Source organism: Acetobacterium sp. (genome assembly GCF_039830195.1).
In the GTDB taxonomy this organism is placed as follows: Bacteria; Bacillota; Clostridia; order Eubacteriales; family Eubacteriaceae; genus Acetobacterium.
Genome location: NZ_JBDODG010000037.1, coordinates 57672 through 112316 on the forward strand (window position 1 = coordinate 57672; position 54645 = coordinate 112316).

The 54645-nt window shown below is 44.3% G+C and carries 50 protein-coding genes (1 of these 50 cut by a window edge); 15 read left to right on the plus strand and 35 right to left on the minus strand.

Translation table 11 applies throughout. The features are described 5' to 3' along the window. The 4 genes from ABGU93_RS11905 to ABGU93_RS11920 form a co-directional block, all read right to left on the minus strand. Positions 1-837 carry the 5' portion of a DUF362 domain-containing protein gene (locus ABGU93_RS11905; protein WP_347413665.1) on the minus strand. 300 nt of this gene lie to the left of the window's left edge, so the window shows 837 of its 1137 coding nt (coding positions 1-837); it begins with the start codon at positions 835-837; the stop codon falls past the left edge of the window. Next, positions 830-1357, minus strand: a complete 528-nt coding sequence (locus ABGU93_RS11910; RefSeq protein WP_347413666.1) for a nucleoside deaminase — start codon at positions 1355-1357, stop codon at positions 830-832. The genes ABGU93_RS11905 and ABGU93_RS11910 overlap by 8 nt, the downstream gene beginning before the upstream one ends. Positions 1358-1404: 47 nt before the next feature. Continuing rightward, entirely contained in the window at positions 1405-3156 is a 1752-nt protein-coding gene (locus ABGU93_RS11915; protein WP_347413667.1) for a bifunctional UDP-sugar hydrolase/5'-nucleotidase, read from the minus strand. A 192-nt stretch (positions 3157-3348) separates the two neighbouring features. After that, positions 3349-3978 (minus strand): ECF transporter S component, encoded by a 630-nt coding sequence (locus ABGU93_RS11920; protein WP_347413668.1) that lies wholly within the window; start codon positions 3976-3978, stop codon positions 3349-3351. 145 nt (positions 3979-4123) lie between these two features. On the opposite strand from ABGU93_RS11920, the gene coaBC reads away from it, so the two are divergent. From coaBC to wecB, 5 genes are all read left to right on the plus strand, one after another. Then, entirely contained in the window at positions 4124-5350 is a 1227-nt protein-coding gene (gene coaBC, locus ABGU93_RS11925; RefSeq protein WP_347413669.1) for a bifunctional phosphopantothenoylcysteine decarboxylase/phosphopantothenate--cysteine ligase CoaBC, read from the plus strand. Further along, positions 5350-6114 carry a threonine/serine exporter family protein gene (locus ABGU93_RS11930; protein ID WP_347413670.1) on the plus strand — a complete coding sequence of 255 codons (765 nt, stop codon included), beginning with the start codon at positions 5350-5352 and terminating at the stop codon, positions 6112-6114. The genes coaBC and ABGU93_RS11930 overlap by 1 nt, the downstream gene beginning before the upstream one ends. Positions 6115-6118: 4 nt before the next feature. Beyond that, on the plus strand, positions 6119-6598 hold the full coding sequence (locus tag ABGU93_RS11935; protein WP_347413671.1) for a threonine/serine exporter family protein: 480 nt from the start codon (positions 6119-6121) through the stop codon (positions 6596-6598). Continuing rightward, the gene (locus ABGU93_RS11940; RefSeq protein ID WP_347413672.1) at positions 6582-7739 is read left to right on the plus strand and encodes a hypothetical protein; all 1158 of its coding nucleotides are present in this window, start codon (positions 6582-6584) and stop codon (positions 7737-7739) included. Before ABGU93_RS11935 ends, ABGU93_RS11940 begins: the two co-directional genes overlap by 17 nt. Positions 7740-7950: 211 nt before the next feature. Next, a complete protein-coding gene (wecB, locus tag ABGU93_RS11945) occupies positions 7951-9072 on the plus strand; it encodes a UDP-N-acetylglucosamine 2-epimerase (non-hydrolyzing) (protein WP_347413673.1) in 1122 nt (373 codons plus the stop codon). 77 nt (positions 9073-9149) lie between these two features. Here wecB and ABGU93_RS11950 read toward each other — a convergent pair whose 3' ends face one another. The 7 genes from ABGU93_RS11950 to ABGU93_RS11980 all read right to left on the minus strand — a co-directional run bounded on the left by ABGU93_RS11950 (position 9150) and on the right by ABGU93_RS11980 (position 18483). Beyond that, entirely contained in the window at positions 9150-10013 is an 864-nt protein-coding gene (locus ABGU93_RS11950; protein WP_347413674.1) for a GGDEF domain-containing protein, read from the minus strand. Then, a complete protein-coding gene (locus ABGU93_RS11955) occupies positions 10010-12121 on the minus strand; it encodes a cellulose biosynthesis cyclic di-GMP-binding regulatory protein BcsB (protein WP_347413675.1) in 2112 nt (703 codons plus the stop codon). The genes ABGU93_RS11950 and ABGU93_RS11955 overlap by 4 nt, the downstream gene beginning before the upstream one ends. Positions 12122-12144: 23 nt before the next feature. Beyond that, on the minus strand, positions 12145-13401 hold the full coding sequence (locus tag ABGU93_RS11960; protein ID WP_347413676.1) for a glycosyltransferase family 2 protein: 1257 nt from the start codon (positions 13399-13401) through the stop codon (positions 12145-12147). Then, positions 13398-15005 carry a DUF2334 domain-containing protein gene (locus ABGU93_RS11965; RefSeq protein WP_347413677.1) on the minus strand — a complete coding sequence of 536 codons (1608 nt, stop codon included), beginning with the start codon at positions 15003-15005 and terminating at the stop codon, positions 13398-13400. Before ABGU93_RS11965 ends, ABGU93_RS11960 begins: the two co-directional genes overlap by 4 nt. Further along, positions 15002-16600 carry a hypothetical protein gene (locus ABGU93_RS11970; RefSeq protein WP_347413678.1) on the minus strand — a complete coding sequence of 533 codons (1599 nt, stop codon included), beginning with the start codon at positions 16598-16600 and terminating at the stop codon, positions 15002-15004. The genes ABGU93_RS11965 and ABGU93_RS11970 overlap by 4 nt, the downstream gene beginning before the upstream one ends. 230 nt (positions 16601-16830) lie before the next feature. Further along, the gene (locus tag ABGU93_RS11975; protein WP_347413679.1) at positions 16831-17751 is read right to left on the minus strand and encodes a SufD family Fe-S cluster assembly protein; all 921 of its coding nucleotides are present in this window, start codon (positions 17749-17751) and stop codon (positions 16831-16833) included. Positions 17752-17754: 3 nt separating this feature from the next. Continuing rightward, the gene (locus ABGU93_RS11980) at positions 17755-18483 is read right to left on the minus strand and encodes an ATP-binding cassette domain-containing protein (RefSeq protein ID WP_347413680.1); all 729 of its coding nucleotides are present in this window, start codon (positions 18481-18483) and stop codon (positions 17755-17757) included. A gap of 338 nt (positions 18484-18821) precedes the next feature. Here ABGU93_RS11980 and ABGU93_RS11985 point away from each other — a divergent pair, with 338 nt between their 5' ends. From ABGU93_RS11985 to ABGU93_RS11995, 3 genes are read left to right on the plus strand one after another with little or no spacing between them, the layout of a single operon-like run. After that, the gene (locus tag ABGU93_RS11985; RefSeq protein ID WP_347413681.1) at positions 18822-20198 is read left to right on the plus strand and encodes an FAD-dependent oxidoreductase; all 1377 of its coding nucleotides are present in this window, start codon (positions 18822-18824) and stop codon (positions 20196-20198) included. Between the two features lie 35 nt (positions 20199-20233). Next, positions 20234-20461: a rhodanese-like domain-containing protein gene (locus ABGU93_RS11990; RefSeq protein WP_347413711.1), complete on the plus strand. Its 228-nt coding sequence runs from the start codon at positions 20234-20236 to the stop codon at positions 20459-20461. Positions 20462-20477: 16 nt separating this feature from the next. Further along, on the plus strand, positions 20478-20774 hold the full coding sequence (locus ABGU93_RS11995) for a metalloregulator ArsR/SmtB family transcription factor (RefSeq protein WP_026394395.1): 297 nt from the start codon (positions 20478-20480) through the stop codon (positions 20772-20774). Between the two features lie 61 nt (positions 20775-20835). On the opposite strand, the gene galE is transcribed toward ABGU93_RS11995, so the two are convergent. From galE to ABGU93_RS12090, 19 genes are all read right to left on the minus strand, one after another. Next, the gene (gene galE, locus ABGU93_RS12000) at positions 20836-21846 is read right to left on the minus strand and encodes a UDP-glucose 4-epimerase GalE (protein ID WP_347413682.1); all 1011 of its coding nucleotides are present in this window, start codon (positions 21844-21846) and stop codon (positions 20836-20838) included. Between the two features lie 101 nt (positions 21847-21947). Beyond that, complete coding sequence (ppdK, locus tag ABGU93_RS12005) at positions 21948-24593, minus strand: pyruvate, phosphate dikinase (RefSeq protein WP_347413683.1); 2646 nt, start codon at positions 24591-24593, stop codon at positions 21948-21950. A gap of 5 nt (positions 24594-24598) precedes the next feature. Beyond that, positions 24599-25402, minus strand: a complete 804-nt coding sequence (locus ABGU93_RS12010; RefSeq protein ID WP_347413684.1) for a pyruvate, water dikinase regulatory protein — start codon at positions 25400-25402, stop codon at positions 24599-24601. 12 nt (positions 25403-25414) lie between these two features. Further along, positions 25415-26053 carry a helix-turn-helix transcriptional regulator gene (locus tag ABGU93_RS12015; protein WP_347413685.1) on the minus strand — a complete coding sequence of 213 codons (639 nt, stop codon included), beginning with the start codon at positions 26051-26053 and terminating at the stop codon, positions 25415-25417. A gap of 123 nt (positions 26054-26176) precedes the next feature. Then, entirely contained in the window at positions 26177-26755 is a 579-nt protein-coding gene (locus ABGU93_RS12020; RefSeq protein WP_347413686.1) for a helix-hairpin-helix domain-containing protein, read from the minus strand. A 1-nt stretch (position 26756) separates the two neighbouring features. After that, positions 26757-27608 carry a histidinol-phosphatase HisJ gene (hisJ, locus tag ABGU93_RS12025; protein WP_347413687.1) on the minus strand — a complete coding sequence of 284 codons (852 nt, stop codon included), beginning with the start codon at positions 27606-27608 and terminating at the stop codon, positions 26757-26759. 98 nt (positions 27609-27706) lie between these two features. Beyond that, the gene (locus tag ABGU93_RS12030) at positions 27707-28465 is read right to left on the minus strand and encodes an amino acid ABC transporter ATP-binding protein (RefSeq protein WP_347413688.1); all 759 of its coding nucleotides are present in this window, start codon (positions 28463-28465) and stop codon (positions 27707-27709) included. A 10-nt stretch (positions 28466-28475) separates the two neighbouring features. After that, a complete protein-coding gene (locus ABGU93_RS12035) occupies positions 28476-29180 on the minus strand; it encodes an amino acid ABC transporter permease (protein ID WP_347413689.1) in 705 nt (234 codons plus the stop codon). Positions 29181-29454: 274 nt separating this feature from the next. Next, positions 29455-30285, minus strand: a complete 831-nt coding sequence (locus ABGU93_RS12040) for a transporter substrate-binding domain-containing protein (protein ID WP_347413690.1) — start codon at positions 30283-30285, stop codon at positions 29455-29457. A 118-nt stretch (positions 30286-30403) separates the two neighbouring features. After that, complete coding sequence (locus ABGU93_RS12045) at positions 30404-31570, minus strand: TraB/GumN family protein (protein ID WP_347413691.1); 1167 nt, start codon at positions 31568-31570, stop codon at positions 30404-30406. Between the two features lie 92 nt (positions 31571-31662). Next, positions 31663-32649, minus strand: a complete 987-nt coding sequence (locus tag ABGU93_RS12050; RefSeq protein WP_347413692.1) for a lipoate--protein ligase — start codon at positions 32647-32649, stop codon at positions 31663-31665. 11 nt (positions 32650-32660) lie between these two features. Further along, positions 32661-33674: a LacI family DNA-binding transcriptional regulator gene (locus ABGU93_RS12055; protein WP_347413693.1), complete on the minus strand. Its 1014-nt coding sequence runs from the start codon at positions 33672-33674 to the stop codon at positions 32661-32663. Between the two features lie 92 nt (positions 33675-33766). Next, positions 33767-35023 carry an aminotransferase class I/II-fold pyridoxal phosphate-dependent enzyme gene (locus ABGU93_RS12060; protein WP_347413694.1) on the minus strand — a complete coding sequence of 419 codons (1257 nt, stop codon included), beginning with the start codon at positions 35021-35023 and terminating at the stop codon, positions 33767-33769. A gap of 11 nt (positions 35024-35034) precedes the next feature. Then, positions 35035-35598, minus strand: coding sequence for a Fe-S-containing hydro-lyase (locus ABGU93_RS12065; protein WP_347413695.1), 564 nt, complete (start codon positions 35596-35598; stop codon positions 35035-35037). 1 nt (position 35599) lies between these two features. Further along, positions 35600-36442 (minus strand): fumarate hydratase, encoded by an 843-nt coding sequence (locus ABGU93_RS12070; protein ID WP_347413696.1) that lies wholly within the window; start codon positions 36440-36442, stop codon positions 35600-35602. A 27-nt stretch (positions 36443-36469) separates the two neighbouring features. Beyond that, a complete protein-coding gene (locus ABGU93_RS12075; RefSeq protein ID WP_347413697.1) occupies positions 36470-37570 on the minus strand; it encodes a lysylphosphatidylglycerol synthase transmembrane domain-containing protein in 1101 nt (366 codons plus the stop codon). A 101-nt stretch (positions 37571-37671) separates the two neighbouring features. After that, positions 37672-38136: a tRNA (uridine(34)/cytosine(34)/5-carboxymethylaminomethyluridine(34)-2'-O)-methyltransferase TrmL gene (gene trmL, locus ABGU93_RS12080; protein ID WP_347413698.1), complete on the minus strand. Its 465-nt coding sequence runs from the start codon at positions 38134-38136 to the stop codon at positions 37672-37674. Positions 38137-38292: 156 nt separating this feature from the next. Next, complete coding sequence (locus tag ABGU93_RS12085; protein WP_347413699.1) at positions 38293-39588, minus strand: ATP-binding protein; 1296 nt, start codon at positions 39586-39588, stop codon at positions 38293-38295. A gap of 18 nt (positions 39589-39606) precedes the next feature. Then, positions 39607-40275 carry a response regulator transcription factor gene (locus ABGU93_RS12090; protein WP_026394376.1) on the minus strand — a complete coding sequence of 223 codons (669 nt, stop codon included), beginning with the start codon at positions 40273-40275 and terminating at the stop codon, positions 39607-39609. Between the two features lie 122 nt (positions 40276-40397). Here ABGU93_RS12090 and ABGU93_RS12095 point away from each other — a divergent pair, with 122 nt between their 5' ends. Together ABGU93_RS12095 and ABGU93_RS12100 are read left to right on the plus strand one after the other, a co-directional pair. Beyond that, positions 40398-41075, plus strand: a complete 678-nt coding sequence (locus ABGU93_RS12095; RefSeq protein ID WP_347413700.1) for a response regulator transcription factor — start codon at positions 40398-40400, stop codon at positions 41073-41075. Continuing rightward, complete coding sequence (locus tag ABGU93_RS12100; protein ID WP_347413701.1) at positions 41062-42540, plus strand: ATP-binding protein; 1479 nt, start codon at positions 41062-41064, stop codon at positions 42538-42540. Before ABGU93_RS12095 ends, ABGU93_RS12100 begins: the two co-directional genes overlap by 14 nt. A gap of 290 nt (positions 42541-42830) precedes the next feature. On the opposite strand, the gene ABGU93_RS12105 is transcribed toward ABGU93_RS12100, so the two are convergent. Genes ABGU93_RS12105 through argC form a run of 4 tightly spaced genes read right to left on the minus strand, consistent with a single transcriptional unit; the run spans position 42831 to position 47208 of the window. Beyond that, a complete protein-coding gene (locus ABGU93_RS12105) occupies positions 42831-44003 on the minus strand; it encodes an acetylornithine transaminase (RefSeq protein WP_347413702.1) in 1173 nt (390 codons plus the stop codon). Positions 44004-44012: 9 nt separating this feature from the next. Next, positions 44013-44882 carry an acetylglutamate kinase gene (argB, locus tag ABGU93_RS12110; RefSeq protein WP_026394372.1) on the minus strand — a complete coding sequence of 290 codons (870 nt, stop codon included), beginning with the start codon at positions 44880-44882 and terminating at the stop codon, positions 44013-44015. 19 nt (positions 44883-44901) lie between these two features. Further along, a complete protein-coding gene (gene argJ / locus ABGU93_RS12115; protein WP_347413703.1) occupies positions 44902-46125 on the minus strand; it encodes a bifunctional glutamate N-acetyltransferase/amino-acid acetyltransferase ArgJ in 1224 nt (407 codons plus the stop codon). 42 nt (positions 46126-46167) lie between these two features. Beyond that, a complete protein-coding gene (gene argC, locus ABGU93_RS12120) occupies positions 46168-47208 on the minus strand; it encodes an N-acetyl-gamma-glutamyl-phosphate reductase (RefSeq protein ID WP_347413704.1) in 1041 nt (346 codons plus the stop codon). A 398-nt stretch (positions 47209-47606) separates the two neighbouring features. Between argC and ABGU93_RS12125 the strand changes: the two genes are divergently transcribed. From ABGU93_RS12125 to ABGU93_RS12140, 4 genes are all read left to right on the plus strand, one after another. Beyond that, entirely contained in the window at positions 47607-48824 is a 1218-nt protein-coding gene (locus ABGU93_RS12125) for an argininosuccinate synthase (RefSeq protein ID WP_347413705.1), read from the plus strand. Between the two features lie 6 nt (positions 48825-48830). Beyond that, positions 48831-50210 (plus strand): argininosuccinate lyase, encoded by a 1380-nt coding sequence (gene argH, locus ABGU93_RS12130; protein WP_347413706.1) that lies wholly within the window; start codon positions 48831-48833, stop codon positions 50208-50210. Between the two features lie 148 nt (positions 50211-50358). After that, positions 50359-51021: a TetR/AcrR family transcriptional regulator gene (locus tag ABGU93_RS12135; RefSeq protein ID WP_347413707.1), complete on the plus strand. Its 663-nt coding sequence runs from the start codon at positions 50359-50361 to the stop codon at positions 51019-51021. A gap of 667 nt (positions 51022-51688) precedes the next feature. Beyond that, positions 51689-52867 (plus strand): MFS transporter, encoded by a 1179-nt coding sequence (locus tag ABGU93_RS12140; RefSeq protein ID WP_347413708.1) that lies wholly within the window; start codon positions 51689-51691, stop codon positions 52865-52867. 86 nt (positions 52868-52953) lie between these two features. Here the strand turns inward: ABGU93_RS12140 and ABGU93_RS12145 are convergent, their stop codons facing one another. Beyond that, positions 52954-53802, minus strand: coding sequence for a DMT family transporter (locus ABGU93_RS12145; protein ID WP_347413709.1), 849 nt, complete (start codon positions 53800-53802; stop codon positions 52954-52956). 122 nt (positions 53803-53924) lie between these two features. Here ABGU93_RS12145 and ABGU93_RS12150 point away from each other — a divergent pair, with 122 nt between their 5' ends. Then, positions 53925-54611, plus strand: coding sequence for a magnesium chelatase domain-containing protein (locus ABGU93_RS12150; protein WP_347413710.1), 687 nt, complete (start codon positions 53925-53927; stop codon positions 54609-54611). Positions 54612-54645: the final 34 nt, after the last annotated feature.

Below are 54645 nucleotides of genomic sequence, written 5' to 3' on the forward strand. Positions count from 1 at the left end.
GATGACAAAACTGATGTGAAAATGGGGACGGCCATCAATGACAGCCTTGGTATATTCGGCAATTTTTTTGTTGAGCACATCATTGCTTTCATCGTATTTGGGCGAGATGGCATCAAAAGGACAGACCCCAATACAGCGGCCGCAACCGACACAGAGATCATCTTTTATCCGGGCCTTGCCATCCTCCACTCGATAAGAAATAGCCCCAAAGGCACAGATCTTGCCGCACATCTTACAGCTACGGCATTTCTTTTCTTTCACAAAGGGCTTGCTGTTAGAATGCATTTCCATTTTCCCCCGCCGGGAACCGCAACCCATACCGATATTTTTCAGGACGCCGCCAAATCCGGTATTTTCGTGACCTTTGAAATGAGTCATTGAGATAAAGACATCGGCATCCATAATCGCCCGGCCGATTTTAGCCGAAGTGATACATTCACCCCCATCCAGTGGTACCTCAATGTCATCGGTGCCCTTCAGGCCATCCCCAATAATCACATGGCAGCCGGTGACAAAAGGGTTGTAGCCATTTTCGTAGGCTGCATCCAGGTGCTCCAGGGCGTCTTTTCGTCGTCCCACGTAAAGGGTGTTACAATCGGTCAGAAATGGTTTCCCGCCCTTTTCTTTGATCATATCGACAATGACTCGGGAGTAATTCGGTCTGAGATAAGCCAGATTTCCCGGTTCACCGAGATGGATTTTGATGGCAGCAAATTTATTTTCGAAATCAATATCGCTCATGCCGGCAGCAGTGACCAGTTTTTCCAGCTTTTTCAGAATATTATTGGAACCAGTGGTCCGTAAGGTTGTAAAATATACCTGTGATTTATTACTCATCTTTATTTCTCCTTTTCTCAAAAAAATCCTTCAGCAACGCTTCGCATTCTTGTTCACCGATACCAGCATAGATTTCCATCTGTTTGGGCAGCATCGGGTGTTGCCCCAGCCGGGCTGTGGATTCCACGCCGCCAAATTTTTTTTCGGCAGCGCCATAGACCAGCAAGGGGATCCGGGCCTGGATAATGGCCCCCATACACATTACACAGGGTTCGGCGCTAACATACAACTGGCAGTCATCCAGCCGCCAGCGGCCCAGTTTTTCGGCCCCGGCGCGAATCACCAGCATTTCAGCATGGGCGGTGGGGTCTGCCAGGCTTTCTTTTTGATTATGGGCCCGGGCAATAATCTTGCCGTCGCAAACCAGTACCGCCCCGATCGGGACCTCACCCCTGGCAGCCCCTTCCTTTGCCATTTCAATGGCCAGGGCCATGATCTTCTGCAGGTTGTTTTTTTTATTTTTGATGGCTACCTCCCTCTCTTGAAAAAAAGTATTTAGGAAATGTATATAGAAAAACACGATTGCTTTGATGTAAACAAGCAGCGATGCTCCGCATACTTTAGCTATTACCGATAAAAAGCAAATCCCCAAGCCCATTGACCATAGCCGGTCCGGGGATTATTGGCTGATTGCTTTTGGGCCGGTTGGGGATTGGGTACCGGTTGGGGCGCTGTTCCGGCAGTCACGTTGGGGGTGTTGATGGCCACCATAAAACGCTCGTTGCCAGCGTTTTGCAGATAACTGATAAAAGCTTCGTCACAGGCGGAATATTCATTGATGATGTCCGCAGCCTGCAAACCCGGGTAGTCGCTGTTGGTGGCCAGATAATTATTGCAGGCAATCGTATAGCTCTGCGCAGGATCCAGCTCCGCCGCTCCGACCCTGACCGAAAAGACCCGCTCACCCGCTGGTTTGGATAAATCATACTGGGCAGTGATGCCACTCCATTGGAGATAACTGCCGCTGTTGCTGGGCCAGGAGTTGTTATTTTCATCATTGGCAATCTGATTGTTGACGCCAATTTCGATGCTGGTTTCCAGCATTTCTTTAATATCAGCTCCGGAAAGCGACTTGGTCACCAGATAATTCCCAAAGGGCAGCACGTCGATGACCTGCCCTTTGTTGATTTCTCCGGCAGGAATCTGAGCCCGGATTCCGCCGGCATTTTCAGCGGCAATATCAGCGCCGGTGGCAAACCGATAACTGTCGGACAGCGCTCTGCCCAGATTCAGTTCGCCCAACCGCACATCCTGCCAGATATTGTCGGTGCTCCCGCCCAGTTTTACCGGGGTGTTCCCCACCACTTCTTTTTTTATCGGATCTTCCCGGGCTTCAATACTGGCAATCAGGGCTGCCACCGTCGGATCCGCTGGAATAACCTCATCGGTTGCCTCAGCCGCAGTTGTCAGGCTGGCAGTTTTACCCTGAATGGTATAGCTGGCATCCTCGGGATCAGGCTGGTCAGTATCTTTGTTCAAGGTAATCTCAACCTCTCCGACCGCACTGGAATAACAACCGGTTTGGACAATCAGGGTGCCATTGACTTCCCGGTTTTCCACATCATGGGTGTGGCCGTCCACAATCACATCGATACCCGGTGCCCCCTGGGCAATGGCGTCGCTGCGCATCAGGGTACCGTTGTCGGAATCGCCAATATGGGTCAGGGCCACGATCACATCACAACCCTGGTCCTCTAGCACTGCTACTGCTTGCTGGGCCGTGGCAATGACGGACTCCCGGGTGCCAAAGGTCAGTCCGGCTACATTGGCCGGCGCCGTATCCCCATAAATATCTGGGCTGATCAGTCCAAACACGCCGATTTTTAAGACCGCGCCGTCCACCGCAATTTTTTTGATGAGATAGTCATCTGCAAAAAAAGCCGCGCTGGACTCGGAATCAACGACATTGTTTCCCAGGATTTTGGTGTTGGCCATGGTTCCCAGTTCCAGCAACCGGGCGCTACCATAATTAAAATCGTGATTACCGGGGGCGATGGCATCAAAGCCCACCGCCGCCATCAGTTCGGCAATCGAACCGCCGGTTTCGATGGTGGCAAAGGACTGTCCGTGAAAAACATCCCCGGCATCCACAGTCAAATCAGGGCTTACCTGATTGATGATGGTCTTGAGTTTGGCATAGCCGATGGTGTTGTTTTTGGCACTATAGGTGTAACGGGAATGGGTGTCGTTGGTGTGAATAATTTTAAGGGCAATGGACTGATCATCATTAACGGTTGCCGCCAAAGCCATCGAGCCAAAACATCCCATTACCATCAATACTATCAGCAGCAAACCCAGAATTTTGTCAATTTTTTTCATCACAACTCCTTTTTGCTAACCCGCGGTTAGTTTATCTTCATTATATATTCTTTTAGCAGGATATCAAAGTAATAAAATCAATTTAACGCAATAAAAAATAGCCAATAAAACTCAATTAACTTAATAAAAAACTGCTTCAAGATTTTTACCTGAAACAGTTTAAAGGGTATTTTATAATTTTATTTAAGCAGCTTATTGCAGTGCCGGTTTGCCGGTATATCGCAATAGCGCCTTACAAATCGCCGTGGTCAGAATTCCCGCCACAATCGCTTCGGGAATACCATTGATGGCAATTACTGACAAAATGACGCCATACAAAGTTGATAGTGCCACATTTTTAGCTTCAGCATAGCTTTGTCCGAAAAACAGATAAATAAAATTCATAACCAACAATGTATTAGTCAATGATCCCGCAACTCCAGCAATGGTTAATGCCAACACGTCATTGTTATTTACTTTCTTCATCCCCTTAAAAACATAATGAGGCACTACGCCGACCAGAATTCGGGGTACAAAACAGATCACCAGACTCCAGAAATTACCGGAATAGGTTCCCAGAGAATAGAAAGGTGTGAAAACAAAAGATGTCACCGTCGGATTAAAGGTATTGTTGATTAAGCTGGTCAGCCCAAAAACAAAGCCCAGAAAAGCACCATAGAATGGTCCCAGAATAATACTGCCAATAATGACGGGAATATGAATAATGGTGGCCCGGGTGAATCCCAAGGGGATATAGCCAAGAAACGGTGTCGCTGCCAACAAAATAATAATCGCCACAAAAAAGGATAGTTTGACCAAATCGTTGGTCTTGATGTTTTTCATTTTTACCTCCCGCTATCGTTCCAGTCATGCCGGATACAATGCACCTATATTCTAACGCCTTTTTTATTTAAATTCAATAAAAAAATACAATAAAACTTATATTTACTCCTGACCCCCGGGTTTGGTATAATGATTATGAAAATAAATGAAAACAGTTGGAAAAGGAAAACCGATGAAAAATCTATTAAAAAATAAAACCGTTGTTCTGGGTATTACCGGAAGCATCGCCGCTTATAAAATGGCCAATGTAGCCAGCAGCCTTGCCAAAATGGGTTGCGATGTACAAGTCATTATGACTAAAAACGCCCAGGAATTTATCACGCCCCTGGTCTTTGAGAGTTTAACCGGTAACAAGTGCATTGTTGATACCTTTGACCGCAATATCTCTTACGATGTGGCTCATATCAGTCTGGCCAAAAGAGCCGATCTTTTTATGGTGGCGCCGGCTTCGGCCAATGTCATTGGCAAAATCAATGCTGGAATTGCCGACGATATGCTCACCACTACCATCATGGCCTGCCACTGTCCCAAACTTATTGCCCCGGCCATGAATACCGCCATGTATGAAAACCCAATCGTCCAAAACAATCTGAAAAGTTTGAAAAAACTGGGTTATAAGATCATCGATCCGGCAGTCGGGATGCTGGCCTGCAAGGATGTCGGTGCCGGCAAACTTCCGGATGAGGAACTGCTGATTAATCATATCCTCCGGGAGATCGCTTTTTTTCATGACCTCAGCGGAAAAAGAGTCATGATTACCGCCGGTCCCACCTGCGAGGCCATCGACCCGGTGCGCTATATCACCAACCATTCCAGCGGAAAAATGGGTTATGCTCTGGCTCAAGCTGCTATGCTCCGGGGTGCCGATGTCACCCTGATCAGTGGCAAAACCGCACTGACATCACCAGCCTTTGTTAATTTTGTCCCGGTTGTCTCGGCCAGTGACATGTGCTCCCAGGTGATGGATCATTTTGAAGCAACCGATATTGTCATTAAGGCCGCCGCAGTTGCCGATTTTAAACCGACTGAAGTGGCTAATGAAAAAATTAAAAAAAGGGATGGACGGCCCGTCATCAACCTGACTCCGACTATTGATATTTTAAAAACCATCGGCGAAAAGAAACGTTCAGACCAATTTGTCTGTGGGTTTTCGATGGAAACTGAAAATATGATCGAAAATACCAGAGAAAAACTCTATTTAAAAAACGCGAATATGATGGTAGCCAATAATTTAAAGGAAAAAGGCGCCGGTTTTAACACCCCTACCAATCGGGTGACGATTATTACCCTGGAAAAAACCGAAGCCCTCCCCCTTTTGTCCAAGGATGCGGTGGCACACCGGGTTCTTGATGCCATCCTGGATGAACTGTAATGACCATTACTCAACTCAGTCATGTTGCCATGGAAATGGGGGTTATCCTCCTTTCCAACGGCGCTGAAACCTACCGGGTGGAAGAATCGATGCATCGGATCTGTATTGCCCTTGGTGCCAAAGAGGCTGAAATATTCGTTGTACCGACCACCATCATCGTCTCTGTTACTCTGGAAGGAGAAGTCCCGCTGACCCGAACCCGACGGATACATTCCCGTAAGATTGATTTGACCAAAGTATCCGAGATTAATCATTTATCCCGTCAGATCTGCTATGAACCTACCAACTACAAAGACCTGTTGGCAGACATCAAGCGCATCGATAATATTCCCTCTTATCCTTACTATCTTCATGTCATGGCATTCGCCTTTATTTCCCAGATGTTCACCCTGTTTTTTGGAGGTAGTCTGGTGGACAGTTGTGTGGGATTCTTGATTGGAATTGGCATAAAGCTACAAATGGATATCATGGGTCGCTTTGAGGCCAATGTTTTTTTCACCAATATTGTCGGCGGCCTGATTGCTTCCACCGTTGCGGTAGCTGCCTCGGGTCTGGGGCTAACCACCAATATGAATACCATTATTATTGGCTCGATTATGACCCTGGTACCCGGACTGGCCATCACCAATTCGATCCGGGACATCATCGCCGGAGATTATCTTTCCGGGCTGACCAAGGGCATTGAGGCCCTGCTGATTGGTGCTGCCATCGCCGCCGGGGTGGCTGTACCCCTGAGTTTATTACGTCCATTCTGGGGAGGTTGAAGTCATGAATTACATCGCACCCTGTTTATATGCTTTTGGCGCTTCCCTGGCCTTTGCCTTTGTGTTTAATATCCCCCGGAACAAGCTGCTCCTTTCAGCCCTGGGCGGGATGCTGGGACAGCTGGTTTACGTGGTTTTTCAACTGGTGATTTCCAATGATGTTATCCTTTATCTGCTGGCGACCATCGCGATCTCCCTTTATGCTGAGGTGTTGGCCCGGTTAACTAAATCCCCCACCACCATTTATCTGGCGGTGGCCCTGATTCCGCTGGTGCCAGGCGGTGGCATCTACTATACGATGCTCTATTTTATCAACGGGGAGATCGATCTTGGAATCTCTACCGGCATTCACACCCTGCTGATCTCCGGGGCGCTGGCGGTGGGTATAATTATGGTCTCATCCACCGTTAATCTGGTCCGCAAGGTGATGCTGAAAAGTAAAAAAAAAATAGGAAAGAAGTATAAATATGGCAAAAGCACATAAGTTATTTCTTGTTTTTGTTTTGCTGGTAGGTTTGACCGTGGTAATGTGGGGCTGTTTTTTTACCAAACCGGAGGATACCACCAAAATGGCTAATTACGTACAGCTTGATTCCGTCCCCCTGACGCCGGTCAATCCACTTTCCCGGGAAACCCTGAACTGCCAGAGCTTTATCGGCAATCAGCTAACCTCTCCAAATGGCGGCATTTATACCAATTATCAGAACACTGCCCAAACCGGAGACCTATCTACCGGTCATGAAGTTCTGTCCGAATCAATGGGATTATTATTGGAGTATGCCCGCTTAACCGGGGATCAACGGCTTTTTGATGAAACCTCTGACTATATCGAGGATCATCTGATGGTTGATGATATTTTGTTGTGGCGCATCGTTGAAAACAGTGATCCGATCACCGATGTTTCAGCCACCATTGATGATCTGCGGATTTACCAGACCCTGGCCCTGGCCAAAGCACAATGGCCGCTCAATGATTCAGCGACGAAAATTTTTGAGACGCTGGAAAATCAATTGCCGACCAGAGGATTTCAGTCCGGCTACCTGGTCAGTTACTACAGCGCCGCCAGTCCCACCCAGGATAAAACCGTGGAAGTGGCTTATCTTAACCTCTCGGCCATCCAGACGCTGGCAGCGGCAAAACCTGAAATCGCCACGGCCGTGACAACAAATCAGCAGATTTTGCTGGGCAGCTTTATTGGCGAAACTTTGCCCCTCTATCACAAAAGCTATGATCCCCAAAAGGGCACTTATACCGATGCCGACGGAAAGATAAACATTCTCGACAGCCTGATGGTGATCCAAAATCTGGCTCAAGCCGGAATCTATTCCCCACAATCCATTGATTGGCTGGAAGAAAAGACCGCCAGTGGCACCCTCTATTCTTATTATGATCCCCAAACCGGAGCGGCCCTGGATACTCAGGAATCTTCAGCGGCCTATGGTATAGCCGCTCAGATTGGTGCGGTGCTGGGAAATGAGTTTTTAACCGGCAACGCGCTGACTCAATTAAAAAAACATCAGAACGCGGATTCGCAGAGTCCTTTCTACGGCGGTTTCGGCTATAACAACAATGCCTATTCCTACGATAACCTGCAGGCTCTGCTGGGGCTGGTTTATAACAAATAATCGCTCGCACCAGGATTCCTTAATGGATCCGTACCGACCAATTGTTAATCTGTTGTTCGCCGCGGAATCGGACAGGCTTTGCCATGTCCGCTCCGATGCGTACAACATGATATAACAATTGTCGGTACTGCTTTAGCTTTTTTTATATCTTAGCGACTCCCACTCACTCGCTAAAAATCGATATGTTAGAACTGGAAGAAAGTGAGCAACCATGAAAAAATTCAAAATCATGATTCTTTTTGGAACCCGGCCGGAGGCCATCAAAATGGCGCCACTGGTGATTGCTTTAAAAAAAGATCCCCGTTTCCAGACGCTGGTAACGCTGACCGCCCAGCATCGGGAAATGCTGGATCAGGTGCTGGCACTTTTTGCCATCGCTGCCGATTATGATCTGAACCTGATGAAGCCCGGCCAAACCCTGTCCTATCTCACGGCCAGTATTCTCAACGAGCTGAAACCGATACTGGCAGCCGAGGCCCCGGATATGATTCTGGTTCATGGCGATACCACCACCGCTTTTGCCGCAGCCCTGTCGGCTTTTTATGAACAGATCCCGATTGGCCATGTCGAAGCTGGCTTACGGACTAAAAATAAGTACTCCCCCTACCCGGAAGAAATGAACCGGACCCTCATCAGCCAGCTGGGGGATCTGCATTTTTGCCCCACCGTCGGCAATCGGGATAATCTGATCCGGGAAGATATTCCCCAAAACCAGATTATTATTACTGGCAATACGGTCATCGATGCGTTACTCATGACCGTTAAGGCCGACTACCATTTTGAAAACCCACTTCTAAACACCATCGACTACCAAAACAGGCGGATGATTTTATTGACCTCGCACCGCCGGGAAAATATCGGTGCGCCGATGGAACATATCTTCTCTGCCATCCGTGAACTGGTGCTGGCCAATCCGGATGTGGAGGTGGTTTTTCCGATGCATCCCAATCCCCTGATTGCCGAAACAGCCCTGCCGTTGCTTAGTGATCTTGACCGGGTTCATATTCTGGCACCTCTGGATTACAGCCAAATGTCCAACCTGATGGGTCGTGCCTATCTGGTACTCACCGATTCCGGGGGCATTCAGGAGGAAGCCCCGGCGCTGGGCAAGCCAGTCGTGGTGCTGCGCCACGAAACCGAACGGCCCGAAGCCGTCACTGCCGGAACCGTCGTGATGAGCGGCGTTGATAAAAACGACATTATCCGAATCACCCAGCAGCTGCTGGACGACCCCGATGCCTACCAAACCATGGCCCATGCCGTTAACCCCTACGGCGATGGTAAAACTTCCCAGCGCATCTGTACAGCCATCGCCGAATATTTTAACTTATAAAAAAAGACCAGGATTTTTGTGCCAATAAAGCACAATAAATCCTGGTCTTTTTTACAACTCATGAAACTATTTCAGACCTAACCGACGTCGTATTCCATTTCTTTTCGGGCTTTTTCAATAAATTCCAGCGGCGAAACTGCTTCCCCCGATTTACACTCGTCACAATGAAAAACTCCGATTTTCAGATCAATTTCCACCTCATAAGGGGCCGTGATGGTATAAAATTCTTCGCTTTTCATGTGACTCCTGATCCGGTTTTCGACAATTTTTGTTCCGGTCGTATCGGTGATCAAAAACAAGCCGAAGGTGATATCGTCTTTTTCGATCAGATAGAGGGTATCCTCAGCCCTTAGACTGCGTTGCATCACCTCCGTCATCTGGCGGATAAACAGAGGCAGCCGCTCTTCTCCCAGAATTCGTTTGATCTCTTTATAATGTCGAAACTTGATCATCATCAAGGATAACTCAATCTGTCCCCGTTTTGACATACCGATGAAAATTTTGGCATCGCTGATCAGGGTTCGAAAATTTCGCAGTCCTGTATCTGGATCCACGGTGGATAAACTAACATTTTCATCTTCCAGCTCTTTAATCCGGTTCTGCAGCGCCCGATTTCTACCGGTCATCAAACTGACCACATAAGTGAACAGGGGCAACAACACAACCCAGAAATACGAGGATGCCGTCAGGGGTTCACCGTTGACCAGCACCAGAAAAATGGTGTAGGAGATATAGAAAAAAATCACGATCCCATTGGTAACCAGACCCAGGGTTATATTACTGAAATAGGTAATCAAAATGACCAGAAAGGTAACGTTCAGCATGATTAAATTCTGAATATAGTGAGCCGAATCCTGGGCGGTAAAGGTAATGGTGACGAAGGTTAAGACCAGAAAGAATACTATCCCCAGATCGGATAAAACCTGATCACGATTCTTCATTTTCGCCATCCCCCCTTCTTGAGTTCAATCCCATTCTTGCGCACCACCATGATCAACCCCACTGCCAGCAGAATCATCACCATGATACTGACGACCAAAAAGATCTGGGCGTCCTGACTCACTGCAATTTGCTGTACCACCGCAATGGTAGGATTTTTCGGTGCTTTAAAGCGATAGGTCAGCACCTCGCCATTGGCGTCTGCCAAAGTGGCATCGCCTGACAGTCTGCCCAGGTTTTTCATTTCGCCGAGGTTATTGCCAATCGCCACCAAACCCGTCTGATCCGGTGCCACAACCATCAGACTGGCCCGGCCTGGTTTACTGTACAGGGAATCCAACAGCTGGGCCGAACCCAGGGCCTTACCATAGACTGGGTCGATTACCAGCTTTTCATTGGACAGGAAGCTGGTACCGTCTTCGTTAAACTGAAAATACAGCTTATCGTTATTGCTTTTGATAAAGCTATTATTGTCATAGGTACCCACCGCAATAATGTTGGCGTAAAGTGCCGCCTCGTTCATTTCTTCGGGATAAAGCACGGTTATCTCCCCGGTATTCCCTTTGGTATAGCGTCCCATCACCCGAAACATTTTGGCCAGCAGGTTAGTGGTTTCACCATCCAACTGATCCGGCACCACCAGACTGACCGCGTTGTAACTATAATCAGTGACAAAGGGCGCGGGATAGTTTTTAAAATTCAGATCCTGATTGACTACGGAGTTGATTTTTAACATCGTATTGGGGGTGAGATATGCCCAGGGCATATCTCCCTGTCGTAAGCTGCACCAGAGATCTTTGATTTCCAGATCAAAGGTGACCTTCACCTGAAAGGCACCGCCGATATCAATATCGGTGGGAATCGGAATGGTGGCCTCATCGCCCCCAGCCGTATGCTGCGAGAGCTTTCTGCTACCGACAGGAATATCGTTAATATAAACCGTCATCAGCGACCGGTCAAAGTCCAGGTTTTCTGAATACCGGTAATTTAGGTAGATTTCGCTGGCATTGGTTAAGCTACGATTGGACGGATAGTTGATGGCAAATTCTTTAACCTGATGAAAGGGCCCTTTGTAATAGGTTCCTTCTGAACCGGCAAAACTGATATAGGTTTCCGCCTCATAAACTTGGGTTTTAACGTCTGCAGTTTTTCCCAATAGCTTGGTGGTCGACTGCAATTGATTCATCAAGGCCGGGTTTCCCAACATCCGACCGGCATTGATCAGGGCCACATCGTTTTTGGCAGTAATGATCAGGGTATTCGTTCCGCTTCCTTCGTTAATCAGAACCAATAGCGCATCCTCGTCATTGATTCCGTTCTGGTCAGCCTGACTGCGGTAATTATCCGGAAGCTGATCGTACCTGGCGATGACGATTCTGTTCAGAGGCAGATTTGCGGCTGGATCACTGAATGTCAGAATCGGAAAATATCCATCGGGATAAATGGTCTGATTGGATACACCAGAGATTCCCAACAGCGCGGCATTCAGTTCCGCCGGATTGTCAGCATCTGAAATAATAAACGCCGATTCCCCATATCTCAGGGCATCCACTTCAAAAAAACGATTATAGAAGGAATCAATACTGGTGGTAAAAGCGTTTTTGTCAAACCTGACCGAAAGATTTGATTCTTTGAAAATATCCAGCCAGTTGGCCTCACTGACCTCATCGACACAGGGCAGAGCATTCTGGGTCCTCATGTAGCCGTCGATTCTGATATTATTGTAGCCCTGCTGGAGTGACTCCAGTGGCACATAGATATCGATGCCATGACGATTGCCGGAGTTGTCAGCCGGGCGTAGCGAATAAAAATATGTTTCATTAATCGCTACTGTCAGACTGGATAGCTGTGTGTCTGCCAATTGCGTGGCCCGGTATTCCAAATGCAGCAACACCGATTTCACATCCCAGTCTTTGGCAATCCAGAAGGTTTGTTCCGCGGTTGAAAACAGCCCCTTCATGGAATGATCAGAAAAATTAGTAACAAAGGTCTGGGGCATCGTCCGCGCATCCGACTGCGATACCCCGCCATAGTTGGCCGCGCTGACTGGCTGTATCAACATCAGTAGCAGCGAACTCAGGAAAATTATCGTGATGATTGTTCGTTTCATTTTCTCCTCCTCATTCGGTCATTTCAGCCCTGGAAGCGCTCGGTTTTGTACCATTTGCTATCCTGCTTTTTAATGCGGTCTTTAAAATACTGAAAAACACCGTATACCGTTACGATGATCCACATTTGACAATAGGTGAAATACATCAGGGCGATGATAAAAAAATTGGCAACGGTCATCTCCCCTTTTTCGGTAGTCAGCGCAATAAACACACCCAAAACAAACATCACGAAGGCGGTAAACCAGAGTAGATTGCTAAAACCCTGGATGGTCGTGGAAACCAGCCCGGCCATGTTCATAAAAAAAATAACATCCGATACTACCAGCGCCGTTAAGAGTAAAAAATAAGTGGATAAGAAATAGAAAATATCAAAGCGAATTTTCCTGGCATCCTTATCAACCAGATAGCCGATATTTTTAATCAGCACATAAACATTGCCCTTGACCCAGCGGGTTCGCTGTCTGAACCAAACCCCCAGGGTTTGCGGTTCCTGCTCCCAGGTCACCGCCTTGGGTTGGAATTTGATTTTATAGCCCATCAGATAGATCCGGAAACTGATTTCAGTGTCTTCTGCCACCGCCTTTTCGTCCCACCCGCCAATGGCCTCGATAATACTTCGCCGCAAAATGAAATTGGTTCCCGGTATGGTGCACAGCTTCATTAGCTGCCACCGGCCGGCCTGGGCCATCCACTGAAACGACAGGGTTTCGATATTGATAAACTGAGTCAGCAAATTGACTTCCTTGTTTCGGGTCCGGAATTTTCCAATCACGGCTCCCAGCGAATCATCAGCCTTCAATTCAGCGGCCAGATATCTCAGTGCCTTATGTTCCGGGGTGTTATCCGCATCATAAATGGCAATAAATTCGCCTTTGGCCTGCTGATAGCCTATATTCAGGGCATTGGATTTTCCCTTACCGCCAGTAATATTATCGGTATTGATGACAATTAAATTGCGGCTAGAGTTGTTTTTTTGGATTTCGTTGAGCAGTTCAGCGCTGTTATCTGATGAGTTATCATTGATCACGATAATTTCATAACGATCCTCAGGGTAGTCAAAGCCCAGCAGAGCCGCCACCGTTTTAACAATAACCACCCCTTCGTTATGAGCTGGTACCATAATCGAAACAAAGGGATATTTGCCAATAATTTCCGGAGGCGGTTCTTTTTCCACCTTCAGATAATAAACATATCCGGCCACAATCAGGACAATGTTCACAAATAAAAGACTCCAGATTAAAAAGATATTGATCAGCATTAAATAATCAAACACATTCATGGGGTGTTTCCCTCCTGATCCCGGGAATTTTTGATCGGTTTATTTTTTTCATCATTATTGACTACTTTTCTAAACTTGTTAAGATATACCTGCCGACTAAAAACCACGATCACAATGAAAATCACAATGATGATCCCCACCACCGTCAGCAGAAAGGTATTGCCAGCCGTGAAGATTTTCTCCAGACTGTATTCCGGCGGCTTTTGATAAAGATACTCTTCTTTGATGGGTTCTTCATCATAACTCAGGGAAACCGGAAGACCATTGACCCGAATTCCCGAAGCACTGCTTGAAATGTTATTCTGGCCGATGGTCCAATCATTATCGAGTCGTTTATAGTCCGTCAGTGAAAGCCACTTATCATTAATGATCCCCAGCTGGACAGCCAGCGCCGCTTCGTTTTCCGGCAGCGGCATGATAATGGTGGCATTAATGGGATAATTACCAAAATTTCGATTCACGCTGCTGGTACTGGCAATCGTTTCAAGACTGATCCCCAGGCTGCCAGAATTAAGTGCCCAGGTTTCCTTCCTCCCCGGCTCAGAGATATCAGGATCTGGTAGAATAATCCCCGATGAAAAAAGATTTAAAGGATTAACACTGCTGACCTCATCAAAAAAGAGACTTTCTCCGGTTGCCAGACCCAGTGGATAAACGCCATTCTCCACCATTTTGGTGATAACCGCATACATTTTTTCGGATAACACCGTATTGCCATCGCTCACGGTGGCGGGACTGGGCCGATGAATAATGATCGTTCCATTTCTTGACTGAACATAACGCAGCACCTGATAAAATCGGGCCATAGCCGGAAAATCCATATTATCTTCTATGGGAACCACCCCCAAAGCAAAGGGAATGCCATGAGCATAAAATGCATCACTGGTTTCAATGACCATATTCAAATCCGAAAAGGGGTAAATATCCGGAATCAACAGGGTCATTTCAGCCGATGTTGCCATTCCAAACCAGTCTTTCAGGATTCCTCCCAGGCCTAGGTTAAACTCCGGATTGCTAATAAAGGTCGGCACGTAGGTCAGTTGATCGATTTTTTTCGAGAACGGATAAGCTGCTGCCTCAACCCCGATGGTTGTTTGTCCGGGATCTGGCTGTTCATCAACTACCCGTAAATCATCGATCCAGATGCTGCTGCTAGCCAAGCCATTCAGATTCACAGATACAGTCTGCCCGACCTGACGACTGATTGGAATGCTATCCAGACTGGGGACCAGTCCCGGGGCAACAAAGCCGATATAAAGCAGTGCGCCGGAATAATTCTGACCGTCACGAATAAAAACCGGGTTGGTGATCGGGTTTTCAGTGTTTTTTAAAACGATCACTTTTTGATAGCCTGACATCTGCCCCGCCCGGTAATCGTCAATAGACGATATTTCCGCCGTCCGGGACAGCGTACTCAACAGGGTTTCCACCGCATCGAGATTATAGCGGTAAACCGTATCCACTGCCAACTGGTCGTAGATCAGCAGCACATCCTTTGTCGTCATGGTGATGTTTTCCGGATCGACTGCTTCTTCTCCATAAATCACCGGCATTGGTAAAACCATTAAGATAAGAGCGATAAAAATCAAAATGCAACGCTTCATAGTCGATAGCCTCGCTGTTCCCGATTTTTTTGCTTATCCTTGTTCCGATCCAAAAACGCCTGTTTACGGGCATCCCAATCAACCTTTCGCATTTGTTTTTCGATCCAATGGATAAATTTCCCCAAAATAACAAATGATATCAGATCAAAGGTCAGGGCAAAAATAAATAAATGCCCCAGGGTATCGGTATCCCCGGAAGTAATAATCGCGACGTATAATTCCCAGAGCCCGATAAACAGCCAGGTCATCAGTCCCACAAAGCGCAAGGTATTGCGCTCGTTTTTTTCGATGATGCCTTTTCTGAAAAATCGGACATAGACCCCAATGATCACTCCCATCCAGATGATGATAAATCCAAAGTTTCCCGGCAGGTAATTGGCTTTGAGATAACTCCAGACAGTAAAAAAGCTGGTTTGGGCTCCCGCTGGATAGCCCTGGCTTATTTCATAATTGCCCAACCAGGCTGGACGGATATTAAAACTGCTGTCCACCGAGCGATTGAGCATTTCATACAATTGACCGGGATTGGCCAAATAATAAATCGCCACGCCGGTGGGATTTATCTTACTAAAAAAATCAGTCCCCATCTCCTGGCTGTCCAAAGCATCCGGGGAGATCGCCTGATAATACGAGGTTCCGGTTAGAACGGCGTACTGGGGATTGATTGAAAATCCTTCCAGAGCTTGCTCCGGATCGGCGGCAGTCATCAATACCCCTCGGGTCATACTATGATAAGCACTTAGTTTTGTCAGGCCATTGGGCATCATAAAAAACGCTGCCAGTGAAGATAGCATCAGAATCGTGCCACAAACAATACAAATTCGTTGATAGCGTTTTTTTTCATCCACGTATTTGAGATTGATCCCCAGAATACCCAAAAAAAGTCCCAGCAGGGCATATTGCTGGTTCAAGAGGCAAAGTAACAGCGCACTAAAGAAAAAGCAACTGATCAAAAGATAGTCGTTGAGCTTTTCCTGCCCCATCAAAATAAGTGATGTTCCCAGAATGATCACCAGAAAAAAACTGAGGGCCTGAGGGTAAAACGAATTGATCCAGGCAGTGTAGGCCGTATCTCCGAAGATAACCACCCCCAAACCAACAATAACATAGGTCCATTTGGCGCGCTTGCCATAGGTGACGGTCTCAAATAAAAAATACATCGCAATCAGATAAAAAAACGCGATAACAGCCCCATAAAATCGCATATCAAACAACCAGTCCCAGGTAAAAGCCCGATCCAGCCGCTTGGCTGCATTGAGAAAAGGAGTCTGTGCAGTGACCTGAGCGTTACCGGTATCGTTGAAATATTCCATAATGCCCCAGTCTTTTTGAAAAAAAGCCATTGCCTCTTTGGGGCTGAGTTCCCCCAAATTATAGAGATTGCTGCCTGAAATAATAGCGGCGGTGCTGCCATCGTCACCCATCCCGATGACCGGTGGTATAAACAAAACAACCAAAAGCAGACCAAATAAAACAAGCACCCCCAGGGTCGACGGTTTTAACAAATAATTAAAAGACCACGCCCGAATTTTTGGAATGCTTTGGTTTATTTCTTTTTCAGGTTGAAGGGTATTGCTGTCCATGTTTCCGTTCATGATCCGGTTCCCCTTAAAAGTCTAAATTTAGTCTATCAGTCGTACTAAGTACTCATCTCTATTTTGTCACTCTTTTGGTATCAACGCTAATTAAACTGTGATGATTTTAAAATTTTGGATAGCTACATGATTTTCTTACCCAATTTTTTCGTTTATATTCAGTATGATCCTTGTTGGCTAAAAAAGAACCTCTGACTTAATTAATCAGAGGTTCTCTGTATCTGGATAAATCAATTTAAAAAGCCATCGATAATTTTTGCTTCGGCTTCCCCTTCGGTTAATCCCAAAGTCATCAGCTTAATCATCTGGTCGCCGGCAATTTTTCCAATCGCCGCTTCATGAATCAGGGTGGCATCCAGACTGTTGGCGGTAATTTCGGGAATCGCACTGACGACGCCATGGTCCATAATGATCGCATCACACTCGGAGTGACCCATACAGCGGGTGTTCCCGTTTATTTTAGAAATAAACGTCTGTCGGGAATAATCCCGGGCGACGGAACGGGAAATCAGATTAACGCTGGAATCTTCGCCATCCATATCCACTTCAAACTTGGATTCGGCAAATTGTTCGCCATGGGTCATCAGTTTTTCTTTGATCACCAGCTTTGCCCCATTTTTAAGCTTAGCGGTGGTAAAGCGTCGGGTGGAATCAACCCCTTTGATCTGGGTTGTTTCCATTTCCATATAGCTGCCTTCTTCCTGAATCACCTCGGTGACTGGATCAATAACCCGTTTACCGGTACCGGTTCCTTCGCCGATGTGTTTTTCAACGTAGCGTACCTTTGAATTTTTGCCCAGAAAGAAACGATGAATCCCATTATGCTCAGATCCGTCGCAGCTGTCCCCAGTGCTGACGCCGCAGCCGGCAATAATGGTGATATCGGCATTTTCGCCAATAAAGAAGTCGTTGTAAACCAGATCATGAACCCCGCTACATGAAACGAGCGCCGGGATAAAAACATTTTCGGATTTTGTATCGGGCTTGACAATAATATCGATGCCGGATTTATCTTCTTTGCTGACGATCTCAATATTTTCGCTGGACTGTCGGGCCACACTTTTGCTGTTTTCCCGGATATTATAAGCCCCTTTTGGCATTTCATCCAGTCCACTGACTTCTTTTAATAATTTTTTTGCGATGTCATTCATTCCTTATGCCTCCAATATATCTTGACAGTTTAAACAGTTTTTAGGATCTTCACAATGCAGGAGCTCCGGCAATACGCTTTCTTTGGCGCCCCGCTTGACAATTGCACCATCAACCATGGCGATGATTTCATCAGCCACGTCTAAAATTCGCTCCTGATGGGAGATAATCACGATGGAGTTTTCCTGGCTCTGATGCATTTTCATGAAAATATCAATGAGGTGGTTAAAGCTCCACAAATCGATACCGGCTTCCGGCTCATCAAAAATAGACAGTTTCGTATTTCTGGCAATGATGGTAGCAATTTCAATCCGCTTGATTTCACCGCCAGATAAGCCGTCATTGAGCTCTCGATTAATGTAATCCTTGGCACAAAGACCAACCTCAGACAGATAGTGGCTGGCATCCATCACGGATAGATCCTCGCCTTTGGCAATATTGATCAGGTCATGGACGGTGATTCCCTTAAACCGGACGGGCTGCTGAAAGCCGAAGCTGATGCCTCTTTGGGCCCGTTCAGTGATCGATAAATCGGTTATATCTTCTCCATAAAAAGTAATTTTACCTTTAGTGGGTTTCAATACTCCGGAAATAATTCGGGCCAGAGTTGATTTCCCACCGCCGTTTGGTCCGGTTATGGCGATAAATTTACCTTTTTCGATGGTTAAATTAACATCTTTCAAAATTTCTTTTTCATTTTCGACTTCAAATGAAATATTTTCGAGTTTTAACATTTTTTCTCCTCATCTGTTCTTTTCAAAGTTATTTAGCTCTTTTCATTATACCAAATTTTTCCTGAATTGTAATACTGATCAGCTATTATTATCTGATTTTCTCAGCTTCATTATTCTATCACTTTTTCTATTCATTGAAACTGATTTCATGGGGTAAATTTTCGCTGCTACCATGAAAGCCACAATTTACCCTTGATACCGGTTTTCTTACTGTGATTCACCGTCATATTCCCTAAATCATCATTGCTTTTGAATCATTGATTGATTATAATGTAGATAATATTATTTTTTTGTGAATCTTGCAATATAGAATTTGATTTGAAAATAAGGAGAAAACCATGAAAATTATTGTCATAGGAGCCGTTGCCGGCGGAACATCGGCAGCAGCCAAAGCCCGGCGAAATGATGATTCGGCCGAAATTATTATCTATGAAAAAGATCAGGACATTTCTTATTCCGGATGTGGCCTTCCTTATTTTATTGGTGGCAAAGTCGCATCGATCATGGAATTGACCCCCCGAACTCCCGAATTTTTTAAATCCAAATACAATATTGATGTTCATATCCGCCATGAGGTCTTAAAAATAAACATCTCCGAAAAAACGGTTGTGGTTAAAAATCTGGAAACCGAAGCCGTATTCGAAGATCGCTATGACAAATTGATAATCAGTACCGGCGCCCAGGCTTTTGTCCCACCGATAAAGGGCATTGATTTGGAGAATGTGTTTTTCCTCAGAAATGTTCAGAATGCCTTGAAAATCAAAACCTTTATGAACAGTCATCAACCTAAAACCGCTGTAATTGTCGGAACCGGCTTTATTGGCTTTGAAGTGATGGAAAATCTGATCGAATGTGGTATTAAGGTGACGCTGGTTGAACGGGCCGGTAAGCTGACTCCCAATCTTGACGAAGATATGTCTTTATACCTTGAAAAATTATTGAGTAAAAAAGAAATTCCCATCCTGAAAAATGCCAATGTAGTTGAAGCCACCAGCCAGGGTGTCGTGCTGGAAGATGGCACCCTGGTTCCCGGCGAAATGATCATAGTGGCCACCGGCGTTAAACCCAATGTGACCCTGGCCCAGGAAGCCGGCTTATTGTTGGGTGTCACCGGAGCTATTCGGGTTGATGAACGGATGATGACCATCGATACCGATGTCTATGCCTGCGGCGACTGCATTGAAACCTGGTCAACGGTTACTAAAAAACCCCATTACCGGCCGCTGGGCTCGACCGCGAATAAAACCGGTCGCATCTGTGGTGATAATATTACCGGCGGCGATGTGTTTTACCCGGGCAATTTGAGCACCGGTATTTTTAAGGTATTTGATATCAGTATTGGTAGCACCGGTTTATCGGAATCGGAAGCCCGTAAGGAAGGTTACGATATCGAGATATCACATAATATCAAACCCGATAAGCCGGGCTATTATGGCGGTCGGGAGATGCTGATTAAAGCCATCGCTGACCGGGCCACCCAAAAACTTTTAGGGGTTCAGATCATCGGTTTTGAAGGGGTCGATAAGCGACTGGATGTCTTTGTCACCCTGATTACCTATGGCGCCACCGTGGCTGAATTCTTTAATCTGGATTTAAGTTATGCCCCACCATTTTCAACTACCAAGGATCCGGTTCACTATACCGGGATGATTTTGGACAACGCCCTGAACAAAGGACGGAAGCTGATCACCGCCGCGGACTTAAAAAAAAACTGAATAATGGGGAACCCTATCAAATCATTGATACTCGGATTACTGAACAATATGCTGCCGGCCATCTGCCGAAAGCGCAAAACATTCCCCATCAGGATCTGCGTAGCAAACTGGCGCTGCTCGATCAGACCAGGCCAGTGATTACTTATTGCAATAAGGGTGTCACCGGTAATGCAACCCAGAACATCTTACTTAACCACGACTTTAAAAACGTATTTAATCTCTCGGGGGGCTTTCAGTTTTATGATGCCACTCAGGAAGATTAACAGAAAAGAGGCTATTATGAATGCTGATGATGTTTCAGTAAAAATCTTCAAAGCGTTGGGACATCCGGTTCGCTTACAAATCGTAAAATTTCTTTTAATTGAACCCCAGTGTGTATGCGTCCTGAATCAGTTATTTGATTACAGCCAGGCCAACCTTTCCCAACACCTTAAAATACTCCGGGAAGCCGGTATTCTCGAAAATCGGAAAATCGGTGTGGAAATGCACTATTCGGTAAAATTAAAGGGCATTGAAAAACTCCTCGCTGCTATGGATCTCACCGCAGCCGAATATTTCAGCACCCTGGAATTCTAACCGTTTTTTATCTTTAACCGCTCTGAATACTAATTATAGCGATCAATTATTAATCTGTTGACTATTCTACATGCTTAACAATTTTTTCACCGTAACCCTGGGGGTGGTTTTGATGCCATTTCCAGGCTGTTTTTATGATATTGTCTAAATCTGAATTGGCTGGAGTCCAGCCCAATTCCTGCCGGGCTTTTTGGGATGAGGCAATCAGTTCGGCCGGATCTCCGGCTCTTCTGGCAGTGATTTCAACTGTAAACTCTTTTTCGGTCAGTATTTTTGTTTTGGCAATGACTTCTTTGACAGAAAAACCTTTTCCGTCTCCTAAATTATAAATATCGCTTTTGCCCCCGGTCAACAGTTTTTCCATCCCTAAAATATGGGCAGCAGCGATGTCCATGACGTGGATATAATCCCGGATACAACTGCCATCAGGGGTGGGATAGTCTTCGCCGAAAATGCTGATTTTTTCCCGCTGTCCCAGAGCAGTTTTTAAAATCAGCGGCAGCAAGTGGGTTTCGGGATTGTGATCTTCCCCAATTTTTCCGCTGGGATGGGCCCCCGCGGCATTAAAATAACGAAAGGTCATCGATTTTAAGCCATGGGCCTGATCCATCCACAGCAACATTTTTTCGACCGCCAGTTTTGTCTCACCGTAGGTATTGGTGGGATTTTTGCTGCTGTTCTCCGTAATCGGACTTTCCTCCGGCTCTCCATATACTGCTGCAGTAGATGAAAAGACAAAACGCAGAACGCCATGCGTTACCATCGCTTCCAACAGACAAAGGGTGCCGTAGACATTATTATGATAATATTTGATCGGCTGCTCCATGGACTCTCCCACCAGGGAATTAGCGCAAAAATGCATGACGCAGTCAATCGGATGAGCTCTAAAGACCTGGCTGAGAAAAGCCTGATCCCGGATATCGCCTTCTTCAATCACTGCCTCTTTCGGCACCGCTCCCGGATGTCCGGTTGAGAAGTTATCCAGTACTACCACCTCATAGCCCTGTTCCATCAGCACACTGACCACATGTGATCCTATATATCCAGCGCCGCCACATACTAAAATTTTCATCGTGTTCCTCTATTTCTATTATTTATTGTTGTATTTTTTGATTTCTCTTTATTATAGAACTTTTTCTAAAAAAAAGAAACCCCGGAGGGTTTCTTTATCGTTTATTTGTCGCTAAAGGCACTTTTATTGTTGCTTAAAGCAGCCTGTGCTGCAGCCAGCCGGGCGATTGGCACCCGGAATGGTGAGCAGGAAACATAACTTAATCCCACACTGTGGAAGAAGAAAATCGATTTAGGATCGCCGCCGTGTTCGCCGCAAACCCCGATTTTAAGATCAGGCTTGGTTTTCCGGCCCAGGGTCACGCCCATTTCAACCAGTTTACCAACGCCTTCGACGTCAATGCTCTGGAATGGGTCATTTGGCAGAATACCTTTTTCTTTATAGTCAGTAATAAACTTACCGGCATCATCCCGGGAAAAACCATAGGTCATTTGGGTCAGGTCATTGGTTCCAAATGAGAAGAATTCAGCTGTTTCAGCAATCTGATCAGCAATCAGGGTAGCCCGGGGAATTTCCATCATCGTTCCTACCAGATATTCAATATCCGACTTTTTCACAGCCTTAATTACTTCAGCGGTATTTCTGACTACCTTGTCCAGATAGGTTAACTCTTCGTTAATACCAATTAAGGGAATCATGATTTCGGGGATTACATTAAAGCCAAATTTTTCTTTGACTTCAATGGCCGCTTCCATTATCGCCCGGGTTTGCATTTCAGCAATTTCCGGATAGGTAATCGCCAGACGACAACCACGATGACCCAGCATTGGGTTGAATTCTTCCAAGCCCTGAATAATAGTCATCATGTCTTCCACGGCAAAACCCATATCAGCCGCCAAAGCCTCGATGTCTTTAGTTTCTTTGGGTAGGAATTCATGGAGAGGCGGATCAAGCAAACGAACGGTAACCGGTCGGCCTTCCATGGCTTTATAGATACCGATAAAATCTTCTTTTTGCATTGGCAGAATTTCGGCCAGGGCTTTTTCCCGCTGTTCTTTTGATTCCGATAAAATCATCCGACGAACACTAGGTAGACGATATTCATCAAAGAACATGTGCTCAGTACGACAGAGGCCGATGCCTTCTGCGCCAAAACCGACCGCAACGGAGGCATCTTTGGGGGTATCGGCATTGGTCCGGACTTTCAAGGTTCTGAATTCATCCGACCAGGCCATGATCTGTCCAAAGTGTCCAGATAGTTCAGGGGTAACGGTTTTGATGCCGCCCTTGTAAACACTACCGGTACTTCCATTTAAGGAGATGTAATCCCCTTCTTTGAATACTTGATTACCGACGGTGAATTGTTTAGCGGCCTCATCTACCTTGATGGTTTCGCATCCGGCTACGCAGCATTTCCCCATCCCCCGGGCAACAACCGCCGCATGGGAGGTCATTCCACCTCGGGCGGTTAAAATCCCATTGGCGGCGTACATCCCTTCGATATCTTCTGGGGATGTTTCTTTTCTAACCAGCAGGGTTTCTTCGCCATTAGCCACAGCGGTGCAAACCGCTTCAGCGGTAAAGTAAATTTTACCGGTAGCTGCTCCTGGTGAAGCCGGCAGACCAGTGGCCAGGAGTTCAGCGGCTTTTAATGCGGCTGCTTCAAAGGTCGGGTGCAACAATTGATCCAGGGCAATCGGATCCAGTCGCAGAATGGCTTCTTCTTTTGTGATCAGCCCTTCTTCTACCATTTCCACAGCGGCACAGATAGCGGCGGCAGCCGTTCGCTTGCCAGTTCGTGTTTGCAACATAAAGAGTTTGCTTTTTTCTATGGTAAACTCGATATCCTGCATATCTTTATAATGCTTTTCCAACAATTCCGCGGTTTCATGGAATTGTTTGTACACTGCAGGCATAATATCTTTCAGTTCATCAATATCCTTGGGTGTCCGAATTCCAGCTACAACATCTTCGCCCTGGGCATTGATCAGGAATTCACCAAAAAGTTTTTTCTGTCCAGTAGCAGGATTTCGGGTAAAAGCTACCCCCGTGCCACAATCATTACCCATGTTTCCGTAAACCATGGACTGAACATTGACTGCGGTGCCAATATCGTGAGGGATATCATTCATATTTCGGTAGCTGATGGCCCGGTTGTTATTCCAGGATCTGAATACTGCTTCAATCGCCATCAATAATTGCTCTTTGGGATCCAGAGGGAAATCTTGTCCGGTTTCATCTTTGACGATTTTTTTATAAGCTACTACAATCGCTTTGAGATCGTCGGCGGTCAATTCGGTATCGTCTTTGTATCCATTTTTATCTTTAGCAGCTTCCAAAACATGATCAAATTTTTCTTTGCCGATTTCCTGAACAACATCCCCGAACATTTGAATAAAACGGCGGTAGCTGTCAAAGGCAAACCGCTCATTGTCTGTTGCTTTGGCAATTCCAGCTACAGTATCGTCATTAAGTCCGAGATTTAAGATGGTATCCATCATTCCTGGCATCGAAAACTTGGCTCCCGAACGAACTGAAACCAGCAAAGGATTATCGGCATTGCCAAATTCTTTTTCACATTCTTTTTCCAGAACACTCATGTATTCATTAATCTGGCCCACAATTTCATCGGAAAGTTTTTTATCCTGGTTGTAGTATTCAGTACAGGCCTCGGTGGTAACGGTAAAGCCTCCTGGAACTGGCAAACCGATGTTTGTCATTTCCGCAAGGTTTGCACCCTTTCCCCCCAGCAGCTCCTTCATGTTTGCATTACCTTCTTTAAACAAATAAACCCATTTTTTTGACATTTCCTCTACCTCCTCATTATATTTGCAAGTATTATCGCTGCAATTTCTTCAATTGCTTTTGATGTGACGTCAATGACAGTACATCCCAATTTATCGAAAAGCTGTTGTGCTTTTTCTAACTCCAACATGACTCTTTCGTAACTTCCATAGTTTGATGTTCCGGTGAGACCCATGGCCCGGATTCTTTCTGAGCGGATATTGACCAGATGGCCGGGATCCAGGATCAGCCCAAATATTTTATTGTTAGAAATCTCAAATAACTCCTTTGGTGGTTCAACCTCCGGCATTAACGGTATATTGGCCACCTTATAATTATTGTTGGCCAGATAAATGCTGATCGGTGTTTTGGATGTTCTTGACACCCCAATTAAAATAATATCCGCCTGATTGAGGTCAGATGTATTTTTACCATCATCGTATTTTACAGCAAATTCGATGGCTTCGATTTTTTTCACATAATGGTCATCCAGCTCCAAACTTGATGATCGGTTTCTGACCGGTTCTTCACCAGTTATACTTCTCAGCGTCTCCATCAGCGACCCCATAACATCGTAAATGGGAACACCCTTAATTTTGGCTTCTGTTTCCATATGGTGCTTTAGTTCGATTGATGCAAAACGATACACGACCAATCCATTTTCCTGTTTTGCCAAATCCAACAGGTAATCAATGCTCAGTTTATCATCAACAAATGGATGAAACCGAACTTCCCTGATGGAGTTTTCAAATACGCTGGTCCCTGCTTTTACCAGCAGTTCACCGATTTCGGTGGGCGTATCAGAAACGACAAAAATTACTATGCTCTTCAAGTTTCAACCTCATTATTCAACACTTTTCCCCATGTTAACCACATAGCGGGTAATATTTGTTCGTGAGACCTTGCCAATCAGGACTAACCGCGAAGCGCCCTTTTCATCAATTTCTTTAGTCACGATGGGCAGCGATTCGACCTCATAAAACATCGTTTTATAAGCCGCATCATATACGGATTCAGTTGGGTCCAGGTAGATAATATTGGGCATTCGGGTCATAATCATCGGAATCGGTAGCGACTCTACCTCTTTTCTTCCAATCATGGCTTTTATAAAATCCTTTCGGGACACAATCCCGGAAAGATATTTCCCGTCAACCACATACAATGTTCCGGCATTTTTGGTAAACATGGTAATAATCCCGTCGTAGATGGATGATGTTTCCTCAACGACTGTTGGCTCCGTTTGAATGTCCATGACATTAATGGTTTTGATATAACTTCCCAAAATATGCAACAATGAACGCCCCGTATAATAATAACCGACTTTTCGTTTTGCTTCTAAAATACCCATCATGGTCAGTATTTTAAGATCAGGGCGAATTGTCGCCCGATTGATATTAAGCTGCTCCGAAATTTCGTTGCTTTTTACGGGTTGCTTTTCTTTAACAATCTCGATTATTTCTTTTTGTCTATTTGTTAACTCCATCTCCAACCCCTTTGACTGTTTGATTTATTAAGTATAACACATATCATTTTATTGTAAACATATAAAATGATTTTTTAAACGCTACTGATAATTTTTTATCATTATGTTTGTATGTAACCATTTTCATATGGTTATTGACTCAGATAAAGCGTCAAATATTTTATCACCAATCCGTGTGACATTCTTTAATTCGTCCAATTGTCTGAATCCGCCATTCTTTTCCCGGTAATCAATGATCCCCTGAGCAATGACATCACCAACCCCGGGCAGTTTTTTCAGTTCTTCCAGGCTGGCAGTATTGAGATTTACTTTAGTACTCTCACCGGCTGTCGTCGTTTTGGAAACTTCGCCAATAGCGGGAATATGAATTTTCTCCTCATCCTGTAATTTTCTGGCCAGATTCAGGGACTCGACATCAGCAGCTGCAGTCAGGCCACCCACCATTTCAATGGCTTCGATCAGCCGGGCATCTTGATTTAGTGAAACGACCCCAGGCTGATTGACTGCACCGGTGATATGCACCATCATATCATTCTGAACCGCTTGGTTGTCTTCGCCATCGGTTTTATTTACAGTGGCGGAATCGGTAACACGGATTGTCGCATCATAGTTTTCTTTAAAATGATACCAACCCCAAAAAACGCCCAAAAAAACAAGCACGATGAGAATGTAGAGGATTTTATTGCGATCGAGCTTATCCATTCTACACTCCCAGAGGCTGTGCTTCCCATCGGCCTTTTTTAAGCATCCAATATTCTTGATAGCCACATTGTTCTAAATATACTTCTGCCTGGTTAAATTCGTAGATAATTCCCGCAATCGAATGGCTGTCGCCGCCGATTGTGATGGGTATATTTCTTTTTTTCATTTCCGGTATTATCCAATCAGAAGGGTAACGTCCCACTCCGGGAACCCGCATATTTGCACCAGTATTAATTTCCATCCGCGTCTTTGTTGCGGCGACACCGTCCAAACAGTTTCGCACCAATTCTTGATACCAGCTATCATTTTCATTAAAAAAGTAATTGTTTTGATTGTATTTTTTGATTAAATCAATGTGCCCCAAAATATCAGGTTCAAAGATCTTCACCATCTTTTCAAGGCTCTCATAATAATCCTTAAAAAATGCCTGTTTGTCTTCCCGATAATATTTTTTGATGCCCTGTTCAAAATCCTGTTGCGATTCGTCAATATAGGAAACATCATCCCCTGTTGTTTTTCCTAGGGTATGAATAGACATAATGGTGTAGTCCAGCCGGGGTAAAACAACTTTGGCCAGATCACTGATATCCTGACGATCGATGAAAAAATCGATTTCCATGCCGCAGTAAAGTTCAATTTGTGATGCATACTTTTCTTTTAGATTGTTGATGTCGTCCAGATAACTCTCAACATTTTCTTCCTTCATTGTCCAGTCATTGGGAAATGGCAGGGGGAAATGGCTTGACAGACCTAAACTGGTTAGCCCTGCGGCAATTCCGGCTTGCACCATTTCTTCAAGGGTATTGGTGCCATCGCAATAATCTGAATGAACATGATAATTTGCCAGTAACATTTTGATCCCTCCAAAAGTTTGCATGTGATGATTGTATCATGACATGTATTGTAAAGCAAATAAAAAAAAATTGCCGATACGACAATTTTTTAGGTTCTTTATAAAATTTTATTGAGAAAGCTTTTGGTTCGCTCTTCTTTAGGATTGAGCAGCACTTCTTCGGGAGTTCCTTCTTCACAGATTACACCGCCATCCATAAAGATAACCCGATCGGCCACTTCCCGGGCAAAACCAATTTCATGGGTAACAATGAGCATTGTCATTCCTTTTTCAGCCAGTTGCCGCATGGTTGCCAGAACTTCTCCAACCAGTTCAGGATCCAGTGCCGATGTCGGTTCATCAAACATCATGATTTTGGGGTCCATAGCCAGGGCTCTGGCAATGGCCACCCGCTGTTGCTGACCGCCAGATAAACGGGAGGGATACTCGTCTTTCTTTTCAGACAGACCGACCATACTTAGCAGATCCAGGGCTCTGGTTTCAGCTATTTTTTTATCGATTTTTTTTACAATCAGCGGAGCAATGGTCACATTATCAATTACCGTCAGATGTGGAAACAGGTTAAAGTTCTGAAAAACCATTCCCAACTCGGTACACAAAGATTGCACCGTTACCGGATCAATCTTCATCAAATCTTTATTGTTGGCGCGTTTATCCGAAAGCACGTCTTCTATATATATTTCTCCGTCTGAAATCCGTTCCAGGTGATTTAGACAACGCAACATGGTACTTTTTCCTGAGCCGCTGGCACCGATTATACAGACTACTTCGCCTTGCGAAACCTCAAGATTAACACCCTTGAGCACTTCCAAATCGCCAAAAGATTTTCGGACGTTCACTAATTTTACCATACTCATATTCATTTCCCTATCTTTCGTAAATTCCAAGTTTCTTTTCCATCATATCAAATACTACCTGAATAATGGTTGTTAAGAATAGATAAATGGCGGCTGCATAAATGTAGTAAATCCATGACCCGGTTGCGCTTGCCATTGTTTTTGTGGTTCTCAATAAATCAAATAATGCAATTGTGGATACCAGTGACGTATCCTTTAACAGCATGATCAGCTCGTTACCCAGTGGAGCTACCAGCCGTTTGTAGGTTTGGGGGATAATGATTTTTGTCATCGCCTGGCGATAGCTCATCCCCAAAGCCTTTGACGCTTCCATTTGACCGCCATCGATAGATTCAATGGCCGCCCGAATAATCTCCGCCAGATAAGCGGTGGCATTTAAAGAAAAGGCCACAAAAGCAGCAATCATTGGGTCAACTGTGAATGTTGCCCCAGTCGCGTCCAGATAAATAATAGGTATGGCATAATAAATAATAAATAATTGGAGCAACATTGGTGTTCCTCTAAAAAACCAGATATAAAACCAGGATAGTGCGTTGGCTGCCTTATTCTTTGAGAGTCTCCCCAGCGCAACAACTACGCCGAAAACTGCTCCAAAAATAATTGCGACAATTGCAATCTCTAAAGTTACAATGGTTCCATCAAAAATTGCCCATAATTGGGTTTCATTTAACACGTTGATCTTCCCTTCGTCATAAAAATTTGAACACTGACTCATGTCAGACTGTAGACAAAATCTTTTTCAACCATCCGTGACACTGAAGTACGAATCACTGAAAAAGACATTAACAGCTTAATTACTTTGTCTACAACCCTCACGAACATTTGCTCACGATGCACAGTAACACACTGCGTAATTCCTTTTTTGAATACAGAGCGTTTAGCGGGGAGCTCGTCTCCGTTTCATTTCTACCCTATAAACAGATGAACAGGACTTGTCACAGAAACTGTACCAAGTCCTATTCCATTGATTTATTTAGTTGTTGACAATCCTATTCAATAACAACCAGTTTGGTGTCGATATCTTTTGTCATATCTTCGCCAAACCATTTCATCGAAATCTCAGTCATTTTACCGCTTTCCTGTAAAGCTTTGATGGCTTCGTTAAACTTTTCAGTTGTTGCAGTGTCAGCTAAGCGTGAGGTTATTCCGATTGGTTCATTGGTTAAGACATCTGAGCTGACAACATAAAGATCAGGATTTTTGGCCACATAGTACATTGCAACGCCGACGTCGGTAATCACGTTATCGATTTGTTTGCCTTGAAGGGCTGCGAACGCATCCAGCATACCGTCAAATTTTTTGATTTCGACATTGACCGCTTCATCAACTTTTAATTTTTCTGCTGCAATATCAGCTGTGGTTTCAATTTGAGCACCCAGAATTTTACCTTCAAGTTCTTTGAAAGTTTTAACTGGTGTTGCATCTTTTCTTGAAACAATGACAATCCCGTTGGCAACGTAAGGATCACTCATACTGAAGCCTTCAAGACGTTCGGGTGTAATACTGGTGCTGGAAATGATAGCGTCGTATTGTTTAGCATTCAAGCCATTGAAAATACCATCCCAGGCAACTGTTTGAAATTCAACCTTTACTCCTAATTCTTCGGCTAAAGCATTGGCAAAGTCAATATCAAAACCAACTAATTCATTTTGATCATCTCTGAATTCCATTGGCAGATAGGTATCATCCACGCCGATACTTAATACACCATCCGCTAAAGCATCTTCCGATGTTTTGGATCCTCCGGTGGAACAGCCTGTCAGAACAAGTGCCGATAACAGTAAAACAACCAGTGATAGACCTAATAATTTTCTTTTCATAGTCTTCTCCTTTCTAAATTCCTAATGTTGTTAATTATATATTATTTTGTAAACATTAACAAGTTTTTTTAAAACCCGATGCATATTTAAACGATCTTTGAGAAGCTTTATTCACTTCTTATGAAAAAGTATTGATGAAAATTCCGATGATATTAAGTCCACCCAACCAGGTTCCCAATACGCTTCCCAAGTTTGCGAAAACCACCACCATTAACACCTTGGTTACCTTATTCCGCCAGAGCCCTTTAATGCTGCCGAGATCTTTGGGCAGCGATTCAAAATCTTCCACCTTTGGTTTCCGAAAATGAGCTTCGGTCATGCCTGCAAACCAACCTGCCGCCAGTAACGGATTTAACGACGTAATCGGCGCCGCAATAAATGCAGTCAGCACTGAGATTACATGTCCTCCGGCAATTAAGGTTCCTAACGCTGATAAGGCACCATTCCAAAGGATCCAGGTTTTTGCCTGCTCCCAACCGGAGCTGGGGTTTGCAATAAAGGTCACCACGATCAACGCCAGCAAAATGATCGGGATCATCCAGCCGATCACCTTACCGACATTGGATTTAGGAGGAACGACCTCTAACTCTGCAATATTCTGTTCTTTGTATATTTCTTCCTTGATCCCCGGCACATGGGCGGCACCAAGAACGGCTACAACCTTATTTCCCGGGGCATTTTTTATTTTATAGGCCAGGTATTGATCCCGTTCATCGACCAGATACTTTTTGACGCCTTTGAAAGCCGATCCCATCTCAGAAAGCGCGGCTGTCAGCATATCATCGGATTTGAGGTTTTCCAGATCTTCTTCGGTAATTTCTTCATCGTCCACCACGCTGAGCACAATCGAAAAAAGAACCTTGACCTTTTCCCATAAACTGCAACCTCGCCAGATCCGGTTGAAAGTAATCTGGATGCTGCGATCGGCCAAGACCAACTCCGCTCCATACTCTTTGGCACAGACGATCCCCTCCATCATTTCCTGACCGGATTCGATCCCGAACTGTTCGGCCAGCTTTCGCTGATAGTTAGACAGCAGAATGTTGATAAACATAAAACCAGCTCGTTTACTTTTGATGATTTGAACAAGGTCAGTGTTGGACCATTTGTCTTTCTGGTTAATTGCCTCGTACCGCTGCTTGTCCAGTTCGATGCAGATGGAATCCGGCCGCTCTCTTTCTATAGTATCTCGCACTTCATCTACACTGTTTTTGGAAACATGAGCCGTACCGATTAAGATTATTTCTTTGTCATTATAATTAAGCCGTGTAATATTTGATTCCAATGAACTTCCTTTCTTCAGGCCCAACAGAAAAAACTGGTCAACGCAGTATGATCCAAAATCAATCAAGCTGACCAGTTATCCTAATGCTGAGTTTAATATAAAATTAAATCAATCAGTGTCTTTGAATCCAGTCCATTAATATAATCGGTCAGTTCAATATTTTTCAAAACTTCCGACAAATCTTCTTCGACTGGCTTTACCCCAATAAACAGGGCTTCCAGATCCTGAATGTCCCCATTTCCAAAATAATCACCATAAAAATGTATCTCTTTGATTTCGCCCTTGACAACCTGAAGCAGGACCGTGATCAGGCCGAAGTCACACTTTCTCTCTTTTCTCAGATTATATTGCGGCGATTTTCCGTAATTCCAATCCCAGGTTGCATATTTTTCTGCTTTCAATTGTTCGATGGCCTGGATTTCTTCGTCTAAAAGCGTGATCTTTTCTAAATTATCATTTTCAAACATCGCTTTCAGCAACGCCGTTTTAAAATCATCCAGAGTATACCCTTCATTCAGATAGTCAGCAATGTTGGTGACCCGACTTTTAACCGATTTGATCCCCTTGGATTCAATCTTATCTTTTTTAACTTTTAAAGCACTCTGGATGGTAGCCAGATTTGAATTGAACAGGATCGTACCGTGGTGAAGAATCCGTCCCCTTTTTGCATACTGGGAGTTGCCGGAAAACTTTTTTCCATCGATGGCAATATCATTACGGCTGTTGAATTCCGCATTGACGCCAAGTGTTTTAAGAGCTTCCACCAGGGGTCGGGTAAAGGTCTGGAAATCAAATTGTTCCTGTCCGTCCTCATTGACAATAAAAGTGAAGTTCAGGTTTCCCAAATCATGGTAAACTGCCCCACCCCCAGAAAGCCGGCGGACCACCTTGATGTCATTTTCCCTGACGTACTCCTGGTTGATTTCCTCAATGGTATTCTGGTGTTTTCCGACAATGACGGCATTATCATTCTGCCACAACAGAAAATAACTCTCGCTTTTATCCATTTGATTAAACACATACTCTTCAAAGGCCAGATTTATCTGTGGATCGGTTTCTTTCCAATCGATGTATTTCATGAAAAGCCCAGCTATTTCTTGATTTCTGTTACCGAACCGCGAATATGAACCTCGTGCGGTACATAAACATTTTTCACGGTTCGGTCGCCGTCTTTTTCGCATAGTTTGATCAGCATCCGCATTGCAATGGCTCCGATGTCATACATCGGTTGGGCAACCGTCGTAATCTGTGGTCTGGTCCATTCGGCAATCCAGAAATTATTAAAGCCGCAGATACTGATGTCTTCAGGAATTTTCTTGCCCATCTCTTCGGCGCAGCGAATCGCCCCCAGAGCAGTCTGGTCGTTAAAACAGAAGACACAGGTGAAATCAACCCCTGAATTAATGGCTTCCTGCATCATCGTGTAGCCGCCGGAGAGGCTCAGCTTTTCTCTCAGGATGCGACTGTCATCAAATTCAATGTTGTTTTCTTCGAAGGCCTTGATAAAACCATTTTTTCTTTCCTGATAAATATAACCTTCTTCCAATTCATCGAAAAACAGCATAAATTTTTTATGGCCTAATTTTATCAGCTCCATCGCCAATTCATAGGCTGCTGCTTCATTATTAATCAAAACGCCGCTAAGAAATCCGCTGTCATCAGGAATACAGCCCAAAACGACTTCGCTCGGAGCATCGATCAGTTCGGCCTGCATTTCAGCGCTGAGATCTTTGCCGACATAGATGATGCCATCACATTGTTTTTCGACTAGGACATTTAACGATTTTTTTTCTTTTTCCGGATCAAAATCCGTATTACTCAAAATAATGTTGTAATGATAGATGCCACAAACATCTTCAGCACCACGGACAATCTCGGTATAATAGGGATTGGTAATATCTGGGATCATAATCCCCATGGTATTGGTTTTTTGGATTTTTAGACTTCTGGCAATGGCATTGGGTTTGTAGCCGGTCTTTTTAATCGCTTCCAATACCCGTTCCTTTGTCTCTTCGTTTACTAACGGAATATTATTGACAACTCGGGATACTGTTGCTACGGAAACGTTTGCTTCTCTGGCAACATCTACTATTTTTACTCTCATCTCTTTACCTTTCAAATTTCATAAACAATAGGTGATTGCGAAGCTGCCCTCAGCAACTTTTAATCCGCAATCACTTATTTCTAGGCCGATTATTAACAGCCTTCCACCTCTTTGATAGCATCCAGGATTAGCTGGGGCGAACGGCGGCATTTTTCTTCTGATACGGCGCAGGGTGCAAAGCGAAGACCTTTTCCCAATGCGACCACAAATGTGTTTTTTTCCATTAAATGGCTGCTGACTTCTTTTGGTTTATCACAGGGGATACTGATAAAGAATCCGTCGCAATAGGTAACCATTTCCAGGCCGATCTTTTGGGCCTCTTCCACAAAGGCGGCAGCCCGGCGTCTTAAGATGCTTTTGTAGAAGCTCTGTTCAGCCATCGCCTGGTTATACAATTCATCATTACTGAAAATTTTGGTGATGGTTTCCATCGCTCCCCGAGTGCCGTTTGACCAGTTACCGCGGTTTGAATAGGTACAGGCATTGGCAAACTCACTGGCAATTTCTTCGGTAGGTGCTACACAAAGAATAGCGCCATTTCTCAGTCCATACATGGTATAACCTTTTGAACAACTAAATGCATAAAGGGTCAATACATTATGGGGCATCCCGGTCAGCATTTTCATAAACTGACGGGCTTCATCCCCTTCTCCGGCAAAATCGATGTAGGCCAGATCTACCAGCAGAATAATCTTAGACTCAGGCTGGGCTTTGGCCGTTTCTGTTACAAAGGTCTTAATCGCTTCCCATTCTGCTAACGAAATGGTATAGCCAGTAGGGTTATGAGCTGGGGTATTGAGAACGGTTAAAACCCGTTGCTGTTTTTCCAGCAGTTCCAGCATGCTTTTTTTCCAGCCTTCTAAATTGAATCCACCCTTTTCATTATAAAGTGGGAAGGTTGTGATCTTTCGGTGATTTTCATCGGCAATAGTGGCATAGGCTGCCCAATACCAGTCGGTCAGTAAAATGGTATCACCCAGCTGGGTATAGTTACAAAAAGAATGGCGCACCGCACCGGTTCCACCTGGGGTTGCCACCGCCCGGATATGACCTTCCGGTTTACAGTCTTTGAAACAAGCTTCTGTAATTTTTTCTAAGAAATCCGGCTGACCAGCCAGGCCTGAGTAATCAGCAATCAGATTATTCGGCAGGCCTTTCAAGGTATCATAGACTGATTTGAATGTCACCAATTCGCCATTGTCATCCATCAGGGCTCCGATGGTTGAATTAATAACGGCCTCCGGACCCAATTCTTTGGTACGGTTTGCCGCTTCTCCGGCAATTCTGAAGATCGGGTCAGTACCGCCCTCTCTTAACGACGTTTCAATAACCATTTCCGCTTTTTTCATCTTTCCTCCCACTAAATCCATAGTTTATTTGTAAATTTTTTTCTTTCAGTTTCATATAAATTGTTCCCCAGGGTGTCAATGACGACAATCGCTGGAAAATTTTCGACTTCAATTTTGCGGATCGCTTCGGTTCCCAGATCTTCGTAAGCGATAATTTCAACTGATTTGATACAGTCCTGCAATAGCGCCCCGGCGCCACCGACACAGGCAAAATAAACCGCGTCATTGCTCATCATACTATTGATAACCCGCTCGCTGCGATTGCCCTTGCCGATCATCCCGCCCAGCCCGCGCTCCAATAGCTCCGGGGTATAGATATCCATCCGGCCGCTGGTGGTTGGTCCGGCTGAGCCAATAATTTCCCCGGGTTTCGCCGGACAGGGACCCACATAATAAATAATTTCATCGGTAAAATCCATCGGTAAAGCCTGTCCCTTTTCCAGCGCTTCCATCATCCGCTTGTGCGCCGCATCCCGGGCTGTGTAAATGATCCCGGAAATCCGCACATGGTCTCCGGCTCTTAATTTCTTTCTGGTCTTTTTAACTAACGGTGTTTTAATCTCAACAACAGCCATTTTATAATTCCCTTTCCACATGTCGATTCACATAGCAGGTTATATTAACCGCCACCGGCAACCCTGCTATGTGGGTCGGAAAGACTTCCACATTGACACCAAGCACCGTGTTGACTCCGCCAAGTCCCATTGGACCAATGCCCAGGGCATTGCTGGCTTCTAAAAGGTAATCTTCCAGGGCTTCGATATGTTCCAGTGGATTATGTTTCCCTAATGGCCGGCTTAGGGCTTCCTTTGCCATAATGGCAGCTTTTTCCATGGTGCCACCGACCCCGACTCCGACCACAATCGGTGCGCAGGCATTGGGACTGCCGGCTTCCACCGTCTGGAGTACGAACTCTTTAACGCCGGCCATACCATCTGATGGTTTCAGCATTTTCAGAGCGCTGGTGTTTTCGCTGCCAAAACCTTTAGGCATCAGCTTTATTTTTAAACCATCACCGGGTACCACCTGATAATGAATCACTGCCGGGGTATTGTTCCTCGTATTTGTCCGAATAAAAGGGTCGGCAACGACCGATTTCCGCAGATAGCCTTCCTGATATCCTTTGGCAACCCCGGCCTGGAGTGCCTCTTCAAGACTTCCCCCTTCAATGATCAGATCCTGTCCGAAAGACACAAACATTACAACCATACCAGTATCCTGACAAATGGGGATGTTCTTATTTTTAGCTATTTCAAAATTACAGAGCATGGTTTCAAGAATCTCTTTGCCATTTTCCGATTCCTCTGACCCCTTTGCCCGACGCAGTCCTTCCATCATGTCTGCTGATAAAAATGTATTGGCTTCGATACACATTTCTGCAACATGTTCGATAATCTGCTGAATTCCAATTTTCTTCACTGCACTCTCCTTATTTTTAATGTCTTTCTACAGGTTATCTACTTGGTCATCACACTCTTCCTCAATTTGTTTCGCTTTATCTTTTCCAACTCTGATGGAGTGAATGGAAAGATAGATTCCGCCAAAGAGAATAACGAAATAAAAGGTGATCAGACGCCAGAGGATCATTGCCACCGCTGCATTGCCTGGGCCATAAATCGGCCCAAACAATAGTAAAAATCCGGCTTCTGCGCCCCCCGCTGCTCCCGGAGTGGGGACAAAGGCCACCGCCACATAGAGAATCGCCTGAAGCGAAATAATGGTGAGGTAATTAGTCTCATTCAAACCCAATGAACGATAGACACAGTAATTGACCGTATAAAATATCAGAATCTGTAAAATGGAAACGGTAAACAATTTTACTGTCTGCATTTTATGGTCTTTTAAAGCATCAATGGCGATCTGGTATTCTTTGATAAAGTGATTGACTTTTTCAACATATTTCTCCGCATTTTTTAAAATACGAAGCTTTAACAACAGCTCCACGCAGGCCATCATAATTCCTTTTGCCGCATTGGCGTTAAAGGCCAGAATAAATATCAACACAACCCCGGCAATATTCACAATTAAACCAATCGCAATCAGCCATTTAGCCGCATCCAGACTCTGGTGCAGCGAGGTAATACTAAAAATTGTGGCGACGATAGCCAGAAATGTAACGGTCACTTGATATAATGCATATTTTTGAACCAGCACAGCCGTACCCGAACCAAAGCTATAATTTTTTTTGGACATTTCATAGAGCTGAAGGGGCTGACCCCCGGTGGCACTGGGCGTAATCAAATTATAGTACTGACCGATCATTGTCATGGTCCAGGCAAAATGAAAGGTCTCTCTGGGATTATCCCGTCGCATCAGCTTCAACAGCATATAAGCTTCCATTGCCCAATAGCCAAATACACAGCCAATCCCAAGAAGGAGAAAATAACCATTGGCCTGTTTAATTGTTCTTAAAAAAGTTTCCGGATCAACTTGGGTTAAAATAACAATCGTTGTTGCGCTGATTAGAAAAATAAAGAACAAATAGCTCGAGTATTTTTTCCAAAATTTTGTTTTCCAAAACTTTTCTTTTCTACCTGCTTGATCCATTGTGTACCATCCTAATTTCAATTGAATTAATTATAACACACTGTTATGGTAAAGTAATGTAATTTTCAGCTATTTTCATGAAATTTTCATGAATTTTCATGCTAAATCAATCCCTGAAATTCGTGTTGTCGCAACGCTTCGTATAAGACAATGTTGACAGCATTTGAAAGGTTCAGTGAACGGGCCTTTTCATGATTTCTCATCGGGATGCGAAACCGGTTATCCGGATGGGTTTCATGAATTTCTGAGGGAATCCCGGCGGTTTCTTTTCCAAACATCAGAAATGCGTCCTGATCATAGTCGATCTGGTGATAAAACTTGGTAGCTTTGGTTGTTAGAATATAGAGTTTAGCCTCCGGATTCTTTTCCAGGAACTGATCAAATGAATCATAGACGCTCACATTAACAAGCTCCCAATAATCCAGGCCGGCCCGCTTCAAGTGTTTTTCGTCCAATGAAAAACCCAGCGGTTTTATCAGATGCAGATTCGTCTCTGTCAATGCACAGGTTCTGGCAATGTTGCCAGTATTTTGGGGTATTTCTGGTTGATATAGTACAATATTCATGTTTATTCCTTTTCATTATCAGTTATTTGTTAATTCTATTATAATCGAAAAAAAGCCCAATTTCTTTCTTTTTTTAAGAAAGCCCCGGATGTCCGGGACTTTCTTAACACCTACAAAGAAATTGAACTTTTATTACTGGTTATGTTTATTAATCATTTATTGAAGGGTATCCCCTTTAATATTGTTTTTCTTTGAATCCGGCTTTTGATTACTTTTGGGTAAAACAATCGAAAAAGTGCTCCCCTTGTTGGGAATGGAGTCAATCTTGATTTTGCCATTATGTTTTTTTACGATGTAGTCAGCAATATTCAAGCCCAGACCGACACCGCCGGTTTCCCGGTTTCTGGCATCGTCGACCCGATAAAAGCGACTGAAGACTTTTGCTTTTTCTTCTTCGGTGAGACCGATTCCGGTATCTTTAACCTCGATAACCAGGTGTCGTTTTCCCTGGACCAGACATAATTGAACTTTTCCACCCATTGGCGTATATTTTATGGCATTGTCTACTAAAATTCGGACCGCCTGTTTAAGTCGTTCTTCATCGCCCCGATATTGGATCCCGGGTGAAATGTTCTCGCTGAGCTCAATTTCTTTTTCATTGGCCAGCTCAGTCATCAACTCGACCATTTGCTGACACATCGAGGATAGGTCAAAAACTTCCTTATCAATGGCCAGCCGCTGATTTTCAGCCTGGGCCAGCAGCAATAACTCAGAAATGAGTTTTGCCATGGTTTCCCCTTCACTGGCGATGTTGTTCAGCCACTTCATATTATCCTTGATCTGTTCATCTTCTTTGAGTTTCAGCACCTCAACATTGGTTTGAATAACCGTTAGCGGGGTTCGCAGCTCATGGGAAGCGTTGGCAATAAATTTCTTCTGATCTTCAAAAGTCTCTTTAATCGGCTGCAGCGATTTACCGGCCAGAAAATATGAGATCGGAATTAGCACCGCAATGGAACCTAAACCAATTAAGAATAAAAATGAAATAACATAGGCAATAATCGATCGTTCAGTTGATATTTGTTGAAAGACCTGGAGCACATAGTCGTTTGAATTATTGGAATATGGCAGCGTATATACCCGATACTCGACATTTTCTGAGACCAGCATATTAAATTGTGGCGTCTCATTTTTCTTAATGGCCAACTCGTAACCCATCATGATCAGATTGCGGTCTTCCACCTTCATCGATTTTACAACGCGGCTACTGTCCCACATAATAAATTGATAACCGAATTTATCATGAACCGAGTCCCCTGAATTGATGGGTTGGGAGGTGGTTTGTCCGTTGTTTGAAATGATTTCCTTGGCCACCGTCGTCAAATACATTTCACCGGAAAGAGTGAGACTCCAGTTCACTAAAAAACCCAGGAGAAAGATAAACATAAACATGAAAATAACCAGGATCAAGGTATTGAACATGGTAATCTTGCGCTTGATTTCTTTAAACATGAGCCTTAACTCTCCAACTTATTTTTTTCCAAGCGTATAACCTACCCCTCGGATGGTATCAATTTTAACCTGGGTATCGACAATTTTTTTACGCAGGTTATGAACGTAGATTTCAATATTATTCTCATTAACTTCTTTATCAAAGCCCCACACCCGATCCAGAATCTGTTCGCGAGTGAACACCTGATTAGGCCGTTTTAACAGCATTTCCAGAATCTTTGCCTCCTTGACTGACAGCTTAAATTCCTTGTTTTCGGTTTGCAGAATGTTCTTTTTAGTATTGAAACTGACGTCTTCGAAAACAATCGTTTCACCCTTGATTCCATGGTCAGGACGACGTCCCAGAGCGCGAATCCGGGCAAACAGTTCTTTGGCCGAAAATGGCTTGATCAAATAGTCATCGGCTCCCAAATCCAGGCCTTTTACTTTATCGTCGATGGTACCCTTTGCTGTCAGCATCAGCACCGGGGTGTTGATACCCTGGTCGCGGATCTGCTGCAGAATTTCAATCCCGCTTTTGATCGGCAGCATAATATCTAAAACAATGACATCATAAATGGGGTTCAGTGCAAATAACAGACCTTCCTCCCCATCGTTGGCAATGTCACAATCGATGTTTTGTATTTTACATAATTCCTGGAGTGCATCGGTTATTTTTTTTTCGTCTTCTACAAATAGTATACGCATAAAGCGACTCCTTCCATATTTTGAATTTTGATTATAAGCAACATCTAATTATAGAGCCGAAATCTTAAAGCTATATAAAACCTGGAAAATATGGTATTATTTTAGTAATTTGGAGGTTCCTCATGAAAGAAATACTCATTATTGAAGATGATAAGAAAATATCCCGGATCATTGAGCTGCAGCTTAAGCATGCGGGCTTTGAGACGGTTAAGGCTTTTACCGGTCGGGAAGGGATTGAAGCCTATCATCAAAACCCTGCCGTAGATCTGATTTTACTTGATATTATGCTGCCGGAGGTTTCCGGTTATGATGTTCTCAAATATATCAAGGCCCAGAATCATCATCTGCCGATTATCTTGCTGACCGCTAAGGACGATACCAGTGATGTGGTAACCGGTTTTGAATTGGGCGCCGATGATTATGTGACCAAGCCTTTTAATTTTGACGAGCTGCTGGCCCGGATCAAGGCCAATATCCGAAAAAACACACCGGAGACAGCACAAAACACCCATCTGGTTTTTAAGGACATTGAGATCGATCTGGACTCCTTCAGCGTTAAACGCCAGTCCCGGGAAATAAACTTATCCCGGACCGAATTTGATCTGTTTTATTATTTGGTTCTCAATCATGATCTGGTTCAGTCCCGGGAACAGATCCTCACCAAGGTCTGGGGCTTTGATTATGACGGCGGAGATAATATTGTCGATGTTTATATTAAATATCTCCGCGACAAAATCGACCTGGATTTTGATGAAAAGCTGATCCAGACCGTTCGGGGGCGGGGCTATGTGGTTCGATAAGCTGAATATCCCCGGTCGCAAAAAGCCGCTGAAAATATATCACCGGATCGTTTTCTTTTTTATTCTGGCCCTCACCGCAGTTCTAACACTGTCATTCTTAATGGTGTTCTTTTTTTCGCAACAGCTTATTTTAAACGAAAGCAAATCGACGATGATCCGGTTTAATAATTATGTCATCAATACCCTGGATGAAAACATGGCCACCCTGCTCAGTTTACCAGCGGACCAGCGACTGGAATTCATTTCTGATAAGCTGTACCCCTATGTCAAGGATAATTCCCTGATTGCCTATCAGCTGAAAGATAACCAGGGCAATATTTATCAGTCCTCGGAAATTCTGACTGATCTGCTGGTTGCTGAAAATCTGGAAAAATACAATTTTCATTTGTTCGAGTTCAGCTTTAATGACGATAATGATCAGATGATCTCAGTCAACTCGCTGCGCTACAACCAGATCGAATACTATTATCTGGGATCTTACTACGTACTGGAGGACGGCGATATCATTTATCTCCAGATTATCAAAAACCTCAATGACAGTTACGTGTTTATGACCACCTTGTTTGTCCTGATGATCGCCATCAGTATTCTGGGAATGATTGCAATTATTCTGATCGGTATTTACGGGACCAAACAAACCTTGAAACCGCTGATTGAAATTTCGGAAACTGCCAAGAACATCACTGAAAACAATCTCAATATACGGATCGAAGAAACCGGCAACAAGGATGAGCTGGATCAGCTGATCATCTCTCTGAACCAGATGATTAAGAAACTGGAGTCGGCTTTTAATAACCAGAAACGCTTTGTTTCTGATGCCTCCCACGAGCTGAGGATTCCCTTGACAGTCATTCAGGGCTATATCGACATTTTATCGGATTGGGGTAAAAACGACCCCCAGCTTCGGGATGAATCGATTGATGCCATTCGGGATGAAATTCAGGGTATGAATAAGATGGTTGAAGATTTACTATTGATTACGCGCATTGAAAATAATTATTTTGATGAAGATTTTGTCATTCTGGATGTTTCGATGCTACTGGAAAAGATTTTTTATCAGTGTCAAATGATTGATCCCGACCATCAATACATCATGGAGTCCTGTGACCATGCCTTTGTCCGGGGTAATGAAGGCCTGCTCATTCAGGCTATTCGGGGTTTGCTGGACAATAGCCGCAAATACACTCCGGTTGGCGGAACCATCACCCTGAGCTGTCGGGGTGACCATAAAAAAATGAATGAAATCGCGGTCAACGATAGCGGCTGCGGGATTCCCTCTGCGGAGCTTGAAAAAATTAAAGAACGTTTTTACCGCATCAATAGCGATCGTTCACGATCAACCGGCGGTTCCGGCCTGGGTTTATCGATTATTGACAGCATCATCAGCATTCATCGCGGCAAACTGGTCATTACCAGTGAATTAAACAAGGGCACCAAAGCTTCGATCTTTCTAAAAAAACATTAAAAAAGGGGCGATTTAATCGCCCCACGAGGTTGTCGATAAACTGCCGTACCGACCAATTGTTAATCTGTTGTTCGCCGCGGCCAATACGAAATCCGCTTTGCTCCTTTCGCATTAGTCGCGGGCAGTCGCCAACTACAAGCAAGCTTGTGATTGGCTCGTTGCCTGCGCGGAAATCGGACAGGCGATGCCGTGTCCGCTCCGATGCGTACAACATGATGTAACAATTGTCGGTACTGCTTTATCTTTTTTGACAGTCTGAAGGGGCGATCCTATACACCCCACTCAACTACTTATAAACATTCAGAAAAAATCTGAACCGCCTGATCAATTTCTGCTTTGGAAACGACCAGGGGTGGGACAAAACGAATGGCGTTGCTACCGGCAGTGATCAGCAGCAAGCCTTTTTCCATCGCCTTAGCGACGATGGCACCCAGATCGGCATCAATCTGAACACCCACAATCAATCCCATGCCGCGAACCTCTTTAATGGCAGGATGGTCTTTTTTCAAGGCCTCCAGTTTGCTTTTCAGATAATCACCTTTTTCCACCACCGCTTCGAAAAATCCCGGTGTGGTCAGGGTTTCAATGACATATTTGGCGGTGGCTGTCACAAATGGATTGCCGCCAAAGGTGGAAGCATGGGTTCCCGGTGTAAAGACTTCGGCCACATGATCTTTGGCAATAATACCGCCGATGGGGACCCCGCCCCCTAAGCCTTTAGCCATCGTCACCACATCCGGGACCACTCCGTATTGCTGATAGGCAAACAGTTTTCCCGAACGTCCGATGCCCGTTTGCACCTCGTCAAAAATCAGGACGATGTTTTGTTCATCACAGATTTTCCGGACTTCTTTTAAATACTCCGGATCGGCAGGGTATATTCCCCCTTCGCCCTGAATCGGTTCTAAAATGATCCCACAAGTTTTGGGGCTGATCTGAGCCTTTAGGGCGTCGATATCATTGTAAGGCACATGTGAGATTTCCGGCATCAGCGGTTCCAGGTTTTCCTGGTATTTGGGCTGACCGGTGGCGGTAATCGCGGCATAGGTTCGGCCATGGAAGGACTGTTCCATGGCAATGATTTCCACTGCTTCCTTATTTTTCTTGAGCTTGCCGTAAACCCGGCACAGTTTCAATGCCGCTTCACAGGCTTCTGCCCCGCTGTTGCAAAAGAAAACCTTGTCCAGTCCGCTGGCTTTGGTCAGCATTTCAGCCAGTTCAATCCCCGGTTCCGACCAGTAAAGATTGGAAATATGCACCAGTTTTTCCATCTGTGCCTGCATCGCTGTCAGCAGCCCCGGGTGCGAATGACCCAGGGCATCAACAGCGATCCCGGCCACAAAATCCAGATATTCTTTGCCATTATTATCCGTCAGCACACAGCCCTGACCCTTATCAAAAACCAATGGAAAACGCTTATAGGTTTCCATGATCACCTTGTTTCCTCGTGTTATTAAATCCATATTGTCCTCCTAAATAATGGAACGTCGAATCATCGTCCCCACCCCGGCAGCAGTGAACAGCTCCAGTAACATCGAGTGTTCCACCTTGCCGTCTAAAATATGTACTGAATTGACCCCCTGGTTCAAGGCGTCGACGCTGTTTTCGACCTTGGGAATCATTCCGCCGGAGATAATCCCCTCTTCTATGAGCTTGGGTACATTTTCAGCAAAGAGCCGCCGAATAATTGAATCCGGGTTATCCGGATCCATATAGACCCCATCGGTATCGGTGAGATAGATCAGCTTTTCTGCCTTCATTGCTTTGGCAATGGCATAGGCCACATGGTCGGCATTAATATTATAGCTCTGGCCGGTTTTATCGGTGCCAATCGGCGCAATAACCGGCAGATAGTCGTCTTTTAACAGAGTATTCAAGAGCCGGTTATCGACCCGGATAATGTCCCCGACAAAACCGATGTCCAGATTATTGATAAATTTCTTTTTAACCTTGATCATCCCGCCGTCCTTGCCGGAAAGCCCGACGGCATTCATTTCACGGTTCTGGAGTAGCTGTACAATTTCCTTGTTGATTTTTCCGGATAAAACCATCTCGGCAATTTCCACTACCTTTTCATTGGTGATCCGCAGACCCTCCACAAATTCGGTCTGGATCTCGAGATCATTTAGCATCCCAGAAATATCTTTGCCGCCGCCATGAACAATGATCAGACGGATACCAACCAGCCGCATCAGGGAAATATCATCCATGACCGACTGCTTTCTGGCCTCATCATACATAAAACTGCCGCCATATTTAATGACCATGGTTTTCTTTTTAAACTGTTGGATATAGGGCAAGGCTTCAATCAGAATCTTGGCCTTTTCAATATATTTTTCCATTTATTACTCTTTTCTTTATTTAACTCCGGTAATCGCCATTGATCTTAACATAGTCGTAGGACAGATCACAACCCCAGGCTACGGCTTTTTCGTCGCCTTCTTCCATTTCAACCGCAATATAAATATCTGTTTCGGATAAAACTTTTTTAGCTTCGTCTTCGTCAAAAGCGATCGGAGCACCGTCATTTAAAAGGGTAATCATCCCGGCCTGACTGGAAAAAACCAATGAAACCTTTAGTGGATCAAAGTCAGCCCCGGAATAACCCAAGGCGCAGAGCACTCGTCCCCAGTTGGCATCTTCGCCAAATAACGCTGTTTTGACCAGACTGGAAGTGATCACCGATTTGGCCAGCTTGCGGGCGTCATCCTTTGTTTTGGTACCGCGGACTTCCACTTCCACAAACTTGGAAGCACCTTCGCCATCGCGAATGATTTTTTTTGCCAGGGTTTTATGAACATAAATAAAGGCTTCTTTAAAAATCTCATAATCCGGGGTATTTTCCTGCAACGGCTGATTGCCGGCCATCCCGTTGGCGATCACCGTGACCATATCATTGGTACTGGTATCCCCATCCACAGAGATCATGTTGTAGGTATCCACTGTGGTTTCTTTCAACAATTTATCAAGCAGGGCCGGTTCAACCTTTGCGTCAGTCGTCACAAAAGACAGCATCGTGGCCATATTGGGATGAATCATACCCGAGCCCTTGGCCATGCCGCCAATCTTTACCAACTTCCCGTCGATTTCCACTTCAACGGCGATGGTCTTTTGAATCGTATCGGTGGTGAGAATCGTATTGGCGGCAATATCGCCGTCTTCCTGGCTATTTCCCAGTTTAGGCCCCAGGGCCTCAATCCCAGATAGGATTTTTTCCACCGGTAAGATCACCCCGATCACCCCGGTTGAGGCGATCAGCACATCCTCCGGCTGCAAGCCCAAAACCGTGGCCGCCTTGTTGGCTGTGGCCGCTACCGCTGCATCGCCTTTTTGTCCGGTACAAGCATTGGCGTTGCCACTGTTGACCACTACCGCCTGTTTATAGGGATTATTCATCACTTTATTACACCAGAGAATCGGTGCTGCCTTAACAACATTCGTTGTTGTCATAATACTGGTTGCGCCTGGCACTTCTGAAACAATCATCGCCAGATCATTTTTTCCGCTCTTTTTGATGCCGCAATTGATCCCTCCGGTTTTAAAACCGATGGGGGTTGTTACTCCGCCTGTCTTTATTACTTTCATGTCTTTACTCCTCGTATTTAAATGGCTGATCCAAATTTTTGTTTAGATTGGGAAATCGGCAATAAAGTCGATGCCGGTTTTTTCTGCCAGACCAAAACAGATATTCATATTCTGTACTGCCTGTCCGGCGGCGCCTTTAATCAGGTTGTCGATGGCCCCCACCACAACGACGTGGTTGGTCCGGGGATCGATTGTCAGCCCGATATCGCAATAATTGGTTCCTTTCACCCAGCGGGTTTCTGGCATCCGGTTTTCCAGGATTCTGACAAAATATTCATCTTGATAGAATTCTCGATAAATTGCCTTGACCTCTTCCAGGCTCAGGTCTGCCGTTAATTTGGCATAGGACAAGGCCAGAATTCCCCGATTCATCGGAACCAGATGGGGGGTGAACAGAATATTAAAGTCCTGCCCATTTAACAGCCGTAATTCCTGCTCAATTTCCGGGGTATGGCGATGGGCACCGATTTTATAGGCCTTGATGGTTTCATTGCACTCCGAGTACATCAGCTCGGTTATCGTTCCCCGGCCAGCTCCGGTTACCCCGGATTTGGCGTCGACGATAATACTGCTGGTATCAATGAGATTATTTTTTAAAAGTGGTGCCAGACTTAAAATGCTGCAGGTTGTATAACAACCGGGATTCGAAATGAGCTGGGCTTTTTTTATCTCATCCCGATGCAATTCGCACAATCCATAAACCGCTTCATTAAGTAATGGATGATTGAAATGCTCGGTTTTATACCAGTCTTCATAGATATCAATATCCTTGAGCCGAAAATCAGCCCCAAGATCAATTACCTTTGTTTTCTTTAGCACATCCGCCGTAACGGTTTTGGATGCAATGCCATGAGGTAAGGCCAGAAATACCACATCTGACTTTTCTGCCAGCGCCTTGATGTCCGTAGCTTCGCAAACAAGATCAGTAATACTTTCAAAATTTCCGTAGACATCACTAAATTTCAGCCCGGAAAAGCTTCTGGTTCCGATTGTCACTACTTCCACTTCCGGATGCCGCATAAGAATTCGGATCAGTTCCTGTCCGGCATAACCAGTTCCTCCGATAACAGATGCTTTAATCATTTTAATTTTCCTTTCCTTTCTTAAATGTCTTTGTTTAAGAATAGTAAGAGTTTAGGCAAACAGGATCGCACAATCGATTTGAATCAATTCGGTACGGGGTTTATCTACAATCTTAATATTCTATTTTTCTTCCCATTAATAATCTGCCAACACAAGTACTTTAAACACTTATTTTACCAAAATAAATGAAGTCTGTCTGTTAGTTTATGAAATTTATTAATATCTTATTTCTGTATTATACTCTTGTTATTATGCATAATCAAGCGTTTTTATGCATAATTATAAATAAATTATAAGTTTTTTCTTTTTATACTTGCATTTGTATGAAAATGATTGTATAATCATTCATGTAATTAAGTTTATTATACAAAAGTGATTGTTATCAGGAGGATATAAAATTGAAGAAAAAAGTAATTCTTGCCTATTCCGGTGGATTAGATACCACAACCATTATCCCATGGCTTAAAAATACCTACGACTATGAAGTTATCGCCGTATGTGTGGATGTGGGACAGGGCACCGAACTGGACGGCCTTGAAGAACGAGCCCTTGCTTCCGGAGCCAGTAAGTTATATATCGAAGATGTTACCGATGAGTTTGTCGAAGACTTTGTCTGGCCAGCCCTTAAAGCCGACGCTATTTATGAAAAAAAATATTTGTTAGGCACTTCCCTGGCTCGTCCCTTAATTGCTAAGGTACTGGTAAAATATGCAGAACTGGAAGGCGCTGAAGCCATTTGTCACGGTGCCACCGGTAAAGGTAATGACCAGGTCCGTTTTGAATTGACCATTGGCGCTTTGGCACCTCAATTAAAAATCATTGCCCCCTGGCGAATTTGGGATATCAAATCCCGAGAAGATGCCATGGACTATTGTGTCATGCATGATATAAAGGTGCCAATGTCGATCAGCAACAGCTACAGCCGCGATAAAAACATCTTACATATGAGTCATGAAGGTCTGGAATTGGAAGATCCTTCTTTAGAACCACAATATAAAAAATTACTGCAAATGACAACACCATTGGAAGAAGCACCCGATGAAGCTGAAATTGTCAGTCTTGACTTTGAAGAAGGTATTCCCGTCCGATTAAACGGCGTTGAAATGACTGGCCGGGAACTGCTTGAACAACTCAATATCATCGGCGGACGTCACAGCATTGGCGTCGTGGATCTCATTGAAAACCGGGTGGTTGGGATGAAATCCCGAGGGATTTATGAAACTCCCGGCGGTTCAATTCTTTACAATGCCCACGAAGAATTGGAACACATGTGTCTGGATCGCCAAACCTTCGGCTTTAAACAACAGGCTGCCGTTAAGTTTGCTGAATTAGCCTATAATGGCGAATGGTACACGCCCCTTCGTGAAGCTTTAACTGCTTTTGTGGATGAAACCCAAAAAACGGTTACCGGTAATGTTCGTTTGAAGCTTTACAAAGGCAATATTATCCTGATCGGTGTTGCTTCACCGTATTCGCTTTACAATGCCGAAATCGCCAGCTTTACCACCGGCGACTTATATGATCATAAAGATGCTGAAGGATTTATCCATTTATTCGGCTTACCGCTTAAGGTTCGTGCTTTAATGCGACTCAGCCGAGAAGAAAAAGGGGAATAAAACAATATGAAAAAAATGTGGGGAGGTCGGTTTTCTAAAAAAACCGACCTTTTAACTGATGATTTTAACTCGTCCATATCCTTTGATCAACGCCTGTATAAACAGGATATCACCGGAAGTATTGCCCATGCTCGAATGCTTGGGAAGCAAAATATTATCGATCCCGAAGAATCTGAAAAGATTATCGAAGCCCTGGAAGCGATTCTTCTCGACATCGAAGCCGGAAGCATCGAATTTTCGGTGTCGATGGAAGATATTCATATGAATGTCGAAGCGATTCTGACCGAACGCATTGGTGATGTCGGCAAAAAACTCCACACCGGCCGCAGCCGCAACGATCAGGTTGCCACCGACATGCGCCTCTATGTTAAAGAAATTGCCACTGACAGCAAATCACTAATCCAGAATCTGATCCTCACTCTGCTGGATCTGGCCGAAGATCATACCAATACCATCATGCCTGGCTATACTCATCTGCAGCGGGCTCAGCCGATTACCTTCAGTCATCACCTGATGGCTTATGTCGAAATGTTTAAACGCGACATGATCAGAATGACCCAGGTAAAAACCATGGCCGACACCCTACCATTGGGTTCAGGTGCATTAGCCACCACCACCTATCCACTGGATCGGGAAGCGGTGGCGGCGGAGCTGGACTTTGCCGCTGTTTCGCTAAATAGTCTGGATGGGGTTTCAGACCGGGATTTCTGTCTTGATTTCCTCGAAGCTGCCTCCGTGTTAATGATGCACCTCAGTCGTTTTTCGGAAGAGATCATCCTCTGGTGCAGTAGCGAATTTAATTTTATCACCCTCGATGACGCCTTCAGTACCGGCAGTAGTATTATGCCCCAGAAAAAAAATCCCGACATCGCTGAACTGGTTCGCGGCAAAACCGGACGGGTTTATGGCAACCTGATGGGTCTGTTAACGACCATGAAAGGGATTCCGCTGGCTTATAATAAGGATATGCAGGAAGATAAAGAACCGGTATTCGACACCTACGATACCATTAAAATCTGTCTGATCACCTTTGCCAAAATGATCAAGACCCTGACCGTCAATAAAGACACGATGAAAAAGGCCGCCGCCGGCGGTTTTTCCAATGCCACCGATGCCGCCGATTGGCTGGTTAAACATGGGGTTGCCTTTCGTGATGCCCATGAAATTATTGGCAAGCTGGTGTTTTTTGCTTTGGAACAGCAAAAAAGTCTGGATGAACTGTCCCTTGCTGAGTATAAAAGTGTCTCTCCGGTTTTTGATGAATCCATCTTTGCCGCTATCGATTTGAATGTTTGTGTTAACCAACGTAATATTATTGGCGGGCCGGCTGAAGAGCAAGTGCGAAAGGCGATAGCCCTTAATCATCAATGGCTTGCCCAAAACTAGAGTTTTAAGCCCAAATTGTCCTGCCAATTAAATCAAGAAAGTTTTTTTCACTTCCTTTGTCTTGTTTTTCACAAAGAAATATGATATGCTTTATAAATATTTAAACACAATTTGCACTTAATCAAAATATAGAAATAGAGAGTATGAAATGGGAAAATACAAGGTCGGTAAAGAAACAAAGGAAAAGATTTATGAAGCATCCAAAGCCTTATTTTATGAGAATGGCTATACCAGCACGACCTGCCTGAAGATTGCGAAGGAATCCGGGGCAAACGTTGGTCTGATCAACTATTATTATGGTTCAAAAGGTGGCTTGGGGATTGAAGTATATAACGAAATCATGTCTTCAATCAAAGCAAAAGTCACCGAAAATCTGGAAAAATTAGGGATTGAAGCAACTCTTTTATTGCAGACTGCCATCGAATGGCGGGTATTGAATAATAATATGCGTTTCAATAAAAATTTCAGCCGTTTTTATTATGATTTACTGGGCGAAAATGTTCTCTATAAAGAGCAGAGTGTGGTTACAGATTTTTACCGCAAACTGGCTGAAAGCTGCGATCTTCATTACAGCGACTTTGAAATAGCTTTTATTTCTTATGCCAGTGCCGGTGCTACCCAAGGCATTAATCTTGCCTATGATGCCGGACTCATTGATTGTTCTTCCCAGGATTTTATTAATTCCAGCATTCATCTTCTACTGAATAATATGGGACTTGATGCAAAGCTCAATGAACACGTAATTAACGAATCCTATGAAATCGAAAAAAAGATTACCGTGCGAATCGAAAAAAATTTCATCATCATCTAAGCAGACTAGTCCTTTTTCATGATCTTTTCATTGCAGCGTCGTGGTTAACCATGACGCTGTTTTTTTATCCTCAATTTTTCATCACTTCACTTATTTTCATTTTATTTGCGACTAATTTTTCAACCATTTTTACAACTACTCGATATCCTTTTCTTAGCTAAAGTCACTGTAAATATATCATTATTCAGGTTTTAAACGTTTATCATTTTTGTTTTATTGAACATTTTTCGTAATTTATCATTATTATACATTTTATGCTGGACAAACCCCATTTTACATGCTATTATCAAACCATACTTAAATACAACTAATATTGAATGAGAACAATTTATTATTCACTGAATTTTAACAGTCCTTTATTATACTATTCATCGTTCAGTGATTGTAGATAGTGCATTCTGGGTGTGTTGCAAATAAATTTAAAAGGAGGAGGGACGAAAGTAGAGGACATTGTTTATTGCACCCATGCGATCATTTGTTGCTGTCTGAAATAAACAGCAAACGTTTAAACAAGTGTTTTACATTAATTACTAACTTGTTAAAGGATCTGCGCCATTCTATCTGGTGAAGATGTACCCGTACACAACCCATCTCAAAAACCAGGGCTGTGTGAAAAAATTAAGTCTCCCAGTTTAATTTCAGGGAGATATCTTGAAGAGGTGAAATTATGAAAAATAGTACTTTCTTAAAAATTGCTGTTCTGTCTGTATTCTTTGTCCAGATGGGTGTCGGAACCATCACACCGGCAATCGCCAACATCGCCGCGGCATTCCCGGACGTCCCATTCACAACCCTGTTACTTGTTTCTACTTTAGCCGTATTAATGTCGGTCCCGGCGACCCTGATCTCTGGTCGACTTGCCGGCGGAGTTGTTAAATACAAAACACTGTTAATCGTCGGTATGGTCCTCTTTATCGGCGGTGGTATAGCCCCCTATTTCATGACTGCTTCCAGCTTTACGGCTATCTTAGCCGTACGTGCCATCTTTGGTATTGGTCTTGGAATTGTCACCCCACTAGGCGCCGCGCTGATCATTGCTTTCTTTGATGGTGAGGTTCGTGCTCAGATGATGGGTTTAAGTGGTGTTGTCGGTAACATTGGTGGTATCCTTTTCCAATTGCTTGGTGGGTTTGCTGCAACGATTTCCTGGGAATATGCTTTCCTTATTCACGGATTAGGTATTATAACCCTACTTATTATTTTATTCCTTCCTGAACCAGCTAAAGCACCAGTTCAAGCTGCTGGCGAAGCAAAACCAAAATTACCTGGGGCTGTGTTTGCCTTTGCCGGATTAATCTTCTTTATGATGGTTTTGATTTACCCGATGCTGGTTAACATGTCTTCAATCATTGCAGCCAACGGCATGGGTACAGCCGGTGATGCCGCCCTTGTCCTGACCATGTTTACAGTCGGCGGTATGGTCGGTGGACTTATCTTTGCTAAATCCTTCGGTATTTTTAAAAGTAAAACGATGGCTGTCGGCGTTGTGTTATTAGCCGTTGCCATGGTGAGCATTGGTCTTGGTAATTCTATTGTCTTTATGTATATTGGAACCACCATTGCCGGTATTGGCTTAAGCTTTATCATGCCAAGTATCTTTATGAATTTGGGGGCAACCGTTCATCCCAGCCAGATGCCAACTGCATCCGGAATTGTTATGGCATGTATGAATGTCGGTGGATTCTGTTCAGCCTATTTCTTCGCATTTTTAGCCGGGATTATGGGTGTTGATATGACTGTCTCCATTAAGTTTCCTTTCTATGTATCGATGATCGCCTTTACCCTTATTGCGGTAGGGCTGCTGTTTGTAAAGCCAAAACAGCAAATTGCCCCTCAACCTGAATAATAACGATCATTAGCAAAAGAGCCGTACATCCATAAAAGATGTACGGTTCTTGTTTTTTGGGGACATTTGACAGTTCTCGCACATCTTTAGCATTCTTCAATCTGGGCGACGTTTTTCATCGGTATCATCGTCAAGGCGATACCAAATAAAATAATACCAAAACCAATTAATGAATTGACTGAGGGAACCTCACCCACAAAGAAAAAAACGAAAATTGGATTTAGAAGCGGTTCCAGAAGTGATACCATTGACGCTTTCAATGCTGAAATCATCCTCACCCCCTTAAAAAATACCAGATAGGACACCCCGATTTGAAAAATACCTAAAAAAATTAGTCCCAGCCAACCGGCCATGGATAATCCCGAAAAATCAAACTGGGTTGAAAACAGTCCCAATATCACCAGACAAAGGATAATATTATTCAGACCGATGATTGAGTTATCCGAAACCGGATATTCCTTATCCATAAAATGCTGCACCAACGCATAGGCAACTCCGTTGCTTAATGCCAGCAAATCACCCCATCGGTTTCCTCCTGCCGAAGCGCTGAAGATGACAATGATCCCAACGAGTATAAACAACCGCGGAATCAATTCTCGGCCGGTTATTTTTTTCCCACGGATCACATAGTACAAATAAAGCCATAATGGCGCAGTGCATTGCAGGATGATGGCATTGGCCGCCGTTGTTATTTTAGTTGTTAGCACAAACATGATGCACAGATAGCAGTATCCGGTTGCCAGAACTAAAAAGTTTTTAGAAAACCGCAATTTTTTCCATTGGATCAGGGGCAAAAAAATAAGCCCGGCGATTAATGCCCGACCAAAAATGATGGTATAAGCATTGGCATTGATAAGCTTGATAAAAAGCCCGCCGGTGCTGAATAGTACCATGGCAATGAGCACATATAGGGTCCCTTTTGTTGTTTTCTCCATCGGTACCTCCCTTTTTCTCTTTCTACTTATCTTTTGATGATACCATACCCCTTCAATTTTTTCTCTATATTTTTACTTTTATTTCCTGTATAATATCCATAATAAATGGAGGTAAACTTTGTATGTTATCACAGATAAAAAGTAGCGGATTGCAAGGCGTAAATGGCGTAATCGTCACTGTTGAAATAGATATTTCCCGGGGATTACCGTCCTATTCTCTGGTCGGTCTGCCGGATACCGGTATCAAGGAATCAAAAGATCGGGTTTTTTCAGCCGTCAAAAATAATGGCTTTAAATATCCGATGGAACGGATCACCATTAATCTTGCTCCCGCAGATTTAAAAAAAGAAGGCCCGGCCTTTGATCTGGCCATTGCTCTGGGTATTTTAAGCGCTTCGGAGCAACTGACCTGGGATCATCCTGAAAATTATCTGATCATTGGGGAATTATCCCTCAGTGGCGAAATAAGAAGCGTCAACGGCGTGTTGCCGATGGTGCTGGCCGCCAAAGAAGCGGGCATTTCCAATATTCTGGTTCCCTATGATAACCGTCATGAAGCTGCCGTGGTTCAGAATGTGAATGTCTATCCGTTAAAAGATTTTCATGAGGCCGTCTCTTTTTTAAAGAACGAACTGATCATCGACCCCTTCAAGGTCGATCTCACTACGCTCCTATCCGTGGATAACAGCTGTCATTCCATTGATTTTTCCGACATCCGCGGCCAGGATCTGGCCAAACGCGGCTTGGAAATCGCGGCCGCCGGGGCTCACAACGTCCTGATGAGCGGCCCACCTGTCGCAAATTTATAAACATTATTCCATCATGAATAATATTTTACTCAGC

Excerpts from the sequence above, each read along its gene's own strand:
- ppdK (WP_347413683.1), bottom strand. The coding sequence starts at position 24,593 with ATGTCAAAAAAATGGGTTTATTTGTTTAAAGAAGGTAATGCAAACATG.
- ABGU93_RS11940 (WP_347413672.1), top strand. The coding sequence starts at position 6,582 with ATGGCAAAAGCACATAAGTTATTTCTTGTTTTTGTTTTGCTGGTAGGT.
- hisJ (WP_347413687.1), bottom strand. The coding sequence starts at position 27,608 with ATGTTACTGGCAAATTATCATGTTCATTCAGATTATTGCGATGGCACC.
- ABGU93_RS12075 (WP_347413697.1), bottom strand. The coding sequence starts at position 37,570 with ATGGATCAAGCAGGTAGAAAAGAAAAGTTTTGGAAAACAAAATTTTGG.
- wecB (WP_347413673.1), top strand. The coding sequence starts at position 7,951 with ATGAAAAAATTCAAAATCATGATTCTTTTTGGAACCCGGCCGGAGGCC.
- ABGU93_RS11995 (WP_026394395.1), top strand. The coding sequence starts at position 20,478 with ATGAATGCTGATGATGTTTCAGTAAAAATCTTCAAAGCGTTGGGACAT.
- ABGU93_RS12065 (WP_347413695.1), bottom strand. The coding sequence starts at position 35,598 with ATGGCTGTTGTTGAGATTAAAACACCGTTAGTTAAAAAGACCAGAAAG.
- ABGU93_RS11950 (WP_347413674.1), bottom strand. The coding sequence starts at position 10,013 with ATGAAGAATCGTGATCAGGTTTTATCCGATCTGGGGATAGTATTCTTT.
- ABGU93_RS12145 (WP_347413709.1), bottom strand. The coding sequence starts at position 53,802 with ATGGAGAAAACAACAAAAGGGACCCTATATGTGCTCATTGCCATGGTA.
- ABGU93_RS12100 (WP_347413701.1), top strand. The coding sequence starts at position 41,062 with ATGTGGTTCGATAAGCTGAATATCCCCGGTCGCAAAAAGCCGCTGAAA.
- ABGU93_RS12035 (WP_347413689.1), bottom strand. The coding sequence starts at position 29,180 with ATGAGTCAGTGTTCAAATTTTTATGACGAAGGGAAGATCAACGTGTTA.
- coaBC (WP_347413669.1), top strand. The coding sequence starts at position 4,124 with ATGAAAACAGTTGGAAAAGGAAAACCGATGAAAAATCTATTAAAAAAT.
- ABGU93_RS11965 (WP_347413677.1), bottom strand. The coding sequence starts at position 15,005 with ATGAAGCGTTGCATTTTGATTTTTATCGCTCTTATCTTAATGGTTTTA.
- ABGU93_RS11915 (WP_347413667.1), bottom strand. The coding sequence starts at position 3,156 with ATGAAAAAAATTGACAAAATTCTGGGTTTGCTGCTGATAGTATTGATG.
- ABGU93_RS12060 (WP_347413694.1), bottom strand. The coding sequence starts at position 35,023 with ATGAAAAAAGCGGAAATGGTTATTGAAACGTCGTTAAGAGAGGGCGGT.
- ABGU93_RS11975 (WP_347413679.1), bottom strand. The coding sequence starts at position 17,751 with ATGAATGACATCGCAAAAAAATTATTAAAAGAAGTCAGTGGACTGGAT.
- ABGU93_RS12135 (WP_347413707.1), top strand. The coding sequence starts at position 50,359 with ATGGGAAAATACAAGGTCGGTAAAGAAACAAAGGAAAAGATTTATGAA.
- ABGU93_RS11985 (WP_347413681.1), top strand. The coding sequence starts at position 18,822 with ATGAAAATTATTGTCATAGGAGCCGTTGCCGGCGGAACATCGGCAGCA.
- ABGU93_RS11970 (WP_347413678.1), bottom strand. The coding sequence starts at position 16,600 with ATGAACGGAAACATGGACAGCAATACCCTTCAACCTGAAAAAGAAATA.
- ABGU93_RS12055 (WP_347413693.1), bottom strand. The coding sequence starts at position 33,674 with ATGAGAGTAAAAATAGTAGATGTTGCCAGAGAAGCAAACGTTTCCGTA.
- ABGU93_RS12095 (WP_347413700.1), top strand. The coding sequence starts at position 40,398 with ATGAAAGAAATACTCATTATTGAAGATGATAAGAAAATATCCCGGATC.
- ABGU93_RS12085 (WP_347413699.1), bottom strand. The coding sequence starts at position 39,588 with ATGTTTAAAGAAATCAAGCGCAAGATTACCATGTTCAATACCTTGATC.
- ABGU93_RS11960 (WP_347413676.1), bottom strand. The coding sequence starts at position 13,401 with ATGAATGTGTTTGATTATTTAATGCTGATCAATATCTTTTTAATCTGG.
- ABGU93_RS12050 (WP_347413692.1), bottom strand. The coding sequence starts at position 32,649 with ATGAAATACATCGATTGGAAAGAAACCGATCCACAGATAAATCTGGCC.
- ABGU93_RS11935 (WP_347413671.1), top strand. The coding sequence starts at position 6,119 with ATGAATTACATCGCACCCTGTTTATATGCTTTTGGCGCTTCCCTGGCC.
- ABGU93_RS12105 (WP_347413702.1), bottom strand. The coding sequence starts at position 44,003 with ATGGATTTAATAACACGAGGAAACAAGGTGATCATGGAAACCTATAAG.
- argB (WP_026394372.1), bottom strand. The coding sequence starts at position 44,882 with ATGGAAAAATATATTGAAAAGGCCAAGATTCTGATTGAAGCCTTGCCC.
- argH (WP_347413706.1), top strand. The coding sequence starts at position 48,831 with ATGAAAAAAATGTGGGGAGGTCGGTTTTCTAAAAAAACCGACCTTTTA.
- argJ (WP_347413703.1), bottom strand. The coding sequence starts at position 46,125 with ATGAAAGTAATAAAGACAGGCGGAGTAACAACCCCCATCGGTTTTAAA.
- ABGU93_RS12040 (WP_347413690.1), bottom strand. The coding sequence starts at position 30,285 with ATGAAAAGAAAATTATTAGGTCTATCACTGGTTGTTTTACTGTTATCG.
- ABGU93_RS12030 (WP_347413688.1), bottom strand. The coding sequence starts at position 28,465 with ATGAGTATGGTAAAATTAGTGAACGTCCGAAAATCTTTTGGCGATTTG.
- ABGU93_RS11980 (WP_347413680.1), bottom strand. The coding sequence starts at position 18,483 with ATGTTAAAACTCGAAAATATTTCATTTGAAGTCGAAAATGAAAAAGAA.
- ABGU93_RS12140 (WP_347413708.1), top strand. The coding sequence starts at position 51,689 with ATGAAAAATAGTACTTTCTTAAAAATTGCTGTTCTGTCTGTATTCTTT.
- ABGU93_RS11930 (WP_347413670.1), top strand. The coding sequence starts at position 5,350 with ATGACCATTACTCAACTCAGTCATGTTGCCATGGAAATGGGGGTTATC.
- argC (WP_347413704.1), bottom strand. The coding sequence starts at position 47,208 with ATGATTAAAGCATCTGTTATCGGAGGAACTGGTTATGCCGGACAGGAA.
- ABGU93_RS11955 (WP_347413675.1), bottom strand. The coding sequence starts at position 12,121 with ATGAAACGAACAATCATCACGATAATTTTCCTGAGTTCGCTGCTACTG.
- ABGU93_RS12015 (WP_347413685.1), bottom strand. The coding sequence starts at position 26,053 with ATGGAGTTAACAAATAGACAAAAAGAAATAATCGAGATTGTTAAAGAA.
- ABGU93_RS12150 (WP_347413710.1), top strand. The coding sequence starts at position 53,925 with ATGTTATCACAGATAAAAAGTAGCGGATTGCAAGGCGTAAATGGCGTA.
- ABGU93_RS11920 (WP_347413668.1), bottom strand. The coding sequence starts at position 3,978 with ATGAAAAACATCAAGACCAACGATTTGGTCAAACTATCCTTTTTTGTG.
- ABGU93_RS12090 (WP_026394376.1), bottom strand. The coding sequence starts at position 40,275 with ATGCGTATACTATTTGTAGAAGACGAAAAAAAAATAACCGATGCACTC.
- ABGU93_RS12020 (WP_347413686.1), bottom strand. The coding sequence starts at position 26,755 with ATGGATAAGCTCGATCGCAATAAAATCCTCTACATTCTCATCGTGCTT.
- trmL (WP_347413698.1), bottom strand. The coding sequence starts at position 38,136 with ATGAATATTGTACTATATCAACCAGAAATACCCCAAAATACTGGCAAC.
- galE (WP_347413682.1), bottom strand. The coding sequence starts at position 21,846 with ATGAAAATTTTAGTATGTGGCGGCGCTGGATATATAGGATCACATGTG.